This window comes from Arthrobacter sp. M2012083, assembly GCF_000281065.1.
GTDB lineage: Bacteria > Actinomycetota > Actinomycetes > Actinomycetales > Micrococcaceae > Arthrobacter.
In genome coordinates, this window is the sequence record NZ_AKKK01000017.1 from 1 (window position 1) to 55,711 (window position 55,711).

Sequence of the window (55,711 nt, forward strand, 5' to 3'; positions counted from 1 at the left end):
ACCCCCGCCCTTAAACCGTAACCGCTGCTTGCTTAGCGGACAGAATCGAGGGGTGCAGCCGGAACGTCGGTGGGAACCTGTGTGGGCAGCTCAGGCGTCGCGGGGACGGCAGGCACTGCGGGGACAGCGGGTGTGGCGGGAACAGCGGGCACTCCCGGCACAGCGGGCACTGCAGGAACGGCAGGCGTTGCCGGAAGTTCGGACGTCACGGCAGCGTCGACGTCGGCCTCTGCCTTGGCCGAGCCGTCAGCCTTCAGGCCCGCAGCCTTACCCGCCTCCACCACAGCCTCGCAGTGCGCCTCCACCTTGGCTTCGCCACCGGCAGCAATGGTCAAGGACTCGAAGCCGGGGACCGTGGCGTCAGACTTCAGGCCGCCATTGAGGAGTGCGGTGCAGAGGCCAAAAGCCTCCGGGGAGGTGGCGTCTTCCACCGTTGCTGTGGCATCGGACACGGCGTCGGCGGCCTTGGCCTGGCCGGCTTCAGCGGCCTCGGTTGCAGTTGCCTGCGCGGTCTCGACGGCGTCAGTTGTCTTGGTCTTGGCGGTCTCGGCTGCATCGGTTGCTTCAGCGGTCTTCTCAGCAACAGGGGCCGGTGCGCCAACGAGGTCATGCGCGGATTGCTGGATTCCGGTGGGAAGCGCGCCATTGAAGGCAGCGACGCCGGTTCCGCCGGCAGCTACAGCTCCGGCAGCCAGGACGCCCGCGGCGACTTTGCTGGTGGCAAGGATAGTGAACAAGGACATGAAACCCTCCGACAAACGATTTTGGGATTGCCCCGGCCGCGGTTGGGTCGCGGCCGGATGATCAGTGTGCGGACGTGGCCCGCACTCCCCTTACATCGTTCGCGGCTTCGGTGAGGTTACGCGTTGTCCAAAATTCTTTTCCAGGGCTTGGCGTGCTGCTCTTATCCACACTGGTTAGATGTCCCCATGGCCGCGTCCGCTATAGCCAACTATGCTCAGGAAACGCCTGGCCCGTTGGATGCCCGGCGATCGACATGTCACTACGTCAGGGGAACGTCATGGGGTTGGGTACCTAGTGGGACAGGGATTGGTGGGCGCGGACGTCGGAGATCTCCGACGACTTTCGGCAGTGATGGACTCCGAGGCGGAGAAGATCACCACGCTTCAACAACAGCTCAATGCGCTGATTCAGAACGGCACCTTCTGGCGCGGAAATGATGCCGACCAGTTCCGAAGCCGGTGGCACAGCGATCTCCATGGACGGTTGGGAGCAGCAGCTGCATGCCTGCGCACCAACGCCCGCGCCCTGAAACTCAACGCTGAGCAGCAGGAACAAGCGTCATCGGGCAGTCCAGGAGGAGGGCTCAAAGGGGGACCTTCCACGGGGCATGGAAAGAGCACCCCTGGGGTGCCCGGGTTTACTTTTGATCCCACGAGCTACGGCCCTGTCACCGTTGAAGGCAGCGGTTCATTCGACAGTCAAGCAACGGGCGAAACCCACGGCTCCGTTGGTCCCGGCGGAATTGCGTTTGGGGGATCCGGCGAGGCGTCCAGCGGGGGTGACATGACCTGGAAGGCGGAGACCGGGTTCGGGCCCGGCAAGACAACTGTCACCAACGAAACGTTCGTCGGCGTCCGCGCCAATGGCGAGTTCGAGGCCAGTGTGCCATTCGGACTCGGACTTCCCAATGCCCAGGCGAACGGGGAAGCATTCGCTGGCGCGGAAAACATCACCACCATACGATCCGATTTCTTTGACGGGTGGGTCAGCAACACCTCCACGACGCGCGCGATGACAGGAGTCGAGGCAAGCGCCCATGCCAACGCGAGCAGCCCCTTCCTGTTTTCGGCCGGTGGTGAGGGCTTCGCGGGCCAAAAAGTCACTGTAGACAACAAGACCGAGTTTGCTGGTGGGCTGTTCGCCTTGGGACAGGGCGGAGAACTTCGCGCCGGGGCCTGGGCCAGTGCCGGCGAAGGCGAAATCAGCGTCAAGGGCCGCGATGTCTCAGGCACTGCGTTCAGCGCAGGGGCTGGTGCGGAGTTGACAGGGAGTCGGTATGTCGAAGTCCTGGGCCAAACACTGACACTTAACGCAACGGTGGCCGCCGGAGCAGGTGAGGGGCACTTCTTTACGGCTTCCGTGGATGAAGACGGGCTCACTCTGGGCGCGGGAGCGAAGCTCACCGCCGAACTGGGGCTGGGCGCAGGTGGCCAGATCACCCTAAGCCCCAAAGGACTTGTGGATTCCGTGACCGGATTCGTCGACTTCCTGAACAACTGACCTTCACCACCACACCATCGCTGGAAAGGCTCCAATGTCACAACAGGTTTTCCCGTCCGCCGCTTTCCCCGCCTACCCCACGATCAAACTCAACCCGCCGGCCGGGTGGACCCACCAAGTGGTCCCCGATGCCGTGGGGGCTCTGATGGCCCCGGCCGCAGAAGGTCGCTACACGGCGAATGTGGTGATCTCCGTGTCCCGCCGTTTGCCCGGCTACCAGCTGCGGGACATCGCTGCATCCGTGGACTCGTTCCTGGACGCCCTGCCGGACGCGGTCCTGCTCGCCACAGAGCCGGTGGTTATCAATGGCCGGGATTGGCACGTACGCGAGGCGCGCTACACGCACCCGCAGGCAGGTTCGCTGGCGCAGTTCACCGCCGTCACGGTGATTCACCAGGATGCGGCAGCGGATGTCGTTCAGTTGACCGGCAGCTGCCAGCCCATTGAAGGCAACCACGACCTCAAGGCCATCTATTCGCTGGTTGCCAGCGCGGACGTTACGCCAGCGTCCTAGCCTCCTCAATCAGCTTCAGCACCGCAACGGAGTCGGCCGGATCCACCGGTGCGGGAAGTGCAGAGGCGACGCCGCCGTCGTCGAGCTTTTCTGCCAGGATGCGGTAGAACTCGGGGTAGGCACCGCGCTCCGTGGGGATGGTAGTGCGCTGCCCGTTCTGTTCCAGCGTGCCACTGTTCTCAGGAGGCTCGACGCCGTACTCCGGGTCCGTCGGCAACCCACCGCCCAGCACGTAGGGCTCCTGCGGGTCGGTGCCGAACTTCACGAAGCCACCTTCCGTGCCGAGGACGCGGAAGCGTGGGCCCTGGAGGTGGCTGTTGAGGTTGATGGTGACGTGGCTGACCACGCCCGACCCATGCTGAAGCGCCAGGAAAACGTCGTCGTCGGCGCTTTCCTGGGGGCGGCGGGCCGTGATTTCTGCGAAGGTGACGGTGGCCGGTCCAAAGAACCGGAGAGTCAGATCGAGGACATGGGTGCCAAGATCGAACAGGACGCCACCGCCGTCTTCCGCCGTGGCACTGGCTTTCCAGGCCTTGGCGATCTCCGGCGCCCAGCGCTCCATGCCCACCTCAAACCTGGTCACGGCACCAAGCGTTCCGGCGTCGAGCAGTTTTTTCACAGTGAGCGAGTCCCCGTCCCAGCGCCGGTTTTGGTACACGGTGAGGACGCGGCCCAGCTTCGCAGCCAGTTGAATCAGTTCCTCGCCCTCGGCGCTGCGGACCGTGAACGGTTTATCAACAACGACGTCGAGCCCGGCTTCCAGCGCGGCTTTCGCCAGCGGGAAGTGGGTTGCGGGCGGCGTGCCCAGGACGACGAGGTCCAGTTGGTCAGCCCGCGCCAGGATGTCCTGCGGGGTGTTGACGATGAGTGCTTCCGGGTAGCGAGCCTTGGCTTTCGCTTGACGCGCCTCATCCGACGTCGAAATGACTGTGAGCTCATAGGCGGGATTACTGGCAATGAACGGCGCGTGGAAGACGCTGCCCGACAGGCCAAAACCTGCGACGGCGGTACGGATCGGCTGGGAGGTCATGACCCTAGGCTACCCATCCTCTCGCACGTAATAGCCCTTTCACCACGACCCTCTATCACCCGGTGAGCGAGCGTTGAGGCGAAGCACGCGGGAGGTGAGCGAGCGTTGGGCATGGCGAAGGCCGGGAACCTCCCCGGAACCGGTCAAGAGGTTCAGGGAGATTCCCGGCCTTCAGGAAATTACAGCGGGAAGGCTACTTCTTCGCGCCCTTTTCCCAGCCGATGGTGGTCCAGTCAGGAACGTTCGAGAGGCTCTTGAACAGGGACGGGCCGTAGTTGGCCAGACCCGTGCGTACGAACTGGATCTCCGGGCCGTTCATGACGGTTCCCATGGAGAAGTACTTCTCCATGTGCTTCTTCTCTACCTCCATGGCGGCCTTGTTGCGCTCGGTGTCATCGGCGATGGTTGCCAGGCGCTTGATTTCGGCGTCGAGCTCAGCATCGCCCAGGCCGTTCTCGTTGGTAGTGGAGTCGTAGTACTGCTTGACGGCGTCAGTGGCATCCGGGCCAACGGTGTAACCGGAGATGGTCATGTCGAACTCGCGTCCACCGATCACCTTGCCGAAGTCGGCGTCACCACGCTGGTCGATGGCAACATCCATGCCGGCGGCCTGGAGTTGTTTCTGCAGGGTCTGCGAGGTTGCAGCCGTGGTGGGGTCGTCACCGAAATTGGTGATCTTGAAGGAGACGGGTACGCCATCCTTAGCCATGATGCCCTTGTCGTTGGCGGTGTAGCCGGCGTCCGTTAGGACCTTCTTGGCGGCCTCAGCGCCCGAGTCCTTCACAGGGTAGTTGTCCTGGTAGTACTCGGAGAACGGCATGAGCATCATAGAGCCCGAGCTCTCCTCGGACCAGTTCAGGCCGTTGAAGCGGACATCGCGGATGGCTTTGCGGTCGACGGCGGTGAAGATCGCCTTGCGCACGGCCACGTCGGTGAGCGCCGGGCGCTTGGCGTTCAGGTTGAGGCCACCGGCGAACAAACGCTGACCGCGGCGGACCTCAGAGTTGCTAGTTCCTTCGAGCTGCTTGTAGCGGCCCAGGGTGCGGCCATTGGCGGCATCGATCTCACCATTCTTGAAGGCTGCGATGGTTGCGCTCGGCTCCATCTGGCGCCAAATGACTTTTTCGAGGACCGGCTTCTGGCCCCACCACTTGTCATTGGGAACCATCGTGACCGTCTTGGCGGTGGTGTCGTAGTTCTCCACTTTGAACGGGCCGGCCATCCATTCGGGGTGCATGTTTCCGGCAAACCCCGTATTGAAGATTTCGGGAGTATTGATGGCCGGGTGAATCAGGCCGAAGAAGAGCCCTTCCAACGGAAAGACCGGCTGGGTTGTGGTGACAATGACTTCTTTGTCGTTGGCACCGGCCTTTACCGAATCCACGAAAGCGTAGGCGCCAGCAGTGACGATGTCGATGGACTTGTCTTCACCCTTGAGCATGTTCCAGGTGTTCTCGAAGGTCTTGACATCGATGGGCGTCCCATCGTTCCAAGTCGCCTTCTCGTTGACCTTAATGGTGATGGTCTGCTTTCCATCCTTGACTTCGCTCTTGACCTCTTCGCAGAAGTCCTTGTTCGGCTCCGCCTTGCCGTTGAAGTCCAGCTTCCAGCAACCACCGATACCGCCGCTGTTGATGGACGCGGGGTTCACAGGCGTCATCAGCGCTGAAGTGTCGGCGCTGTTGCCCACATTGGAAAAGCCATTAAAGTCCGGGCCAATGCTGCCAACAGCCAGGGTGACAGTTCCACCCGGCTCCAGGTCCTTTGCTTCCTTGGCGTTGACGCTAATCAGCTTGCTGATGTCACCGCCTGCTTCTTCGGCCTTCTGCGAGGCCGGACCCGACGGCGTTCCCCCGCCGCAAGCGGTCAGCATGAGCGTCGCTGCGAGCGCCACGCCACCGATCGTCGTGTATTTCTTCATGGTTTGCCCTTCATGTTTACGACTGGAAATCTTTGCGAGTTGAATAACAGGGTTTCAATCGATGCGTCATATGTCGTCAGGCATGCACCACCAGCATGTCGGCATCTATCTCTCCGTCCGGGAAGAAGCATGCGAAGTCCTGCGCGCCTTCTTTCTCAGAAGCCAGTGGCGGCTCCAGAGTAAGGCACTTCTCCTGCTTCGCGGCAGGTAGCGCGGCGAACACAGGACAACGGGTGGCGAAATTGCATCCCTTCGGAGCATCCAGCGGGCTGGGAAGGTCACCCTGCAGGATGATGCGTTCGCGGGTCCGTTCCAGGTTGGGATCGGGAACCGGGATCGCTGACAACAAGGCCCGCGTGTAAGGGTGGCGCGGGTTGTCGAAGACGTCGTCCACGTTGCCGGTTTCCACAATTTTGCCGAGGTACATCACGGCAACGCGGTCTGAGATGTGCCGGACAACGGAGAGGTCGTGGGCCACCATCAGGTAGCTCAAGCCCAACTCAGCGCGGAGCTTGTCCAGCAGGTTGATGACTCCGGCCTGCACGGACACGTCCAGCGCGGAGACTGGTTCGTCCAGGACCACGAGCTTCGGGTTGACTGCGAGCGCGCGGGCGATGCCGATGCGCTGGCGTTGGCCACCGGAGAACTGGTTGGGGAAGCGGTTCACATGGTCTGGCTGCAGGCCCACCAGCTTCATGAGTTCCATGATGCGTTTCCTGATGGCAGCCTTGGGCATCCCCAGGTTTTCCAGCGGTTCGGCGAGGACCTCATACACGGTGAAGCGGGGATCCAAGGCACCCGTGGGGTCTTGGAACACCATCTGCATTTCCTTGCGCATGGCCATCGTGGTCTTGTGGTCGGTGGCCACCTTGTTGCTGACACCGCCGATCACCACTTCGCCTACTTGGTCAGGGTGGAATTCCATGATCTCCAAGAGCGTGGTGGTCTTGCCGCAGCCGGACTCGCCCACGATGGATACGCACTCGCCTTCGCGGATATCGAAGCTCAGGCCATCCACGGCCTTGACCGTGCCGATCCGACGCTTGATCAGGGCACCCTTGAGCAGCGGGAAGTGCTTTTTCACGTCCTTGAGTTCCAGGACCTTTTCGCGCTCGACGCGAGCGACGCCGTCGAACTTTGAAACGGGCTTGGGCGGTGCGTGGAAAATCCTGTGGGCGTCGGCGTTGCCGGACAGTTCGTCCGACTTGATGCAAGCCGCTTTGTGTCCCAAGGTCTGCCCCTCAACACCGGGCACGGAGAACAGCTCCGGCTCGCCGTGCAGGCAGGCGTCGCTGACCAGCGGGCAGCGAGCGGCAAAGGAGCACCCGGTCACCGGCAATGCCAGGTTGGGCGGCGTTCCTTCGATCGGCACCAACGACTGCTTGGTGGCGGTATCAACGCGCGGAACGGCGCCGAGCAGTCCCAGCGTGTAGGGCATCCGTGGGTTGTAGTAAATGTCCTCAACAGTGCCGGTTTCCACCGGCTTGCCGGCGTACATGACCATGATGTCGTCAGCCATGCCGGCTACGACGCCGAGGTCGTGCGTGATCATGACGACGGCGGCGCCGGTCTCCTCCTGCGCGGTGTGCAGGACTTCGAGCACCTGCGCCTGGATGGTGACGTCCAGCGCCGTCGTGGGTTCATCGGCGATGAGTACGCGCGGATCGTTGGCGATGGCGATGGCGATCATGACGCGCTGGCGCATGCCGCCGGAGAACTCGTGCGGGAAGGCCTTCAGCCGGTCCTTGGGGCTCGGGATGCCCACCATGCGCAAGAGGTCGACGGCGCGGGCTTCTTTGGCCTGCTTGCTCATGGTGGGGTTATGGACCGTGAGCGCTTCGATGATCTGGTTGCCCACCGTGTAAACCGGGGTCAATGAGGACAGCGGGTCCTGGAAGACCATGGCGATGTCATTGCCTCGGTGCTTGCACATGGCTTTGTCGCTGAGGCCCAGGAGTTCCTTGCCTTTGAAGCGCACGGAGCCGCTGATGTCCGCTGTTTCCGGGAGGAGTCCCATGATGGCCATGGACGTGACGGACTTGCCGGAGCCGGACTCGCCCACGATGCCCAGCGTTTTGCCGGGCATGAGGTCGAAGTCGACGCCGCGGACCGCATGGACCACACCGTTCTCGGAGTTGAAGCGGACGTTGAGGTCGCGAACGCTGAGGACGGCGTCGCCGGGAGCGTAGAGTCCTGCATCGCGAAGGCGCTCGGCGGGAGTGTGGGAAATATTGGTGCTCATTTGCCCGCCTTTGCGGTCTTGGTCTTGGCCCGTCCGATGGAGCTGGAGCTGGGGTCGAAGGCGTCACGGAGTCCGTCGTTCATCATGGCCAGCGAACCGGTCAACAGGAACATGACGGTCAGCGGAACCCAGAACATCCACGGGAAGGACGACACCTGGCCCGTCGCTTGGCCGATCAGGACACCAAGGCTGACGTCGGGGAGTTTGATGCCGATCCCGATGAAGGAGAATGCGACCTCGGCCAGGATTGCGCCGGTGATGCCACGGGTGAAGTCGAGGACCAGCAGCGAGCCGATATTCGGGACAAGGTGGCGCCACACGATGCGGCGGGACGGGACACCCATGTACTTGGCGGCTTTGACGTAATCGCGCTGCATGAGGGACATGGACAACGAGCGCACCAGGCGGGCGGTGCCCATCCAGCTGAAGAACAGCAGGACCACTACGAGCAGGAGCCAGCTGGGGAGGTCCTTGAGGCCGCCGCCGCCGCTGGTTGCCACGGCCACCACCAGGATGGCAGGCATCATGATCAACGCTTCGAGGATGAACAGCATGGTGGCGTCCACCTTGCCCCCGAAGAACGCCATGGTGCAGCCATATACGGCGGAGATCAGCACGGACACACCGCCCACGATCAGGCCGATAAGAATGGACGTCCGGGTGCCGTCCACAATGAGCGCCATGAGGTCAATGCCGGCCTGAGTGGTCCCCAGCAAGTGGTCCGGCGACGGCGGCATACCGATGTTGAGGGGATCGATGGTGTCCTTGTCCCACGGCGTCAGGAATCCGCCAAAGATCGAGAAGAGGAACAACGCAAGGAAGATGAACAAGCCGGCGACGGCGGTCCGGTTCCGCATGAAGCGACGGAAGATGATCCGCGACTTCCCAATGACGACGTCCTGGTCCGCGACGCGTGACTCGTCTATTTCCGCAATGGGATCAATGATGTTGGTCATTACTGGACCCTCACTCGTGGATCGACCAGTGTGGTGGCGAAGTCGGCAAGGATGGCGCCGATCGCGAAGATTACTGAGCCGTAGGCCAGCGTGGCGGTGGCGACGTTGACGTCCTGGAGGCTGATGGCCTGGATGCTCCAGAGGCCGATGCCTGGCCAGGCGAAGATGGCCTCCGCGAAGAAACCACCCGTGAAGATGGCCGGGATGGTGAAGGCGATACTCTGCGCCACCGGGATGAAGGAGACGCGCAGGGCGTGCTTCCTGATGGCTTGGTTTCGCGTCAGTCCCTTGGCCCGGGCAGTGCGGACGAAGTCGGCATTCACGTTGTCCAGGAGGTACTGCCGTTGGGCGATCTGGTATCCCGCCCAACCGAAGATGGTCATCGCGAAGGTGGGCACGGCGTAGTGGGCCACAAGGTCAACGAAAGCGGGCCAGCCCGGCTCGATTCCCGGCGTCGAAATCCCTGTGACGAAGAAGATACGCTCGCCAACTGCCTCATTGATGCTGATTGCCCCGAGTTGCACCAGGAAGTATGCGATGGGCGCGGGAAGGATATGGACCAGGTAGCTGTAGGACGTGATGACGCGGTCTTGGAACTTGTACTGGCGGGCCGCGGAGTAGACGCCGAGGGCGACACCGATGACCAGGGTGAGGATGATCGAGGCGATGAACAGCCGGGTGGAGACCATCACCCGGTCCGCGAATTCGGCGTTGACGAACGCGCCGTTCGGGCTGCGGCCCCAGTCCCAGCGGGTGATGATGCCGCCGAGCCACTGAATGTACCGCTCCCACGGGTTCAAGTCGGGATCCAGTCCGAGTCCCCGGAAGGAAGCGGCCACTTGTTCAGGGGTCGGCCGGGGGATCTTTTCCTGCTCGAGCACTGCGGGTTTCAGCGACGAGACCGCCAGGAAGTAACCCGCACTTGTGGTCAGGAAGATCATGATCAGGTAGATGCCCGACCGCTTCATCAGATATTTCAGCATGTCGGGCGGCTGCCCCGAATCGTGGCAAAACTCAATGCTCGTCCTTCCGCGGTTCCCGGCTGTGGCCGGCGTCAGCTACGAATTGGCGCAGCGGGTTCTTGGGCCCCCCGCACCCCTTCAGTGATCACCAGCCCTGTATGGCATGCGTCACATTCAAGAGGAAACTACCACAATAACTGCTTCACGTTTTGCTTCGAGGCGTCCAGTTTCGCGCCTGCAGCCAGATTGTTATGTGCAGGTTGCGCCATGTTGACGACGTCGGCGGCACTCTTGCGCTTACTGCAGCTGGCATGAGGGCGCTAACAGGTAGCGGCCGGCGTTGCTTCGCTGGTTATGGTGCGACTTAAACGGCACCCAGAAGCCGCGTGACCAGCTCACGCCACGAGTCCGCAAGCCGCGTGGGTGAAATACCTCGAACGCGAACATCGTCCACTATTCGCTCCGGGTCCAGCGCGTAGGTCAGGGACATCGCCATCACCCAAGGATCCGCGATTCCCGCCTCCCGCAGCAGGACCTCCATATGTCGATGCGAAAGCTTGGTTGCGGGAACATCAAACCGGTTGCGGGTAGCAGCGCCCGCCGCTTTCAGGAGTTCGCCGTTTTCAAGGACGAAGTAGATTCGCCCCTCACCGAAGGCCACCAATCGATCCTTCGGCGCGGCTCCTGGACCCAGCGGAGGCGGCCCGAACATAAAACCGTGCTGGAATTCGGACTCCGAGTCGCTCAACAGGGTCATCATGAGGCCGGCGCGGCTACCAAAGCGTCGGAAGACTGTCCCTTTGCCAACCTTGGCCTTGCATGCGAGCGCGTCCATGGTCAGCGCTTCGGCGCCGAGCTCGGCCACCAGGTCCCGGGCAGCGTTGAGCAATCGCTCGCGATTCCTCGCTGCGTCACTGCGCTCGTGGGGCGCACCCAGGGGCACGTCCGGCCGAATGGGGATCGAGCTCACAGAAATATTCTAGACCCCGGGAATAGAAAGCGGACCATAGTCCGTTTAGTATCGATGAAGGCTCCAAGCCCAGACATCGAACGGCCGGCACCCAACCGGCCAGACAAAAGGAGACACCATGTCCAAGAGCACCGTTCTTACCCTCGTCGGCAGCCTGCGCGCCGATTCCCACAACAAGAAGCTCGCCGAAGCCATCCAGCTGAACGCTCCCGATAACGTTGATGTGCAGATCCACGGCTCCCTGGGCACCATCCCGTTCTACAACGAAGACATCGACGTCGAAGGCCAGGTTCCCGCCGAAGCCGCCGCCCTCCGCGCTGCAGCAGCCGACGCCGACACCATCCTCCTCGTCACTCCCGAGCACAACGGCACCATGCCCGCGTCCCTGAAGAACGCCATCGACTGGCTGTCCCGCCCCTTCGGTGCCGGCGCCCTCTCCGGCAAGCCGACCGCCGTCGTCGGAACCGCTTTTGGCCAGTTCGGTGGAGTGTGGGCCCAGGACGAGGCCCGGAAGGCTGCTGGCATCGCCGGCGCCAAGGTACTTGAAGACGTGAAGCTGGCCGTTCCGGGTTCCATGATCCGATTCGCTGAACTGCACCCGAAGGACGACGCTGAAGTTGTTGAGCAAATCAAGGGCATCTTTGAGCCCCTGACCGCCGTTCAGGACGAAGAAGCAGCAGCCTAGTCTTTAACGCTTCGATGCCCCCGTTCCGCTGATGGCGGGGCGGGGGCATTCGCGTTCCGGCGGCTTTGGACGGGGCGTGACCAACTCTTGTCCGAACCGTCACCGTAACGGCATGTTGTGTTCCGCCGTCCCGTCCTAACGTTGGAGGTACAGGTGGACAGGAGCGCGGGGCTGTCATGCATGCCGAACGGGGAGTAAAAAGTACGACGGCGATCACGGCTGCCTGCCTCATCTTCGGCCTGTGGGTGGCTGGTTGCACTACCGAACCGTCCGAACCGTCCGAATCCGAGGCCGCAGGCCCCCTGCCTACAGTTTCCGTGACTTCGCCTGCCACTACACCTTCGCCCATTGCTTCCGCGCCCGCTGCCTCGACTCCGGCTCCTTCGAGCCCGGGTACTCCGTCCGTTGCCGTCCCCGCCGCGTCGCCCCAAGCAGCAACACCAGCTCCAGCACCGTCCGCGAGTACTCCCGCTTCATTCGTGGCTTCGCCCACCCCACCGGTGCCCGTCGTCGAGCCTTCACCCCAACCGGGCACCAGCGCGCCAGAACCAACTGCCACCGCAACAGTCATTCCCGTGGATTCCGAGAACTCCGGACCAGCGGTCTACTACGTGGCAATCGACGACGGCGGGGCCCGCGGCGTTAGGTTCGGCTGTAACGACAGCCTGGTGCCCATCAGGGGTGTCGCCGTGCCCGGCGATCCGTTGTCCGTGGCTCTCGGGCGGTTGCTGGAGGCCGGAATGCCGGTGGACAGCGACGCGGCCCTCTACGACGCACTGGCCGATTCGTCGCTGCGCTATCTCTCCGGCTACATGAGCGGCGCAACGGTGGTGGTTAACCTCAGTGGGTCACTGAGGCCCGGGGGCGTGTGCGACATCCCACGGATCCAGGCGCAACTGACGCAGACCATAGTGTCGGCCAGTGGTGCGTCGCGTGCGGAGATCTATGTGAACGGCAGGACATTGACGGAGGCCCTGAGCGTGCGGTGATGGTGGGGTGTCTTGGGGTCCCACTTGACCAAGCGGGGGTAGTGGGTTGCGCGCTCATGCCGTCGCGATCGCCAGCACCCTCCGGAGCGCCCAAGCCACACGCAACATGGCAAGGACTGAGGCGAAGGTCAACACGAAAACCAGCGCTTCAGGGATCCAGAGGCCGGTGACGGCATCTCCTTCCAGGACCACCGTGATCAAGGCGGCAACCACCAGCAGGCCCAGCCCCGGGATGGCAAAAAGGAAGACTTCGCCGATTTGGCGCCGATGAGTGGCGGACAGTTTCTCCAAGGGAAGTTCCCGTTGACCCGGCGCAGCCTTCTTTCCCAGCACGTTGATCAGCATGGACACACTGGTCAGAGTCAGGCCAGCAGTGGCGCCGGCCAGCGTGGCGAGTGTCTGGAACAGGGTGCGCCGCGCACCGGGGTCCACGCTTTCCAGCATCAGCGATTGACGGGCAAGCAGCGAGATTCCCAGCCAGATCAGGACGGCAAACGCAGCCCATCCGAAGTCTGCGCTGGGATGCAACAGAAACCAACGCCACAGAGTCCTGCGGCGCCCGGTTCGCTCAACGTCAACCTCGTACAAGCTCATGACCCGCACCACCTTGGTTCTCCCCGGATGCCTGATCGGCCTTGTCCGCGCCCTCCACAGCCGTAGCCAGAGCTGCCCGAACAGTGGCCATTCCGCCCGCAACGATGTCCGGAACCAAGCCGGAATCAGCCAATCCCTTGATATCAGGCAGGGTCCTGGCAAAAAATGCCTCGTTGTCCCTGGCTTGTTTATTGAGGATGGCGATCGCCTCGGTGGTGGATTTCCGGGGGTCGTTGAAGACATCCGGGTCCACCTCTACGTGCGAGATGAACCGCTCCTTCAGCAGGTCCACCACCTCACGGTCGCCCGTCAGGGAGTCCTTGCCCTCAGCCACCACATAATCGAAATGCTCCACGGATCCAGCCCTGCGGAAGAGATCAATGAGTTGCTGGATTCGGTCCCGAATCCGCTGTTTGTCCTCAGCCTTGCCTGACCTGCCAACGCTCAGGGAAATCCTGAACGTACCCTCATTCATGAGCCGTGAGGCGCTGTCCAGAACGTCAGCCCATTCGCCCTCCATGAGTTTCCCGGACAGACGTTCGGCAGGAAGCGCGAACTCGAAGCGGCTCACCTCCAGGCGGGTGAGGATTTCTTCGATATCCTCGCGCACAACCGGCATCAGGCGTGGCTCGAGTCCCAACATTCCTTCGAGGTACTCGCCCATCCTGGACGCCCGTGGTCCATTGCCACTGGTCAGCACCGCTATGACGTTCCTCTTCAGGAAGGCAAAGTAGGTGGTCTCCAACAGATGGTCACCCGGAGCCAGCGGCAAGGGCTTGCGCCGCCCGAGGGCGTCGCCGACGCTGGGAAGATTGGTGTCCCGCACCCGGTCCAAAAGCAGCACGGGATGCGGTGACGATGCCACCGCCTGGGCGAGCAGCACAGTCCCGTCCGCACTTGTGAAGTGCCGGTCCACCCCTGAGTCCTGGGCCTTCTTCAGCACCTCCGCCACGCGGCGCGCTGGAAATGGCCGGCTGAGCTCGTCACCGTTCAGCTGCTCGATCCGCCAGAACTGTACACTGCGTCGCGCCATGGATACTCCCCTCGCCTTCCATGACCCACGCTATCGGCGAGGTCTGACAATAAAGCCGGGTGCCGGCGTCGTGCCTTGCACTCGCAGCCGCATCCAGCGCTCAAAGGCTGTATTTGGGCCCCTGCGCGAACAGGGAGTCCATTTCGTCGTGGCTGCGCGTGCCAGCCAGCCCCGCCCAATTGCCGTCGCCGAGGATTTCCTTCGCCACCCGCGCCACCTTGGCATACGCCGCTTTGGCCGTATTGCCGCCAATGCTGACGCGACGAACCCCTGCATCGTGGAGCTCAAGGGGCGACGGCGCCCCAACGCCCGCCAACGCGTTGAGCGGTGCAGGAATCCTGCTGGATAACTCATGGAGGACATGAAGATCCACGACGCCGGGCACGAAGATTCCGTTCGCACCCGCAGTGAGGTAGGCCTCCGCACGGCGCAACGTTTCGTCATAGGCAGTGTCCGCGAACTGGCCCGAGAGATAGGTGTCGGTACGTGCATTGATGAACAACGGAATTCCACGATCGTCAGCAACTGCGCGTATCAGGGCTATCCGGCGCGACTGTTCATTGATGTCCGTGAGCGGCTCAGTTGCGGAGTCCTCAATGTTGATGCCAACGGCTCCCTCGTCCAGGACGGCATGGACGGTGGCACGAAGTTCGTCGTCGGTGCGTCCGTAGCCCGTCTCAATGTCTGCCGAGACCGGCAACCGCGTTGCCCCTGCAATGCGACCAAGTGCGGCCATTGCCAAGCCCCACGGCACGTGGTCGCCGTCCCGGAACCCCAGGCTCCAGGAGACGGCCGAACTCGAGGTGGCGATCGCGGTCGCACCCGCCTCCTCCACCACACGGGCCGAAGCCGCGTCCCACACGTTCACGAGCACAAGCGGCGTTGGCCCGGGGTCGTGAAGGTTATGAAAGTGTTCTGCTTTGGTCACGGATCCCCGGTGCGCTGTCATAGCTACATTCCAGCCCTTCACGATCGCGGCGTAAAGGACAGCCTGCGAAAATGAAGTGATCCGAAAACAACTGTTGCCTCTTTAGCAACATCGAGGAGTATCCTGTCACTGTGACCCACGAAACACTGGATGCCGGCGCAACGTTGCCCGCTGAAGCCATCGACGCCATTGAGCGGGCCGCCACGGCCGCTCACCCGCACGAGGAACTGTTCTCTGCGCGGGCCGCCAACATCAAACAGTCCGCTGTCCGGGACGTCTTCGATATCTCGATGCAGCCGGGCCTTGTCTCCCTTGCCGGCGGCAACCCGTACCTGCAGTCGCTGCCCCTGGAGAAGCTTGGCCAAACCGCAGCCCGCATCATCGCCGAAGAAGGTATGACCGCCCTACAGTACGGCGGCGGTCAAGGCACGGAAGAACTCCGCGAGCAAATCTGCACCGTCATGGCCGCCGAGGGAATAGCTGACGCCGCCCCCGAAAACATCGTGATTACCGCGGGATCCCAATCCGCCCAGGATGTTGCCACGAAGGTTTTCTGCAACCCGGGCGACGTTGTCCTGGTGGAAAACCCCACTTATGTGGGCGCCCTGAACACGTTCGAGGCGTACCAGGTTCAGGTGGAACCCGTGGACATGGACGACGACGGCCTGGTACCCGAGCTGCTTGAGGCCAGAATCGCGGCGCTCCAGTCCGAGGGCAAAAACATCAAGTTCCTCTACACCATCCCCAACTTCAACAACCCCTCCGGCATCACGTTGGCCGCGGAACGCAGGCAGCAAATCGTCGATATATGCCGTGATGCGAATATTATCGTCCTCGAGGACAATCCGTACGGACTCCTGCGGTTCGATGGACACCCGATTGCACCGATGCGGGCCGCCAACCCGGATGACGTCATCTATCTGGGCTCGTTCTCGAAAATCTTTGCCCCCGGCCTCCGCATCGGCTGGGCCTTGGTTCCCGCACACTTGCAGCGCCGTTTCTACCTCGCCTCCGAGGCCGTGACCCTCTGCCCGCCTCCCCTGAACCAAATGCTCGTCTCGGCATACCTCCGTGAGTACGACTGGAAAGGGCAGATCGAAACCTACCGGACGCTCTACGCGGAACGCTGCCATGCCCTGTTGTCCGCACTCGACGAGTACATGCCTGCAGGCCTCACATGGACACGCCCGGACGGCGGCTTCTTCGTTTGGGTCACTCTGCCCGAAGGCGTGGATACCTACCCCTTGCTCGGAAAGGCAATTGACGCGGGGGTCGTCTTCATCCCGGGTGCCGCCTTCTCCCCGGCTGACGGTCCTTCCAACAAGCTCCGTCTCGCTTTCAGCGCCGTACCGCCGGATACGATAGCCGAAGGTGTCCGCCGCTTGGCCCCTGTCCTGGCGGATGCCATTGAAGCTACCAATGAAGGAGCACCACAATGACCGGAGTTGTGATCGTCGGAGTAGACGGCAGCGAGACAGCGATGAGGGCAGCACAGGCCGCCCAGCAGTTGGCGATCGGCCTTGGAGCCAGCCTTCGCGTGGTCAGTGCTTTCGACAGCAACCGGACAGAGGTGGTTGAGATCGGCACCGACAAGTGGATCGTTTCCGACGCCGCCGAAGCTGAAGCTGTGGCTCGCGCCGTTGCGGAGCGCCTGGCGGATGACCGCTTGGAGGTTACCTACTCCGCTGCCCGGGGAAAACCGGGTGAAGCTTTGGTCAAGGAGGCTGAGGTGCAGGACGCCCGATTGATCGTGGTAGGCAACCGCCGCATGCAGGGCCTGGGTCGCGTGCTTGGCAGCGTGGCCAACACCGTAGCGCACACTGCTCCCTGCGACGTCTACATCGCCAAGACAGACCAGCCCTAACGCGAGCTGAATCACGCCGCCGGGTGGGGAGCCTCACCCGGCGTTTGGCGTCTTTTGGGCCAGCCGTCTGAAGTCATCGTTATAAAATCGAGATGCCCGCAATGGCGCGCGACACCTCCATTTACTGACTTCAGGGGATCATTTACTTGCTTACATTGCAGCCGCGCCAGCGCGTGGGACACGACATTCTTCTTGCCCGCCACGGCAATCACATCAGCACCATGCGCTACGACCGAACCAACGACCGCATCATCGCCATGCTCGACGACGGTTCCTGGGACAGCGCCCCCAACGTGATCTCCCCTAGTCTTGAGATGCCCGAAACCTTCGGCACCGTCTTCCGCAAGGATTGGCGCTTCCTTTCCGTGGCATGTGTTGCCATGGTCACCGTGGCCGCCGTCGCCATGGGCATCAGCGTGGAGATGGCAAACCACATGTCGACGACGGAACTGCAGGCGCTGCTGGTCAGTTACCCGGCGTTCTAGCATCTTCGCGCTCCCCCGACCCAGGTTCCGCGGGGACCGTCCCCTCCTCGGCGGCCATGCCGTCGTCGAAACTGAGAGCCACCTGCCCTCCCGCCTTCCGGCGGCGCAGCATGAAAATCACTGCTCCGACAGCAAGCCAAGCGGCGCCCAGCAGGTAGGTGAACCAGGCCAAGGAAGTCCATAGCCACGCTATGAAGGTAAAACCCAGTAGCGGCATCACCATATTGCGCATGGTCCCAGCCGCTCCCCGCTTCCCCAGGTCGAAGAAGACCACCTTGATGGTTGCCAGGTTCACCACGGCAAAGGCAACCAGTGCCCCGAAATTGATCATGTACACCGCCTGTTCCAGCGTGATGACAAGGGCGATCAACGACACCGCAGAGACAAGCATCGCCGCGAAGTACGGAGTCCGGAACCGCGGGTGCAGACCTGCCAGGGCGCCGGGCAGGATCCTGTCCCTTCCCATGGCATAGATGACGCGGCTTACGCTCATCTGGGCAGCAGTGCCGCACAAAACCAACCCGCCAAGGTTCACGATCACGAAGACCACCATGAGAACATCACCTCCGGCGCGCTGCATGAGTTCGGTTCCCGCGGCATCGAGGTTCACGATGGATCTCCACTCGGGCGCGATGAGACTCCCGGCTACGGAGAAAAGGGTGTAGCCCAAGCCGGCAAAGAGTGTGGACAGGATGATGCCCCGCGGCACATCGCGCTTGGGATGGCGAGCCTCTTCGGACAGGGTGGAAACGCCGTCGAATCCCAGGAAGGCAAAGGCCACAATTGCCGCGGCCGCCATCACGGGCGCCACCCCGCCTTCACCCAAAGTCAGGGGCTGCGCGAAATTGTCGAAGGACAGATCCGGGGCATTGACCACGGCCAGGACGAGGAACACCAGAATCACCAGGACCGAGGCAGCCACCACCACGATGTTCATCTTCTTGATCCAGGCAACGCCGATCACGCTGAAAAGCCCCACCACCAAGAGACAGAGCAGGACTCCCAGTTGCTGCGGAATGACGGGCACCAGGCTATTGAGATACAGGCCGAAGAGCAGGAAGTTCACCATCGGCAGGAACAAGTAGTCCAGCATCATGGTCCAGCCCACCATGAACCCCACAGGGCTGCCGAACGCCCGCGAGGCGTAGGCGTATGCGCCCCCGGTTACAGGCACATGCTTGGCCATCCGGCCGTAGCTGTGCGCGGTGAACAGCATCGCCACCAGGGCGGCGAGGTAAGCGGCCGGCAAATGCCCATCGCTGATCTCGGTCCCCGCCCCATAGACCGCCACCACCGACAGGATGCCCAAGGAGGTCAGGCCGAAAGCGATGAGCGACGGCAAGCCCAGAACGCGTTTCAATTTGGGGGCCGACTGGGCGCCATCCATTGCGCTTCTTCCGGTGATGGTCATGGGTTCTCCTCGATGCGATCCGTGTCACATAAATGAATGTTGTTCATTAGAGTAAGTGCCGCAGGGCGTTGTGTACAGCTTTTGGTATCCCAAAGCTCGCAAGCGCTCTTCCCGCTTGCTCGTTTACTGCTTCACATTCAAGGTATTGCGCCCACCCCTACTTCAATGTCGCTTAGTTTGGTATACCTAGAGGTACATCGCGAAAGGACCTTCATGACTGCACAGTCTTTACCTGTCCAAAGCAAGGGCAAACTGCTCCATGGAGCGGAACCACTGACGACGCAGGGTTTTGTCGACGCGCATATCCACCCTGACAAGACCACATGGGGCTCCGCCTGGCTGTCCCGCACACAGGCACATTCGTTGACGGACCTCATCGGGAACGATCTCCGAGCGCAGCTTGCGTTTCAGGACAGTGTCGAGGACCGGGCCTACGCCTTGATGAGCCATGCTGTCCTCAACGGAACCATGGCGATGCGGGCGCACGTGGACGTAGGGCCCCAAATCGGCCTGCGGAACATCCATGGTGTCCGCGCAGCCGCTGAGCGTTTGGCCTCATTCCTGGACGTTCAGGTGGTCGCGTTCCCGCAGTTTGGCCTACTGAGCAACCCTGGCACGCTGGATCTCATGGAGGCTTCCCTGACCGAGGGGGCAGACCTCCTGGGTGGCATAGACCCGGAGTCGGTGGACGGCGACCTGCACGGACATCTGGATGCCATCTACACGCTGGCGAATAGACATGACAGGGACGTCGACATCCACCTGCACGACGTGGGCGCGGAAGGGTTGGCGCAGCTAAGTGTCATCGCGAAACGAACAGTGGCGGAAGGCATGCAAGGGAGAGTCACCATCAGCCATGGCTTTGCTCTCTGCGATGCCTCGCAACCCGCGCTTGGGCCTACCTTGGATGCCATGGCCGAGGCTGGAATCTGGATGGCTACCTGCGCCTTGGGGGCCGACCCCGTACCGGATCTGGACCTTATGGAAAGGCATGGAGTCAAGATTGCCCTCGGCTCAGACGGAGTCCGTGATGCCTGGTCACCGTTCGGCACCGGCAGCATGATGGATCGCGCGCACCTGCTGGGGTACCGGACAGGAGCATCCACAGATGCCGAGTTGGAACGTTGTTTCCGGCTGGCCACCTCAGCGGGTGCGGAACTGCTTGGATCAGCTGAGCTGGGGAGCTTCTCCGGCGCGACATCCCCTGATCGGCTCGAATTCGCCGCGAACTCCATCCCGGAGCTGGTTGTTGATAGGCCCGCTCCGCTGAGGGTGGTGCGGGGTGGCCGAACCGTGACTCTCTGAGCCCAAGGCACGCAAGCTCGGAGGAACTGCAAACCGGGCCCCGGGGCTAGAGCATCCACTCCCGCAGAAACCACCACAGGCCCGCGATCACGAGGCCTCCAAACAGCGAGCCTGCAATAACTTGAGCCAGGGTGTGGGCGCGCAATACCAATCGTGACCAGCCGACCGCCGGCACGAGGAGCAGCAGGGGCAGCCACTCCAGTCCGAACATCATCACGGAGATAACGACGGCCGCCGCGAGAGCCGACGCATGCCCGCTCATTTTCCAGAACGCACTGACCACGGCAAGAACCCCAATGCCTCCGATGAGCGCGACGATCATCACCGTGACACTCACCGGACCACTGAGCAAATGCAGCACGAGCAGGCCAACCACCACTGACGCCAACGTCATCCAAAGCAACGCGGGCCGTTGGCGCCGATCGCTGACGTGGTGGTCCGTGATCCTGCCCAACTTCACCATAACCAGCACGAAGGCCAGCGGCAGGACACAGACGAACATCGCCGCGAGCAACCCGAACCACATGGTGCCGGGGAACCCCGGTTCAATGGCAGGACTGATCAGCAGGAGGACCAGAACAACAACCGGCGGCTGGAAAACTTCCGTCAGCACCCGGGCAACCGTGCGCCATGGTCCCGTCACCAACTGAGGGGGCACATGGCCTGGTTCCTCTGTTATGGTCTCCGTGCCACGGCCAGCGCCTGGGTCGGCTTGCTCGTCAGTCAAGCAGCAGCGCCGGTTCTTCAAGAATGGATGCAACGTCCGCCATGAAACGCGCGGACAAATCCCCGTCCACCACGCGATGGTCGAAGGAGCCACCGAGTGTCGTAATCCAGCGCGGGATGACTTCGCCGTCCAATACCCAAGGCTTCTGCTTGATGGTTCCGAAGGCAATGATGGCTACTTCACCCGGGTTGATGATAGGGGTCCCGGTATCAATGCCAAGCGCGCCGATGTTGGTGATGGTCAGGCTTCCACCCTGCATCTCAGCAGGCTGCGTCTTCCCAGCCCGGGCCTTGGTTGCCAGCTCGTTAAGCGCCAAGGCCAATTCCTTGAGGGAAAGGTCCTGGGCGTCCTTGATGTTGGGCACCATAAGTCCGCGTGGGGTTGCGGCGGCGATGCCAAGGTTCATGTAGTGCTTCACCAGGATCTCCGCGCCACCCTTACCGTCAGCGTTCTCCACCCAGGTCGCGTTGACGCTGGGGTTCCGGGCAGCAGCCCAGATCACTGCCTTTGCAAGGATGAGCAGCGGCGAGACCTTGATGCCTTCAAAGTCTCGGGAGGCCTTTAGCCGCTTGACGAACTCCATGGTGCGGCTGGCATCCACGTCCACGAAAATACTGACGTGGGGAGCCGAGAAAGCTGAGTCAACCATGGCCTTGGCGGTCGCCTTTCGAACCCCCTTGACGGGCATCCGTTCCACTCGCTGATCCTGCGGTTTCTTCGAGGCACCCCAGAAGCTATCGGCTTGGTCATGCTCGGCGTCGCGTTGGGCTTGGTAGCTCACCAGGTCCTCGCGAGTCACTTCACCGCGCTCTCCGGTAGCCACGACGTCAGCGAGATCGATGCCCAGGTCGCGGGCAAACTTGCGCACCGGGGGCTTGGCCAGGACCTTGTTGACCAGGCCACTAATCGTTCCGCTGATGGCTGCACCGCGGGAGGCCGCCGCCTGCGGCGCCTGGGGTTGAGGCGCGACGGACTGCGTTTGGGTGGCAGCCGCAGGGGTGATGGGTTCGACGACGGCGGGGGCCGCCGTCGTGCGGTGTGAAACCTGCGATTCGGCTGCTTTGGCCTCCACCACTGCCTGGTGGTCCTGAACGGTGCCTTCGGCACTCTCGGCGACTGCAGCTGCCTCAACCGCGGCCCCGGCCGGACGTTTGCGTGCCCGGCGCTTAACGGCGTCGGCCTTGGGCCCTGAACCTACCAGCGGACCACCAGCCGGACGGTTGTCGCCGGTGTCGTCGTCGGCGGGTAGCTTGCCATATAGGGGCATCTCGACGGCGGGTACCTCCGGAGCGGCAGGCGTCACCGTCGCGGCGTCACCCTCCTGGCCCTCCGAAACAGCGATGATCGCCGTGCCGACTTCAACCGTGATGCCTTCCTCAACCAGCAGCTCCGTGACAGTGCCCGCGAAAGGAGAAGGGAGTTCGACGAGGGACTTGGCGGTCTCGATCTCACACAAGACATCGTTGATAGCGACGACGTCACCCGGCTTGACCTTCCAAGCCACTACCTCGGCCTCGGTCAGGCCTTCGCCAACGTCCGGCAGGTTGAATTTCTTTACAGTCACAGTGGTCCTCGATTTCCGGTCACCCGGCGGCGAAGCCGGGCTGGATCAGGGCGGTTAGTAGGACGGCGGTTGGTCGAGCACGAGGTCTTGCCAGGACCGCAGTTCTAGTAGGACAAGGAGCGGTCAAGCGCCTCAAGGATCTTGTCGATGTCCGGCAAGTAGTCCTCTTCCACCTTGGCGACGGGGTACGGCATATGGAACCCGCCAACGCGAATGACGGGTGCCTCCAAGTGCAGGAATGCCCGCTCGCTGATGCGCGCGGCGATCTCGCCGCCGATACCACCAAAGGTAGGGGCTTCATGGGCTACGATCAGGCGGCCCGTCTTCTTGACCGATGCTTCCACAGTGTCAAAGTCCAAAGGCGAGATGGAACGGAGGTCGATGACTTCAACGCTCCGTCCGTCCTCAGTGGCAGCATTGGCGGCTGCCAGCGCAACCGGCACCAGCGGGCCATAGGCCACGATGGTGGCGTCCGTTCCTTCACGGACAACGTGCGCTTTGAAGGGGTCCTCGGAAAGACCGGCATTCTCGACGTCCACTTCACCCTTAAGCCAGTAACGGCGCTTGGGTTCGAAGAAGATGACAGGGTCCTGGCACTCGATGGCCTTTTGGATCATCCAATAGGCGTCATGGGCGTTGGAAGGGGAGATAATGCGCAGGCCCGCCGTGTGGGCGAACAGCGCTTCAGGCGACTCTGAGTGATGCTCGATGGATCCGATGCCACCGCCGTACGGAATGCGGATGACCACGGGAACGGTCAGCTTGCCGAGGCTGCGGGAGTGGATTTTGGCCAGCTGGGTGGTGATCTGGTTGAACGCAGGGTACACGAAGCCGTCGAACTGGATTTCGCACACTGGTGAGTATCCGCGAAGCGCCAGGCCGATGGCGGTTCCGACGATGCCGGACTCAGCCAAGGGAGTGTCCACGACGCGTTCGTCGCCGAATTCCTTGATGAGGCCATCCGTGACACGGTAAACCCCGCCCAGATGTCCGATGTCCTCACCCATCAGCAAGGACTTGGGGTTGTTCGTCAGCGATGCCCGCAGACCCTCATTGATGGCCTTCGCAATGGTCATGGTTGCCATCAGTTAGCTGCCTCCTGGTCGCTCTCGAAGCCGGCGGAGTATTCCTCGAACCAGGCCAGTTCCTCCGCGATAAGCGGGTGTTGTTCGGCGTAGACACTGGCGAAGGCTTCGCGGATATCCGGGACCTCAAGGCCATGTGTTGTGCTGCGGACGTACTTGGCGAGCTCATCGCCGTCGGCTTTGACCTGGTCGAAGAACGCTTCATCCGCCAAACCCTCCGCGCGTAGGTACTTCTCCAGGCGGTCCAGCGGATCCTTCTCGCGCCAGGCAGCTTCTTCGGCGGATTCCCGGTACTTGGTGGGGTCATCGGCCGTGGTGTGTGCGCCCACCCGGTAGGTGTAGGCCTCGATAAGCACAGGGCCCCGGCCCTCGCGGGCGTGCTCGAGTGCCCACTCAGTAACGGCATGGACCGCGATGACGTCGTTGCCGTCCACCCGGATTCCAGGGAAACCGTAGCCCTTGGCGCGGTTCGCAAGCGGAACCTTCGTCTGGACTTCAGTAGGCACGGAAATGGCCCAGTGGTTGTTCTGGCAGAAGAAGACAACCGGGGCGTTGTACGACGCAGCAAAGACCATGGACTCATGGACGTCGCCTTCGGAGCTGGCGCCGTCACCGAAGTAAGCGATGACGGCGGCTTTGGGGTCTGTGGAGTCTGAGGCCGCTGCGAGCTTCTGGTCCCGTTGGATACCCATGGCATATCCGACGGCGTGAAGCGTCTGGGCTGCGAGCACCAATGTGTAGAGGTGGAAGTTGTTCTCCCTCGGATCCCAGCCACCGTTGGACACACCGCGGAACTGCTTCAGCAGCTCGGCGAGGTCCACATTGCGGACCAACGCGACGCCGTGTTCGCGATAGGTGGGGAAGATGTAGTCCTGGGACTGGCTTGCGTGGCCCGAACCAATCTGGGCGGCCTCCTGGCCGGTCAGCGGCACCCACAAGGCAAGCTCGCCCTGGCGCTGCAGCGCGGTGGCTTCCTGGTCAAAGCGACGGATCCTGGCCATGTCGGTATAGAAAACACGGAGCTTTTCCGGATCAATCCGCTTGGCGTAGTCCGAGAAGACTGGATCGGATCCGAGTTTTCCGTCGGGCCCGAGCAACTGCACCATTTCCACTGGTTCGCCTGGTGCGGCTGCTGCCGCGGTGGTTGCCGCGAGACTTTCTTCCGTCCCGGGGGGCAGTTGTGTCGAGCCCATTCCGTCTCCTTGCTTGCCGTGGCGAGACGCCGGGCAATGTCTGTCGCTGGGATATATGCCTGTTCCGGAATGCATTCCGGAACAGGCATATATTTTGGCTTTCGTCCCTTACTTTATCGGCAGTAAGTAGCGATGGCGCATTTGTTAACCGCTAGGAACCTTGCGGAGCCTTTGTATAACCTGCACAGAGATCCAAGAACCGGGTGTTGGCTTCCACCTCGCCGATGCTGACACGTACACCTTCATTCCCGAAGGCACGAACAGACAAGGCCTGCTCAGCCGCCAAGGCAGCAAACTCCCCGCTGTGCTCCCCGAGATTCAACCAAACGAAGTTGCCTTGAGCCTCGGGAACGAACCAACCCAGTTCCCTCAGGCCAGCCGTCACGCGCTCCCTTTCATCCACCAGGCTTTGTACCCTTTCCACAACCTGATCGAAATTCTCGAGTGAAGTCACTGCGGCACGTTCTGCAATTTGTGAAACGGCAAAGGGAGTGGCCGTCACCCGGAGGTGCTGAGTAAGCAAAGGACCGGAGACACTGTAGCCAACACGGAGGCCAGCCAGGCCGTGCGCTTTGGAGAAAGTCCTGAGTACCACCACATTGGGGTATTTGCGGTAGAGCTGGATGCCGTCCACGGCCTCGGCGTCCCGCACGAATTCCTGGTAAGCCTCATCGATGACCACCACAACGTTGGGCGGCACGGCTTGGATGAACCGCTCCGTTTCCTCGGCCGTGAGAATCGGTCCGGTGGGGTTATTGGGCGTGCACAGGAGAATCACTTTGGTGCGTACTGTAACTGCGGCAGCCATGGTCTCGAGGTCGTGGCGCCCGTCCGACAACAGGGGGATTTGCACACTGGCTGCCCCTGCGAGGCCCACACAGATGGGGTAGGCCTCGAAGGAACGCCAGGCGTAGATCACTTCGTCCTGTTTGCCGTCCTCATTCTGGCCGGCGAACGTGGCCAGGATCTGGTTCAGTGCCCCAAGGCTCCCGGCTCCGGTGACGACATCGTCAGCGGGAACATCCAGGAAGTCGGCCAAAGCGTTCCGTAGCTTGGTGGCCAGGGGGTCCGGGTATCGATTGATGTCGGTCTGGTCCGCAATTGCCTGCAACACTGCAGGAATCGGAGGCAGAGGGTTTTCGTTGGACGACAATTTGTAGCTGGTGAGACCCTCAATCGCGGCAGGTGGTTTTCCAGCCGCATACTTGGGGAGCCTGTCTACGACCGGACGAGGGAGTACGCCCTCCGGTACGTTGTCAGTAGTAGTCATGGCTTCAAGCCTACTTGCCCACTCACGGCTGAGGCGGAGCTCTTTAACAGGCGTGTGTGAAAGCATGGGGCCATGGGTTCCTTCATCATTCGTGTCCTGATCAACGGGCTTGCCCTGTGGGTTGCAACCTGGCTCCTGCAAGGCATGGACATCTCCACAAGTGCCACAGAGTCGGCCGCAGCTAACGCAGGACTTACGCAGGGGGCAGACACCGCCGGCATCATTCTGGCGTATCTGTTCATCGGCCTCATCTTTGGAGTGGTGAACGCCTTTGTCCGTCCGCTTGTCAGGCTGTTGTCCCTCCCCGTGACCATCCTGACGCTTGGCTTGTTCACCATAGTGATCAACGCAGCGATGCTGTACCTGACGGCATGGTTGAGCACCTTCACTCCCGTGCACCTCACTATCGATTCCTTCTTTTGGACAGCAATTTTGGCGTCGATCATCATCAGCATCATTTCCATGGTGGCGGGCCTGATTCCAGGTGCCCGGAAGCGCTAGCAGCGCCCGAGGACGGTCACCTTCGCTAGAGCCCTACCTTGTTCCGGATCCAGCCTTCGTTTCCCCGGCGGCGGGTGGCGAAGCGGGACGTACCACGGATGATTGGACGGGGATCGGCGCTCTTTCCAGCTTGAACCGCGTCACCTTGGCCACCCCGCCAACCCCGACAACACCCGCAAACGCGGCAGTCGATGCTGCGAGTGACTCATCACGGCTTGCTTCAACGAGTTCTGCTCCTGCAGCGTAGTTTTCCTGATCGTGTCCAGGGCCGACGCCGGGATCTTCCCCTTCGGGACTCTTGACTTCATTGGTCAGAGTGACCGTCACCCTGTCCTTAGTATCGGCGTTGACCCGGCCGTCTCCTCCTGGAACCCAGTCTTGGACGTGTTCCAAATGGAGCGAACTGATGCCGGGCTCAGCCGAGATGCCGCCGACGGGCGCCCCTGCCGTCAGCACATACTTGAGATCGAATTCGCTGAGAAACGCCTTGTCCCGGCTGAGGTTCATGGCGTGGACACCTCCCTGGCTATGTCCCACCGCCACTACTTGATCGCCCGCTTCAGCCCCGGCTAGGCGGAGTGCCGCACCAACGGCCGGGACGACTTCTTCGGAGTCGTAGCCCAGTGCTTCGCCTATTCCTTGGATGTCGAAAGGATTGGTAGGGGGTGAACCAGGCTGGGTGCCAGGGATCAGCACCATCCATGAGGCAGAGCCGTTGTTGTCAAAGCGAATCACTTCGATTTCACCGTCGTTCAGGGCGTGAAGCCTCTGGAGACGACGAAGGCTTTCCGCCATGGACGGATCCACGTCCCTCACCGATTCGTCCACTCTTTCAACGCTGACGGGTCGTGGCCGCAGGTCCGGATGGAGGGGCGATTCAAGGACGCCGTGAGCGACGCCCCGCGAACTCGTCCAAAATGGAAGAAGTGCACCCGCCAGGTAGTTGCTCGTGTCCCGGGTCGGCGGCCAGGCCAATGTCATCTCGTCAAAGGTCGGGAGTCGCGGGAGAGCGTTCTTGGCTTCCGCTTCCACGTAATCCCTGTGGCTGGCTCTCACACTTCCGCTGACCTCTACCAATTCCTGGCGAACCTTTCCCACTTCCTTACGGCTCTCGGCCACAGCGTTGAGGGCGTTACACCCGGTGTCATAGGAGTCGTAGAGAAAGGGTTCCAGGCAGTCTTGAACCTGACGCGCTTCTTCTTCGATGTCCAGGAGCTGTTGGACCAGTTCATCCAGCGTGCCCGCACCCCTCAGGAGCTCCTCGAGCTGAAAAGACATTCCTCCTACCCCTCCCCTGATACTGAGGATTCCGTCATTGGCTGGGCGAGAGGGTTGCGGTGCGGCGCCGGCGCCAACAGGAGCTGCATCCGCCATTACGGACCCCGTTCGCCTGAGACGGAGACGTTCTGAGAGTGTCGGAGCACAATGGCAACGGAGGCTTCCACCGACTCACGTGCACGCATCAGCGCTGAAGCATGCAGGGCAAGGGTGGTCCGGTAAGCCCGTCCCGCGGGAGAAAGCCATTCATCCATCTGCGCTCTCCGCAGGGATGTGAGAACCAGGTCCACTTGGTCTACGCACGATTGCATCCGCCAAGCGAGCCTTTGGACTTCGTGGCTTCGGGAAGCACACTCCAAGGGATCAAAAGTGGGCGGGTTGGGTGCAGGCATCAAGCCGACGCTCATTGTCTGTGTACTCCATTGATTGTTCTGCTGATCGGTAGGGTTGACGCTACGCAGCGCCCAAACCCAACGGAAGGGCCGCCGTCGGCTATGTGGATAACCCGAGCAGCCGTCCACATAGGCTTGTCATCGACCCCCGACCCCTGCGCAGAGCATGAAAGAATAGGCGACATGGCTGAATCAACCCGTGTGTCCCTCGCTTCCGAACCCCTCGCCCTCGGCGCCCTTGACGGCCGCTACCGTGCCGCCGTCGCGCCCCTCGTTGACTACTTGTCCGAGGCCGCGCTTAACCGCGATCGCGTTCACGTCGAAGTTGAATGGCTCATCCACCTGACCAGCCAGTCCGTATTGCCCGGCGCGGGGCCGCTGTCCGACGAGCAGGTGGCCAAGCTGCGTGCCATCGTTAACGAATTCGATGCCGCCTCTGTCAACGAACTCGCCGAGATCGAAGCCGTCACCGTCCACGACGTCAAGGCTGTTGAGTACTACATCGGCCGCCGGCTGCCGGCCATTGGCATCGAGAACCTCACCGCCATGGTGCATTTCGGGTGCACGTCCGAGGACATCAACAACCTCTCTTACGCTGTGGGCATCAAGGGTGCCGTGGAGAACGTGTGGCTGCCCAACGCCAGCGCCCTCGTGAAGCAGATCGAAGCCATGGCGGAAGCAAACCGCTCCGTGCCCATGCTCTCCCGCACTCACGGTCAGCCTGCAACGCCCACAACGCTTGGCAAGGAACTTGCTGTCATAGCGCACCGCTTGAACCGCCAGCTGGCGCGCATTGCAAAAACTGAATACCTCGGCAAGATCAACGGCGCCACCGGAACCTACGCTGCGCACGTCGCTTCCGTCCCTAGTGCTGACTGGGAAGCTGTCGCCAAAACGTTCGTGGAAGGCCTCGGCCTCACCTGGAACCCGCTCACCACGCAGATCGAGAGCCACGACTGGCAGGCAGAGCTCTACGCCGACATCGCACGCTTCAACCGCATCCTGCACAATGTCTGCACGGACATCTGGAGCTACATCTCCATCGGATACTTCCGCCAGATCCCGGTCGCCGGAGCCACGGGTTCCTCCACCATGCCGCACAAGGTCAACCCGATCCGCTTCGAGAACGCCGAAGCCAACCTGGAAATTTCCAACGGCCTCCTGGACACCTTGGGCGCCACACTGGTCACTTCCCGTTGGCAGCGCGACCTCACGGACTCCTCCTCGCAGCGGAACATCGGCGTTGCCTTCGGCCACTCGCTGCTCGCGATCTCCAACGTGGCCAAGGGCTTGAAGGCCCTGGACGTCGCAGAGGAAGTCCTCGCTGGCGACCTCAACACCAACTGGGAAGTCCTGGGTGAAGCAATCCAGATGGTTATGCGCGCCGAAGCCATCGCCGGCGTCGAAGGCATGGAAAACCCCTACGAACGCCTCAAGGACCTGACCCGCGGCCAGCGCGTGGACGGCGCCCGAATGCAGGAATTCGTTCAGGGTCTCGGCCTCTCGCCGGACGCCGAGGCACGCCTGCTCGCCCTTACCCCGGGCAAGTACACCGGCATCGCCGACAAACTGGTGGACCACCTGCAGTAAGGACCACTCGCAGTAGTAGAGAATGCACGCCGACGGCGGGCCGGGGCTGGGTGCCTCGGTCCGCCGTCGGCGTTTAGGCTGTAGAGCGGAAGCGGGTCCCTCACCCAATCAATCCCGGAACAGCTATCACGTTAGGAGCGGGGCAGTAATGAAGCTCCTGTTGATCAGGCATGGACAGACACCCGGCAACGTCGCGGGCCAGCTGGACACTGCTTTCCCAGGGCCGGGGCTCACCGAGCTCGGCGAACGACAAGCTGCGGCACTCCCTGAAGCCTTGGCTGACGAAGCCATCGAAGCCCTGTACATCTCGACGTTGCTGCGCACCCATCGGACCGTCGCTCCCTTGGCTAAGGCCACCGGATTGGAGCCAACAATTCTGGACGGCGTCCATGAAATTGAGGCTGGGACGCTGGAGAAGAAAACCGACCACGAATCCCACCTTCGGTACATGAGCACGGTCTTCGCTTGGACGGACGGCGACTTGGATGTGCGCATGCCCGGAGCATTCAGCGGACACGACTTCTTCGCCAGGTTTGATGCTTCGGTACGGGAAGTTTTCCAAGCCGGGCACTCCACGGCGGCCATCGTCAGCCACGGTGCCGCAATCCGCTGCTGGGCAGGACGCAGGGCAACGGACATAGATACGGTGTTCGCCGAAACCCATCAACTCCCGAACACCGGGATCGTGGCTTTGGAAGGCGATCCCGAAGGCGGATGGCGCGTACTGCATTGGGACCAGATTCCGGTTGGAGGCATGGCCCTGGCAGACCAAACCGCCGAGGATCCGACGGGCGAGGCACTTCAGCCCTGATCCGTTTGACCCACTCAGGACACTTCGCGGTTCAGGACATTTCGCGGTTCCGGACCTTGCGGGGCCTGCTTTGCGCGCCAAACCGACGCGGGAGGGTGCAGAGCGGGCCCCGCAACGGGAGAACTTCCTGCATTTCTCCCGACGCTTACGCGCAGGAAACACCGCGGTAACCACAGTTCCCTAGGCTTGAGACGCATAGACACCTCCCCGAAACCCGGCGAAACGAGGCAAGATGCAGACCAACCCACGGCTTAACATCCGGCAGGTAACTTGGGCGAACCCCGTGGGCGCTGACCTCCGCGCCGCACAGCAGGCAGAACTCGATGCGAGGTTCGGAACCACGGATCACGAGCCCGGTCCCCCGCCATCGGAGGCCGACACCGCAGTGTTCGTTGTGGCCTACGAGAAGTGCTCAGGCCAACCTCTCGGCTGCGGGGGCCTAAGAATGTTGGATGAGAAGACCGCCGAGATCAAGCGGCTTTACGTTGTCCCCTACGCTCGGGGTTCGGGAGTGGCAAGTTCCATCCTCGCAGCGCTCGAAGCGCAGGCTCATTCCCACGGATTCAGCGTGATCGCAGCTGAGGCAGGATCGGCCCAGTCGGATGGACGGAGTTTTTATGAGAGTGCAGGGTTTGCCGCCGTTCCGAATTTTGGTCCGTATGTTGGCGTCAGCGAATCGTATTGCTATTCCAAGCGGATCGACTCACACAGCGCCTCGCACACAGCAATGGCCTAGGTCACGGGCGCAATATCAAGCGAAGGTTGCGCCGGTTCGATAATCTCGGATTATGGAAAAAGCAGACATCACCTTTCGCACCCGCAAATGGGTGCGGCCCGAGGACCTTAATGCCAACGGCACACTCTTTGGTGGCAGCCTGCTGAAGTGGATCGATGAAGAGGCCGCGATCTACGCCATCCTCCAATTGGGCAACGGCCGTGCCGTCACCAAGTACATTTCCGAGATCAACTTTGTGAGCTCAGCAGTCCAGGGCGACCTCGTGGAAATGGGGCTGACGGCGAAACGCTTCGGACGCACGTCCCTGACCATGCGCGCCGAGGTCCGCAACATGATCACCCGGGAGGCGATCCTGACCATCGAAGAAATCGTCTTCGTGAATCTCGGAGCCGACGGCCGCCCTCAACCACACGGCTACACGGAGATCACGTACGATCGCGACCGCATTCCCACACACCACCTCACGGAAACCCTGGACGAGGACTGAACCACCCGGCGTCGTGCATTCCTGCCGGTTGGCGGCGTGTAACCAGCCCGCCAACCAGGCAGGAACGTTGGGCCAACAGCGCACGCCCCCGTTGAACCCCGGACCCTCGGAGGGTAGAACGGATAAATGACCAACGACGTGAACTCTTGGATGGATCAGTACGTACGCGCGTGGACCTCGAATGAGCCCGCCGATATCCGGGCCCTGTTTACCGAAAATGCCGTCTATTCCGATCGGCCGAACACCGAAAAACAATGGAACGGCCATGACGAGATCGTTAAAGCCTGGGCAGAGGCCGGCGACAAGCCCGAGGACTGGACCTTCGAATGGACGCTGCTCGGACAAGACGGCGACACCGCATTCGTCCAGGGCCTCACCACGTACCTGAACGGCGAGCCCACCTATGACAACCTCTGGGTCATCCGTTTCGCCGAGGACGGTCGCGCCCGCGAATTCACGGAGTGGTACATGGCCCGCAAGAACTCAGCGTCCAGTTAGCCCAGGCAACGGGCTCAGTAGCTTTCGCGCTCAGCCGTTTCAGACACCGGAATGAACGTTGATGCGAAGCCCTCGGAAGCGCGGGCCAGCACTGCGACATCGGCGCCGACCAGCACAAAGGAGGCACCGGCGTCGAGATATGCGCGGGCAGTTGCCTCATTGAAGGCGTTCACGCCAGCCGGTTTCCCGGCGGCTTTCGCGGCTTCAAGGCAATGCTCGACGACGGCCCTCACCAAGGGATTCTCCTGCTGTCCCAGCAGGCCCATGGAGGCGGCGAGGTCCGAGGGGCCAAGGAAGATGCCGTCCACACCGTCGACGGCAAGGATCTCCTCAACGGCGGAGGCCGCGGCCTCGGATTCAATCTGAACGGTGAGGCTGATCGAGTCGGAAGCCATGGCCAAGTAGTCCGGGACACGGTTCCAGCGCGAGGCCCTCGCAAGTGCCGAACCAACGCCGCGAACACCTAGCGGTGGATAACGAACAGCGGCAACGGCGGCGGCGGCCTCGAAGGCCGAGTTCACCATGGGAATCAGCAGGTTCTGCACGCCCAGGTCCAGATACTGCTTGATGACCACGGTGTCATTCACGGGGGGCCGAACCATGACCTGCAGCGGATAGCCGCTCACCGCATGAAGCTGCGCCACAATGGATTCGAGCCCGTTGGGGCTATGCTCCGCATCAATCAGCAGCCAGTCCAAACCCGAGCCGGCACAAATTTCCGCCACTAGCGGACTGCCGGAACACACCCACATCCCGGCCAGCGGGCGAGCCGCGTCACCAAGGGCCGAATAGAAGGTGGGGCTCAGCTGAAGTGACATGTCACAACTCCCAACGGTCCGTAGTCCGCGTGTACGGTATCACCTTTGTACACCCATAGGGGGCGTGTAAACGAGCCCGCGAGGATGATATCTCCAGCTTTCATGGAGTCCCCGTGTGCGGCGATCTTGTTGGCCAGCCAATGCACTCCGTTGGCCGGGTGATCAAGCACTCCGGCGGCCACTCCGGTCTCCTCCACGGTCTGGTTTTTGTACAGAATGGCCGACACCCAGCGGAGGTCGACGGCGTCGGGACGCACCGGTCGACCACCCACCACCATGGCACCCATTGCGGCATTGTCCGAGATGGTGTCCACGATGGTCCGGCCCTCCATTTCGATCCTGGAGTCCAGGATCTCGAGGGCCGGAACCACGTAGTCAGTAGCGTTGAGGACGTCGAAAATGGTGCAGCCGGGCCCCTTGAGGCCGGACTTCAACACGAAGGCCAGTTCCACTTCCACCCGTGGGTGCGTGTACTTGTCCCATTCCACGGAGCAACCGGTTTCGAGGACCATGTCATCAAAAATTGCACCGTAGTCCGGCTCCGTGATGCCGGTAGCGGCCTGCATGGCCTTGGACGTGAGGCCGATCTTTCGCCCCACCAACGTGCGTCCGGATTCCTCGTTCCGCCGCATCCACAACTGCTGCACGGCGTAGGAGTCCTCCACCGTCATGTCTGGGTAGCGGGCGGTGAGGCGCGGTACCGGCTTGCGGTTGCGGCCCGCTTCGAGGAGCTCGTCGGCAATGGCTTCGATCGTCTTCGCGTCCAGCATGGCTTTAGACCTGCGCTCCCAGTTTGAAGCCCTCGGCAGCCTCGCCGGAGGCACCTTCCGGACGGGTGTAGGAGAATCCGTCGGCGCCCACGGTGACAGCCATCTCGGAAGCATCGGTCCGCTCGATTACGGGTTGCGGGTTGCCGTCGAGGTCCAGGACCAGGGAGGCCTCGGTGTACCAGGACGGGACCACCGGGTTGCCCCACCAGTCGCGGCGCTGGTTGTCGTGGACATCCCAGGTGACGGTGGGGTTGTCTGGATCGCCGGTGTAGTAGTCCTGGGTGTAGATCTCCACGCGGTGGCCGTCCGGGTCAAGGATGTAGAGGTAGAACGCGTTGGACACACCGTGCCGGCCGGGGCCGCGTTCAATACGGTCGGAGATGCGCAGGGCGCCCATCTTGTCGCAGATCTGGATGATGTTGTGCTTCTCATGCGTGGAGAACGCGATGTGGTGCAGGCGGGGTCCGTTGCCACCGGTCAGGGCGGTATCGTGCACAGTCTGCTTGCGGTGCATCCACGCGGCGTACGTGACGCCGTCGGAGTCCTTGATGTCCTCGGAAACGCGGAAGCCGAGGTCTTCCAGGTACTTGCGTCCGCGCGGGACGTCAGGGGTCACCTGGTTGAAGTGGTCCAGGCGGACCAGTTCACCGGCGGAGTAGAGATCGTAGCGCTGGGTGAGGCGTTCGACGTGCTCTACGTCGTAGAAGAACTCGTACGGGAAGCCCAGCGGGTCCTCCACACGGACGGAGTCGCCCACGCCCTTGGTGAAACCTTCCTTGCGACGCTCCACCCGGCAACCCAGCTCGCGGTAGTAGGCCTCGGCGGCGTCCACCTCTGCCGGGGACTTCACCCGGTACGCGAAGGCGGCTGCGGCGGCCACGGGTCCTTTGCGGAGGACCAGGTTGTGGTGGATGAACTCCTCGAAGGAGCGAAGGTAGATGGTGTTCTCGTCCTCCTCGGTGACGTGCAGGCCCAGGAGGTCCACATAGAACGCGCGGGACTTGGCCAGATCCGTAACCACGAGCTCCAGGTAGGCGCAGCGAACGATATCCGGCGCCGGGACCGTGGGAGTGGGGATGGGGCCTGAAAACGGATTGCTCATGATGGTCTCTCTTCGTTGAAAGGGGGGTCGGTGGGAAGCTTTAGGCGCCGAATTTGGGAGTGTGAACAGAGCCGAGTGTGATGTGCACGGCCTGCTGATCGGTGTAGAAATCGATGGAACGGTAGCCGCCCTCATGACCCAGGCCGGAGGCCTTGACGCCACCGAACGGGGTACGCAGATCGCGGACGTTGTGGCTGTTGAGCCACACCATGCCGGCCTCGACGTTCTGGGAGAAGTTGTGTGCCCGGGTGAGGTTCTGGGTCCAGATGTAGGCCGCCAGGCCGTACTTGGTGTTGTTCGCCAAGGCGAGCGCTTCGTCGTCGTTATCAAAGGGCGTGATGGCCACGACGGGACCGAAGATTTCCTCCTGGAAGATCCGTGCGTCAGGCGCGACGTCGGCAAACACCGTGGGTGCGATGTAGTTGCCTTCGGGCAGGTGGTCGGGTCGGCCGCCGCCGGCCAGGAGCCGACCTTCGGACTTGCCGATCTCCACGTACGATGCCACCTTCTCGTAGTGCTCGGGGTGAACCAAGGCACCCACCTGGGTCTTGGGATCGTGGGGATCGCCCACCACGATGTTCTTGGCCCGGGCGGCGTACTTTTCGCAGAATTCGTCGTAAATGGCCCGCTCCACCAGGATGCGCGAGCCGGCGGTGCAGCGTTCGCCGTTGAGGGAGAACACCCCGAACAGGGCCGAATCGATCGCGGCGTCCAGGTCTGCATCGGCGAACACCACGCAGGGGGACTTGCCGCCGAGTTCCATGGACAGGCCCTTGAGGTTGGCTGCGGCGTTGCGGAAGATTGTTTGGCCCGTGGTGGTCTCGCCGGTGAAGGAGATCAGCGGCACATCCGGGTGCTTCACCAGAGCGTCACCGGCTTCTTCGCCCAGGCCATTGACCAGGTTGAACACGCCGTCGGGCAGACCCGCGTCCTTGAAGATCTGAGCCCACAGCGACGCGGACAAAGGCGTGAATTCGGCAGGCTTCAGCACCACGGTGTTACCTGTGGCCAACGCCGGAGCGAGCTTCCAGGACTCCAGCATGAAAGGGGTGTTCCACGGCGTGATCAGGCCAGCGACGCCAATCGGCTTGCGGTTCACGTAGTTGATCTGCGAACCCGGGACCTTCATGGCGTCATCGAACTGGGCAACGATCAAATCTGCAAAGAAGCGGAAGTTCTCGGCAGCACGCAGCGCCTGGCCTTTGGCCTGTGTGATCGGCAGGCCGGTATCGAAGGTTTCGAGCTCAGCGAGGCGGGCTTCCTGCGCCTCAACCGCGTCGGCGATCTTATTCAATACCCGCGCACGCTCACGTGGCTTCATCTTCGGCCACGGACCGTTGACGAATGCTTCGCGGGCGGCGGCGACAGCGAGGTCGATGTCTTCCTTCTGTCCGGCAGCAGCGGTGGCGTAGTTGCCGTTGGAAACCGGATCCAGGACATCAAAAGTCTTGCCGGACAGGGAGTCAACGAACTCACCGTTGATGAAGTGCTGGATGTGGGACGGCAGGTTCTCGGGAATGTAATGCTTGTTGGTCTCTACTGAGGTCGTCATCGTTGATGTCCTAACTAGTGATCTATGGCTGGTGGTTACTGTTTGGCTTGGGCCAGGTAGGCGTCCAGGGTGGCGGCGCGGTGCTGGCGGGCTGCTTTTTCGATGGTGTCGGCATCCGCGGCGTTCTCAATAAGCTGCAGCAAGGCTTCGTGTTCGCGCACCGATTCCTGCGCGCGGCCTGGCACGAACCGGAACGTCGACGAGCGAAGCGAGGCCAGCCGGTTCCAGCCCCGGTGGACCAGGTCCAGGATGTGCGGATTGGGGCAGTGTTCAAAGAGAACGCTGTGAAAGTCCTGGTTCAACGCCGTGAAGCGGACGGGATCGAAATGCTCCAAGCACTCGCGCATCTCCTGGTTCACTGCGCGGGCCCGGGCAATCGCGACGGAATCGATCAGCGGAGCCGAAAGAGCCGTGGCCGCGCCTTCCACGATGCTGAGTGTCTGCATCGTGTACAAATACTCAGTGGGGTCGATCCCGGACACCGTGGCGCCGACGTTCCGTTCGAACTTGACCAACCCTTCGGCTTCGAGTCGGCGGATCGCTTCGCGCACGGGGACCACGCTGAAGCCCAGGTCCTCGGCGATCTTGGCGAGCACCAGCCGGTAACCGGGTGTGTAGGTCCCCTCAACGATGCGCGCCTTCACGGCGGCATAGGCCTGTTCGGACTTGCTTTGGGCGGCGTTCCCGACGGCGGAACTTCCGACGGCGGTTTCAGTCACTGTGGGCTCCTTGCCGGCTGTGCCACTCACCCGTGACCCACTCCGCGTACCGCGCCTGCCATTCCTTGTTCATCGGGTAAAGGCCATCAACGCTGTTGCCTTCCTGGACCATCTGGAAGATGAACGCCTCTTCCTTTTCCTGCTGGATGCAGTCATCCACCAGTTCCGCGGCGATAGCGGGCGGGATCACCAGGATGCCGTCCGAGTCGGCCACGATGATGTCGCCGGGCTGGACCGTGGCACCGCCGCAGGCGATGGTGATGTCCGTGTCCCACGGAATGTGGCGGCGTCCCAGTACTGCCGGGTGTGGATTCGCGAAGTACGTGGGCATCTCCAGGTCCGCCACAGCTGAGTAGTCGCGGACGCCGCCGTCGGTAATGATGGCCGCAGCGCCACGGACTTGGGCACGCAGCGCCAGGATGTCACCCACCGTGCCGGTGCCCTTCTCGCCGCGGGCTTCCATGACCAGGATTTCGCCCTCATTCACCGAATCGATGGCCCGCTTCTGGGCGTTGAACCCGCCCCCGTGGGTCTTGAACAGATCTTCGCGGTTGGGTACATAACGCAGGGTCCTGGCCAGGCCCACTACCTTGCGGTCCGGGCGGGTGGCCTGCAGGCCGTCGATGCTCACGTTGTTCAGTCCGCGCTTACGCAGCTGGGAGGACAACGTGGCGGTGGCGACGGATTCCAGCTTCTTCTTGAGATCCGGAGTCAGTACCGAAGCATTGTCGGGAGCAGGCAGTCCGGCGGCTTCCCGCGATCCGTACGCTTCTTCCCGCTGGGTGTCATCAGTCTTGGGACGGGCACCGAAGTCCGCGAACGGCGTCGTACCTTCCGTTACTTTGGTGGCCAGGCGGCCGCTGCTGAACTCACCGCCGGTGACCTCAATTTCGACGACGTCGCCCGGCTTGGCCACCGAGGCGCCGGCGGGAGTGCCGGTGAGGATGATGTCACCCTCTTCGAGCGTGAGCAGCTGGGAGAGGTCCGCGACAAGCTGGGCGAACGGGAAGAGCAGGTCCTCGGTGGTGTCGTCCTGGACCAGGTCCCCGTTATGCCAGGTGCGGATCCGCAACCGGGCCGGGTCGACGGCGTCGGCAGGAATCAGCGCAGGACCAATGGGAGTGAAACCGTCGCCCCCTTTGGACCGGACGTTGGAGCCCTTGTCTGCGTAACGGAGGTCGTACACACCAAGGTCATTGGATGCGGTGACCCACTCGACGTGACTCCACGCATCCTCCAAACCGACGTGGCGGGCGGACTTGCCGATGACCAGTGCGATCTCGCCCTCATAGCCGAGCAGTTCACAACCAGCCGGGCGCTCAACCGTGCCGGGAGCATCCGCGGAGCCGAGCGCCAGCGACGACGACGGCTTCAGGAAGTACGACGGCTGGTCAGGAGTACGCCCGCGCTGGGCCGCACGGCTGGGGTAGTTGATGTGGACGGCAATGACCTTGCGCGTCCGGGCCAGTATGTCCTGGCTGACTTCCTTGGTCCGGAACTCCAATGTCACGGCACCTCCTCCTGATCGAACAAGTACGAAATCGTATACGATAACTATGGCCCGGGGATGTGATCCTCGTCAACCCCCTTCCCGAAACCCAACCAGGTAGCAGCACGGGCCGTTGTGAGCGCCCAAACGACCCCTGTTGGGGGATGCTGGGTACTTGCGCGATGTGAAGCGGGAAGGGAAAAGCATGGAGCAGACGAGTGGGCCGGAGCTGCTGAGGTTTGCCAGCGGCGCCGAGTGGGAAAGCTGGCTCTCCGCGAACCACAACACCCAGGCCGAGGCCTGGCTTGTGATCGGGAAGAAGAACTCAGGCGCCGGGCTTCTTGAGATACAGGACGCGCTGGACGGCGCCCTGTGTTTCGGCTGGATCGATGGCCAACGCAAGGGCCATGACGAGAAGACCTTCCTGCAGAGGTACTCCCGCCGCCGGGCTCGAAGTTCGTGGTCGCAGGTGAACGTGGGCAAAGTGGAAGCACTGATAAGCGCAGGACGCATGCAACCGGCCGGATACGCCGAAATAGATGCAGCCAAAGCCGATGGCCGCTGGGAAGCCGCCTACGTTTCGCAGGCCAACGCCGAGGTTCCGGAGGACCTACAGGCCGCGCTTGCAGGAAACCAAGCAGCACAGGGAACCTTTGAACTCCTGGGCAAGACAGAGCGGTACCTCATCATTTTGCAGATCCTCAAAGCCCGCTCCCCGGAGTCCCGTGCCAGGATCCTGGCGATGGCGGTGAAGAAGCTGGCGGAGGGAAGCTAACCGCTCTTACAAACTGTCGGTGGGCTCCCGTAGGGTACCGGCATGGACATCATCCTCGTACCCGGTTTCTGGTTGAACGCGTCGTCGTGGGAGGAGGTGACGCCGCCGCTGGAAGCAGCCGGCTACACGGTTCACCCGCTGACGCTGCCAGGACTGGAGTCCGTGGACGCATCGCGCGCGGGCATCGGCCTCCGCACCCACGTCGATGCCGTGGTGGCGAAGGTAGACTCCCTCGACGGCAAGGTCATCCTGGTGGGCCATTCAGGTGGCGGCGCCATCATCCATGGCGTGGCAGATGCCCGCCCGGACAGAGTGGCCCGCGCCATTTACGTTGACAGCGGACCACTCGGTGAGGGCGGGGTCATCAATGACGAACTGCCCGACGACGGCGACGACATCCCACTGCCGCCGTGGGAATTGTTCGAGGAAGAAGACCTCGTTGACCTGACTGACGACCTCAAGGACGCTTTCCGGGAACGGGCCATCCCGGAGCCCAAGGGCGTTGCCTTCGACCAGCAACACCTGAGCGACGTCCGGCGCTACGACGTGCCCGCCACGATTATCGCCTGCCAGTTCCCGTCCTCCCTCCTCAAGGAGTGGATGGATGCCGGGCACCCGTTCACGGCGGAACTCGCCAGGATCCGGGACGTCGAGTACATCGACCTCCCCACCGGACATTGGCCGCAGTTCACCAAACCCAAAGAGCTCGGCGAGGCGATCCTGACGGCGGTCGAACGCGCCAAATAGGCCCCGACGTCGGCACTTACCTGACGCCGCTTCCTTCAGTGAGGTGAGTTCAGGCCTTGGGCGGCGTGTTGGTCGCCGGGCCTTCCGGCGCAGCGCCGCCCTCATCCGTCCAGTCACTGCCCGTGGTGTCATCCAGGGCAGGATCGGACACTACGTCCGACTTGATAGTGGGCACGGTGGTGACCGTGGACTTGCTGCTGGAAGAGGAGTCAATGTGCTGACCCGCCTTAGGGGAAGAGATGCCAGGGAACATCGCCTCTGCCCTTTCCAGCAGCTTCTTCCCGGCCTCATACAGGTTGTCAAGGATATCCGGCACGGATTCCTGGACTGCTTCCGTGGCCTGATGCACGTTCTCTTGAACTTCGGGGTTCTTCCAAAGCTTCCCGGCGCCTCCGCGGACCCTCCGGTACACCTCCGGCCAGGACTTCGATCCCCATACGTAACCGACAGCCACGCCAACGGCGAACAATGCTTTGCCTTTCACAGCAATCACTCCTTCCGAGGTGTTATTCCTCGACACTATCCCTGCCAGGCATGCCGTGTCACCTGACCATTGATTGCCGGCCGGTTAATGGCAATTTGCCGAAATAACACATTCGACTAAGCTGTTATGCCAACCAGCGGATAACCGCAGGAAGTAAGCGCATGAAAACCCGAGGAGTGAAAACCATGGGGCTGAGTGACAAGATGAGCAACGTCGCCGAAGAAGCAGGCGGCAAGGCCAAGGAAAAGGTCGGAGAATCCACCGGCGACAGGGATCTGCAGGCCGAGGGCGTCGGCGAGCAATCGAAGGCAAACCTCAAGCAGTCGGGCGAGAAAGTCAAGGACGCCGCCAAGGGAGTCGGCGACTCCCTCAAGGACCACTAGACGGCTGATCCGCGGGATTCCACCACTGCAAGCAAGGATGAGCTAATAGTCAGGTTACTTGCTACTTGTCTCGGGAGCCGCTAGCGTTGCTGGTGTAGTACTGAGTCCGACCCAATCGGCAGGAGTGCTTTATTGGCTGCATTTCATAAATTCATCGGGGTTGCATAAATAGTTCCAATCCCCCACATTCCATAGGGCCTCCAAGGGCCCCATTACGGTGCCTACACCTTGGAACAGGCACCCGATGAACATACTCGCTTCATCACGTTCATGGAATTTCCATCAACAAGAAAGTAGGAGCAAAAATGGGTTTCTTTGGTTTTCTTCTGCTCGGTCTTTTGGCCGGCGCTATCGCAAAGCTTATTCTTCCCGGCCGCCAGGGTGGCGGCTGGCTGATCACCCTCCTGTTGGGCGTCGTCGGCGCACTCCTGGGCGGCTGGATCGGCGGGCTCATCTTCGGAACGGGCCTGCAGGAATTCTTCTCCCTCACCACGTGGCTCCTGGCCATCGGCGGCTCCATCATCGTGCTGCTGATCTACGGCCTGGTCACCAACCGCAGGACCCACCATGGCTAACAACCAGAACCGCGACGCCAACGGCGACGAACTCGAAGGCCAGTACTCCGAGGGCGACTACGGCGACGCCGGGGTATCCCCGGAGACCCTGAAGGATGACGCCGGAGGCGACTACACCGAAGGGGACTACGCCGAGAAGACAGTACCCTCGGCCGATGCCGAACTGGACGAGCACAACACGGAAGACACACCTGAGGACCGGCCCTTCTCCTCCGAACCGGACGAAGAAGCGTCAGGCTCCAGTCGGCCGTAACATCTGAATACAGCCTGGAACCCGGAGAACTGCAGCTGCAGTCTCCGGGTTCTTGCGTTGTCCGGAATTAGGCCAGCGCCGGAAGGTTCCGAGTCCCTGCAGGTCCCGGCTGACCTGTGGGTGGTCTTTGTAACCGAGGGAAAATTCCCGGAAGTCCTCCAAGGAATGTGGGCAGACGCCGCTACAGAGTGGTTTTCCGCCAGCCCGTACAGGTGGGCACCGGGACCGGAAATGCTTAGCGTTCAGGTGGAGTCCGGCGGCGTGCGCGGCCGCGGGCAACTGTGGATTCCCCGTTAAAGGGAAGAACTACGCTGAAGGAGCTGAGCCCAGAAGCTGCCGAATTTCTTCCAAGGGCAACACGTTCTGGCGGTATTCACGGGTAAGGACCCGCAGTACCGACTCGGCGGCCTCCGCGTTCTCCGTTCCGATGGCCTCCGCTGCGTAGATCACCTTGATGTTGTGCGCGAAGGCGTCTGCGGCCGTTTGGGCGATGCAGTTATGGGCTGAAATCCCGGCAAGGATTACGGTGTCCACGCTCCAGTTCCTCAGCCGCATGGCCAGGTCTGTACCGAAAAAGGCGCTGTCCCGAGTCTTGACCAATCGGGGATGATCGGCAGTGAGCAGGCCGGAAACGAACTCGGCCTGCTCACTGCCCCTGAAGATGAAGCCTTGGTCATCGTCAAGCATGTTCAGGCTCCACGTGGATTTGTCCCTTTCATGGACGGTTCCTATCAGGAGCACTTTGGCCCCGGCTTGGAGCGCTGCGCTGGTCAACGAATTGCATGCAGCCACAATTTCTTCCTGACGACCCTTCAGGGCAGGGTCCTCGAAGTAGGCGTTCTGCATGTCAATCACCAACACAGCGAACATTCTTTTCTCCCTTTACTCCTGAAGCTCGATAACCGCCCGGCTACGGATCAGAGTCCCTTACCGCCCGTAACAGGGAGGACTGCACCTGAAATGTAGGATCCTTCATCGGATGCCAGCAGTACGTAGGCGGGCGCCAGCTCTGCAGGCTGGCCGGCACGGCCCAGTGGCGTGTCCTGCCCAAAGGTGGGGAGCTTGTCCGGCCACTCGGTGGCTGGAATCAATGGAGTCCAGATGGGGCCCGGCGCCACCGCGTTGACACGGATTCCCTTGGGCCCGAGCTCCTCGGCCATGGCCTTGGTGAAGGCAACCTGGGCCGCTTTGGTCATGGCATAGTCGATCAACTGGGCCGAAGGATTGAACGCCTGGATGGAGGCCGTGACAATCATCGAGGCGCCCGGACGCAGATGCGGGATGGCTGCCTGTGCCGTCCAGATGAGTGAGTACAGGTTGGTCTTGAAGACCCGGTCGAACTCCTCGGTGGGGATGGTCTCCAGGCCTTCACGGTTCTTCTGGTACGCCGCGTTCAACACCACTACATTGAGCCCACCAAGCTCCTGCACGGTTCGTTCCACAATCTCAGATGCGAAACCTTCATCCCGCGCATCACCGGGCAACAGCAGCGCCTGCGCTCCGCACTCACGGATCCATTCCGCCGTCGACTGCGCGTCTTCCTCTTCCTCCGGAAGGTAGCTAATGGCCACGTTGGCGCCCTCGCGCGCGTAGGCAATGGCTACCGCAGCACCAATGCCGGAATCGCCGCCGGTGATCAGGGCGGTCTTGCCCTGGAGGCGTCCGTGCCCCACATAACTCTTCTCGCCGTGATCCGGTTGCGGATCCAGTGGTTTGGTGAGGCCCGGCTGTTCCTGCTCCTGCTGGGGGAATTCGCCCGAGTGGTATCCGCGGCGGGGGTCCGATGGCGCGGAGGTGAGACGGTTCCCGTCGGTTTGCGGCTTGTCAGTCTGGTTCGGATCACCTTGAGTCATGATTCTGCCCCTTTTCATTGCACGGCACGGTGCTCTATCTACTCCACGGTACTTTTGCCCTGTACCCCGGCTTCCAGCTCCTAAACGCACTTGGACTAGGTCCGGAGGGTCCTCGCTTTGACCATCAGGAACAACCCATAGGCAATGAGCCCCAACGCCACGGCAGCCAACAGGTACGGACCATAGGGCTGCTCCTTCAAGGCTTTCAAGCTTCCATCCAGGCCCGTTGATTGCTCCGGCTGCGCGCGAACAGCGGCAATGACCACCAGCAGCCCCACCAGGAAGAGGGCGATCCCCTTGGCGATGTAGCCCACCACGCCAACCCAGAGTTGGAACTTGTGCACGCCCGGGCTGGATGACAGGGAAAGGTCCTTGGTGAACTTTCGACGGAAACCCCTCACCGCGAAGACGATGCCGGTAATCGCGATGCCTGCGCCGATGGCGACCAGCAGGAATACCCCGAACGGCGCCTTCATAAGAGTGACGGTGAAGTCGCTGCTGGACTCCCGGCTGTTCTGGCCCCGCCCCACGACGAAGGACATGATGGTGGCGGCCAAGGCAGCGAATACCAGCGCCTGACCTAAAGCCGACAACCGCTTGGTCAATTTATTATCAGACGCGATGCGATATCCGAGGATGGCATTTCCCAACTGCCACAGGGCCAGCGCCGCACAGGCTGCAAAGCAGGCCCAGAGCAGGAGGGGTCCCGCTGGCTTATTGGCCAGCTCGGTCACCGCGCCGCTGACATCAGCCTCGCCGCCGCGGCCAACTGCGAGTTGGATCGCGATGGCGCCAATGAGCATGTGCAGCAGCCCGCTCACGGCATAACCGGCCCGGGCAACAGCTGCGAAAGCTTGCGAATTCGCGGCTTCCTCGGCCACATCAGCGGCCTTTCTCATCTCTTCCTTGATGGCAAGCCTCCTTATTTTCGCACTCGACTCCATCGTCCCTTAAAGGGCGACGGGCAGGTACTTGCCCGAATAACGAGGTGCCTGCGCTATGGAAGCTCGGAGCCCTAGAACCCGACGACCGACTGCGGCCAGATGCTCCGGAGCCCCGCACCAAGGGGGTTGAACTGCTCACGGACGGTCACCACTGCACGGGTCTGGCCAACGGTTTCCCCAGGGTGACCGGCAGCATCCGCCGTGTTTGCGGAGGCGTCGGTATTCGTGTGGGCGGCGCCGGTTGTCACAGACTTGGCGGAGATCTGGTCAGTCATTTCGGTGGTCCTTCCTGGAAGTTCCCGTCAGCTGATTGGCTGATGTTTCAACCATCGGACGGGGTCCTCAAGAAGGACGCCGGGTCATCTCAAGATTCCCTCAAGTTTCCTCCCGGCGGGTCCAGGTGCAGGAAAAGGATCTTAGCGTGCGTCTTTTTTGGCTTGGCGTTGGGCACCTTGCGAACGGCTGGAGGCGTCGCGTTTCACTCCGCCGGTGGTCTTCTGGTGTGACCGGACGCGGCCCGAACTGGTTGTGGATTTGGCGCCCGTTCCGGAGCTCTCCGGCCCGGTGGACTTGTCGGCGCTGGCGCGTTCCAGGCGCTCATCCTTGAGTTCTTCTGCCGCCTCGTGAGCCACCCTGGCGAGTTCGGTGCTCACGATGGAGAGTGCTTCCTCGAACACCAGGGCCCGGGCACGCGCTTTGTCCGACTTGTTGGCTGCGGCTCCGCGGCCACCTGCTTCCAGCACTTCGTCTGCCGCTTTGCGCCGATAGTTGGTGGTGTATTTGTTCCGGGCCTTCCGCACCCGCTTATGGAGTTGGAGAAGGCCTTCCTCGTCGAGGAGCTCAAGTCTGGCTGGCTCCAATTCGCGAATCACATCAAGTTGATCTTGTTTCAACACCCACAGATATTGGTCCATTCGCCGATGATTCCACACCTCTTGTTGGAGGTATAGAGCGTCACGGTTTTCTCACCCGGTTGCTGTACGGCCCTGTTGCTGGTCATCAGTCTGCTGCTCCGGTTCCAGGAGCCAGGTCATTGCCTCCGTTTCTGAAGTAAAGAACCTGGTGGGGCAGGGTGCCGGCTGGGCGGCCAATTGGTAGTCGACGAGTATGCGGTCAACAGGATTTTCACCCAGCAAGGCGATTCTGGACGCCGCGCAGGGCTCGATGAAAACGTCACGCGCCGCGCGGCTCAAGTGACTCGCATTAGCCATTCTGACCAGCAGGGGATAACGATTGCCCGCGGCGAACTCGTTGACGGCGTCCACGGCAGCCCGGGCGTTGCCGGCTTCAATTCTGACGCCCGGAACCCAAACCAGTAACAAGACATTGCCCGGTTCGAGCTGGATGGTGTAATCGCCGCGATCCGCTTCAGCCATAGAACCGTCTCCATCTCTGCAGGATCGCAGGACTACCTTCAAGCACGGGCTGACTCCACCCTGCCACTCAGCAGTCACCACGTCTCATCGGAAAAGAGTGATGTTTGCTTTATATCCGAATCATGCCGTAAGGGCCGTCATGCAGTAAAGCGGCGCCTGTAGTCCGTGGGTGAGGTGGAAGAGGTGCTGGAAAAGTTCTGCCTGAGGGTCACGGCAGATCGTCCGTTCGCGCTGCTGAACTCCAACTGGGCCGCTGTTGCTCCCACCGAAGCATGGACCAAGGCCCTTAAGTCCGGACAGGCCTTGGAAAGGAGCGATCCGGGCAGCTCCGCCGTGTCCGATGCCGCGTTGAAGGAAGCTTCCTGATCAGCTCCGCATCAATGTGAGGACGGCGACTCCGCATCCTGGCTTTCCCGTTCTTCCACCGCTGTCTGCGCATACGAGGCAGATACGCGGCGGTAGACCGGAGTCAGGAAGGCGATCAACGCGACGACGATCATGATGATGCCGGCGGCCAGGAACACCAAGGCGATGCCGCGGGAAATCCCCTCGCCCAGCAGGGGATCAAGGCTGGCCGCCCCTTCCTCGGATCGGGCGTAGGGGATGATCCAAAATTGGGCGATCGGTGCGATGAGGAAGGCGGTGATGGGCGCCGCCGCGGACTCGAACGCCATGGCGAAACCAAACACCCTGCCCTGCCGAGGTAGTGGCACCACCTTTTGGATGACGGTCTGTTCAGCGGCTTCAACCACAGGCACCAGCGCCATGTAGAGCCAGATTCCCACGATGTAAAGCCAAGCCCACTCGCGGAGCGTAAACACCGCACCGATGAACCCCATCAACGCCACGGCAATGAGCATGGTCCGCAAGGGATTGGACCCGAGGCCGAACTTGCCGACCAGCGCACCGCCAACAATGAACCCCGTGGCCCCAATGGCGAAGACAACTCCCCACATCTCCACGGAGAACATCTCCAGGCCGTAAGGGTCCATCAACGCCATATAGACGCCGCCGATGAAGTTGTTGAATGTGGAAAAAAGAATCAGCGCAAACAAGCCGGATATTGCCATGACGGCAGCCCACGACCCCCGCAAGTCGAACCCGCCTTGCGCGTCGGAAGGCGCCGCCTTCACTTCCTCCGGCAGCCGCAGCATGAGCAAGTGCCCGAAGGCCAAGGCGGTCAGCACCAAGGCGACAACTACCGTCCACCCCATGCCCAGCAGTCCAACCGATAGCCCGGAAAGGACCGAGGTGACGATGAACATGAGCCCCTGCACCATGCCGACGAGCCCGTTGGCATTGGCCCGCCGATCCGGTTCGATCAGGATGGTGACGGTGGTGGACAAGGCAATATTCCGCATGTTCTCCACCACTGCGCCGATCAGGATGATCATGGTGAAGATCCAGAACCATGGCTGTGTCAGGTCCAGTAGCGCCTGCTCGGGTGTCAGCAGGAACATGACGCCTGAGAGGACGAACATCACCATGGTGAAGGCTGCGGCGAAACGCATCACGGCCAATTTGCGGTAACGGTCCACGAAGGTTCCGAAACTGATGCTGGAGAGGGCGATCAGCAGCATGTACGCGCCGCCGATCACCCCTGTGGCAATGACATTCCGCGTCTCCAAGTACACCCAGAAGGTCAGGGCGAACCAGAGATAACTCGTGGTGATGTTCGCGAGGGCGGTGTTCACCAGGATCCCCGTAAAAGTCCGGGATCTTTGGGCGGGAGTGCGTACGGAGAGGTCGATGCTGTCAGTAGACGCGGCGGAGGCCGGTTCCTGCTCGGTCATGCGTCCCAGTAAACCACCGCGGCCAGCGTCCCGGTAGTATCGGCTGGGAATCCTAAAGACGCTTGGGGGAGTAATAACATGACGGAAGTTCAAGGGCATCTGTCCTTCACCGATGACATCAGCCGTGACCTGGAATTGCAGGAATATGGCTTGGACCCCGCAACGGATTCCGCTCTCCTCCCCAACGCCGCAGTCATGAGCGCACTGCAGAACCTCGTGCGGCTGGCAACGGAGCTTTGCGGCGCTCCATTTGGCGTGGTCAACATCATCAGCGCGGAATACCAGCACCAAATCGGGGCCTGGGGTGTTGACCCCGGAGTCTGCTCCCGCGAGGATTCCATGTGCGCCAAAGTGTTCCTCAGCCGCGAGCGTACCGTGGTGGCCGATGCGTCCAAGGACCCGCGTTTCGCGGACAATCCCTTTGTCACTGGCGAAATAGGCAAAGTCCGGTTTTATGCGTCTGTCCCGCTGCAAACAGAATCGGGTTTCGTGCCCGGAACATTGTGCGTCTTTTCGGATAAAACCAAGGATCTGCGCCCCGAGCAAGTAAGCATGCTTGAGGTCCTGGCGAAGCAGGTAGTTGAGCTTCTGGAGCTTCAGCACCGCACGGTGCAGCTGGACCGCACCTATGCCGAGCTGAAGGAAAGCAACGCCAAGCTCGCCGGGTTTGCCGGCCGCGTCAGCCACGATCTACGCATTCCCCTCACCACCATCCTCGGCTACGTGGAACTGGTGGAAGACGATCCCGACGTAGAACCTAACAGCACCGCCGCGCGCTATCTGGACCGCATTGGCTCCAGCGGGCGGCGGATGCTCGGCATGCTCGAAGACGTGCTGAGTTACTCCCGGGTGGGCGGTGCAATACAGCCGGTCCAGGTGTCCCTGCGCCAGGTCACCGAGGAAGTTGTCCGCGACTTGGGCATCGAAAACGACGGCATGGTGGACGTCGAAGATCTGCATCTCCACGCCGACCGCGGACAGCTCCGCACGCTGCTGCAAAACCTGCTCTCCAACGCCATGAACTACCGCAGCCCCGAGCGCGATCTCCGAGTCCGGGTCAGCGGGGTTTCCAACTATCACGGCGCCACGATCTCCGTGGCGGACAACGGTAAGGGCATCAAACCCGAGGACCGCGCAAAGGTCCTGGAACCCTTGGTGCGTCTGCGGCGGCAAGGCGACGGCCCGGGGTCCGGACTCGGTCTTGCCACCTGCAGCAGCATCGCGAAAGCACATGGTGGCGACCTCACCCTGGCTGAAACCCCCGACGGCGGAACCACAGTCACTGTTAGCTTTCCAGCCGGTTTCTAGCCCCTCCGGGGTGTCTCCGGGGTCTTTGGCGCTGGGCCTGCCATCATTCGAGGCATGACCACCTCGTACTTCCGGTAGAGGAAACCATGCAGCGGCCCGCCCCAGTCCGCTCACCGTTCACGATCCCGCTCGTAGTCATCGTGCTCTTCATGGCGGCCTGTGTCCCCGCGGCCACCCCGCCGGCGTTCCAGGCACCAACCGCGGTCATCGGGACGCCTCCATCCAAGATCGCCCTCCCGACATCCATCGTGGACATGACCACGCGTACAGCCGGTACAACTCCCACGGTTGCGACGTGGCAATACTTCAGCGGTGCCGAGACCTTCAACAGCAAGCTTGATGCCCGACTGCTGAGCATTTTCGATGCCCGGGCCAGCGGCCGCCACGAACCCGCGGCACTGCCGGCTACCCCAGCTGCGCTGCTGGTCGACGGCGTTTCGGTCACCCATGAAATTGTCCTGGCTACCGGAAGTGTTGTTGGATCCAGATTCGTGCAAACAATCATGGACGGAGGCATCCGCACCGCTCGCAGCGACGAGATCACCTACGAGGACCTCAGCACGGGCGTCGTGACGGATAGTGCCACCTTGATTAAACCGGGCATGACCGGCACCTTACGGACAATACTCGGGGACACCGTCGGCCCTGAGTCCCCGACGCGGACGCCCGGCCCGAACCCAACCCGTGCCCCAACAACAGGCACCGTTTCCGACGCGGAGCTGCTCACCGCCGTCGCGTTTACCTCCGCCGGGGATCTCAGCGCCACCATCCATCGGGACCCCACAACGGGCGCCGCCTTGCCCGGCCCCGTCACCGTGATTCTGAACGCCGCAGCAACAAACGAGGTCATTTCCCCTGCAGGACAGGTCCTTCGCACCGCGGTCATCACGGGGGCTCCGTTCAAGGCCCCCCAGCCCGCCCCCGATGGCCTGGCACCCATCAACTGCGATCTGGTGGCTTGCGCCGCCCTCACCTACGATGACGGGCCCAACGCCCAAACCCCACGCCTTCTGTCGATACTCGAAAAGCACAAAGTGTTTGCCACGTTCTTCCAGCAGGGAGGATACGTCAGGGCCAATCCGGCGGTGGCGAAAGCCGTAGCAGCTGCGGGTCACACCATCGCAAACCACACCATGAGCCACCCATACCTCACCAAATTGTCGCCGGCGGGCATCGGGAGCGAAGTTCAGGGGGCCCAGGGCGCCATAGAAATGGCAACAGGTGTGGTGCCCGCCTACATGCGGCCACCGTACGGAGCAACCAATAAGACGGTGGCCGCTTCTGTGGGTTTGCCACAAATTATCTGGGACGTCGATTCCATGGATTGGCAATCCAAGAACAAATCCGTGTTCCTCCCCCGGATCATGAGCTTGGTCAAGCCAGGATCCATCATCCTCCAGCATGACGTCCACTCTTCCACCGTGGACGGCCAAGCCGAGCTCATCGCGCAACTCAAAGGCAAGGGCTTTTACCTGGTTACGCTCCCGCAGCTTTTCGCGGGAATCGATCTGAAGCCCGGCACGTCCTACAAGTGCCGCGGGACAGCACCGGGATGCACTGCCGGACGCTGAACTTCAGGAAAGCATCGTACGACGGCGGCAGGGTCGCCGTCGTGTTCTAATTCACTGCCAGGACTACTTGCCGTCCCCGGGTCCCTTGACCTTTTCAGGCTTTTTCTCACTCTTGCCGTCGCTCTTGTCCTTGGCGATCTCCGGGCCAGGCACCACAGCCGGGGCCGGCTCCTGAACGGGTGCGGGCACTGGATCTTGCGCGGGCTCCTGCAGATTGACCACTTCAGCGGGCTGGCCGTCCGCGGGCACGGCTTCGGCAGGCACGGCTTCGGCGGTCGCCGGCGCAACAGGGAGAGCGGGCACCACCGGCGTCGTCGGCTGCGGCTCAGCCTGGGAAACCCCGGTGTCCGCGGGGTGGGAGGGGTCAGTTGTGTTGCCCGTGGGCGTGAGCCCCTGGGAGAGGATCAGCAAAGCGAGCGGTATGGTTACCGCTGCTGCGGCCACACCCCTAACAGTCCTGGGTCGCCGCTTATTGAAGTCCCTGAGGCTGGTGACAGTGGCCTGCCGTTTGGTTGGCGTGCGGAGTGGTGGCCGCGACGGCACGGCCGGCAGCAGCGCGGTCCTGCGCCCGGACTGGATCCCTTCATCCCCGAGCGCCTGTTCGACGTGTTGTGCCGTTGGGCGCTTTTCGGGATCCATGTCCGTCATGGCTTCGAGGAGCTCCCGCAGCGGTCCAGGCAATTCCAGGGGGACCTGCGGCGCACGGTGGAGACGGGCTGATGCCGTTTCTATAGGCGTCCCCGGGTACTCAGCCTTTCCGGTGAGGCATTCCAGGAGTACCAAGCCCAGCGAGTAGATGTCGCTCGCGGGAGTCAATCCAAGCCCCTGCGCCTGTTCCGGGCTGAGGTACTGGGCGGTCCCCACGGTGAAGCCGGTTGCGGTGAGGCGGTTGTCGTTCATGACCAGTGCGACGCCAAAGTCCGCTAGTTTCACCGACTGTCCCACGCCGTCGTCGTCGGATACCAGGATATTGGCGGGCTTGATGTCACGGTGGATAACTCCGCGTTCATGCACCTGGGACAGTGCCCCGGCGAGCCGGATCCCGATGCGTGCGGTTTCGGGAACAGTGAGTGGTCCGTCAGCGAGTATGGCGCGCAAATCCCGACCCTCAGCCAGTTCCATGACCAGATACGCGCGTTCTTCGTCGTTACGCGTATCGACGCCGGCATCAAAGGCGGCCACCAACCCTGGGTGATCAAAGGCGGCCAGAAGCCGCATTTCATTTTCCTGGCGGGCGCGGAACGACTCATCGCCCGAACCGGGCAGGAAAATCTTGATGGCTACCTCGCGACCAAGGAGCATGTCCGTCGCCTGGTAGACGGCAGACATGGCACCCCTGCCCAGCAAAGAGCCAAGCTGGTAGTGGCCATCAAGTGTTTCAGCGGCGTCTAATCCTTCATCGCCTGTTCCTGCGGTTTCGCTGGAGGCGGGGAGTTGGGGGTCCACGGCCTCGTCATTGTTGCCCACGAATGTCACGTCCTTCAGGCATACCTGGAGCCGCGGAACCACTGTCCCTGCGTCACCAGCAATGCCGTCAATCAAACTTTCACGATGGCCGCGCGACCGACTGCTTCAGCCACGAGCGGCCCAGGCAATGAGCCCAAACAGCATCATCCGGTTTCGCCAGATCAGTTATCAGGATACTGATTAAATCGTGGGAAGGGCAATGTGAAGGCTCAGCGACTGCGGGAGTCAGCCGGCTTGCAGTCGGTCCACAGCCGCGCGAAGTTCGCCCGCCTGAACGCCCAGCGACCATTCAGCGACGTCGGTGACGAACCGCTTGAAGGCGTCGTATTCGAAAGATTCTGCGTTGTTGACATAGGAGCCCACGCCGTCAATAGCCACCCATATCCGGATACACGCCGCGAAGGGGTCCTCCACCATGAAATCGCCGGACGCGACTCCATCCTCAATGAGCGCGGTCAACCGGTTCCGGTCAAGGTACTCCTGATCCAACAACGCCTCGGTGAGGGCCGGGATAAAGCGGCAGAGGTGCCTGGCGTTGAGCCATAGCCGCGTAAGCTCGACGGCGCCGCTGCCTTCGATGCGCGAGACGAGGTGAGCCGTGCGCTCGAGGGGAGTTCCGTCGTCGGGAAACAACTCCTCCCGCTCCTCCGAAACTGCTCGCACAAACGCGGCGATCACCAAATCCTCGGCGGCGGGATAGTAGTGGCTGATCAGGCCAGGCCGAACACCGAGGCGGTCGGCAACGGCGCGGAGGGTTATCCGCTCGAGCCCCTCACCCAAGGCAATGGAAGCGGCTTCGGCGAGGATTTCGGCGCGGCGCTCGTCGGGTAACTTTCGAACGCGTTGGGATGCGGGGCTTGACACCATGCCATCCAGTCTATTGGATTAGTGACCAATAGCTCATTGGTCGTGCGACCAATAGCGTCGACGGACCGGTTTCCCAGCGTTGCGAGCCGGACCTTGCCCGAGAGGAACAGCGTTGTCCCACCCCCACATCATCGATCCGGCCAGTTACCCGGAACCTCTTGCCCACCCGGAAACCCGCGGCATCGAACTCATCGAAGCCTCCGAACGGCACGGCCGTGCCTGGGACCTCTTCCCGGTCTGGGCAGCCCCGAACGTCAGCGTCCTGAACTTCACGGTGGGCGCCTCACTCATCCTGCTCGGCATGGAACTCTGGCAGGCCTTGGTTGTCATCATCGCCGGAAGCCTCCCTTGGATCCTCACCGGCATCGTCGCCACCAGTGGTCCGGCAGCAGGGACCTCAGGCTCCGTCATCACCCGGGCCATCTACGGAATCCGCGGCAACAGAGTTGTGGTCGCCTTCTTTGGATGGTTCATCTCCGCGGTCTTCCTGGCCTTGAACTGGCTCGCATCCTCGTTCATGGGCGCTGAACTCCTGGCACAGCTTGGTTTCACGGACCCTGTCCTGGTTCCGGTATTCGTCACCGTTCTGGTTGCCGCGATTACCATTCTGGTGGCGGTGTTCGGGCACAGTCTGATCCTGCGCAGCTACCCCGTTGTGGCGTCGGTATTGCTGGCCATCTTCCTGCTGGTTACGGCCTTCATCCTGCCCCACGTGCAGTGGGGCTACTCTGCGCCCGCGCCCTTGGAGGGTGCGCCCCTGTGGTCTGCGATGACCATCGGTTTCGCCATCCTCGCCTCCACTCCCCTGTCCTACTCGAACAGCCCGGACCTGGCCCGCTACCTCCCGAAGTCCACCAAGGGTTGGCACATCATCGCTGCCACAGCGTTTGGTGGTGCCCTGCCCTCCATGTTCTTCACAGCAGTAGGCGCGCTGCTCGCCACGGGTATTGATGCCGCAGCGATGGATCTCGGCATCGAGTCGGCACTCCTCGCCCTGCTCCCGGCCTGGCTTGGACCCATCTTCGTGGTGGGCGTCATCATCAACACCATCTCGCTCAATGGCATGACCACATACACGGCCAGCATGGCGTTCCAGTCCATCGGCGTTCCCATCCGACGCATTCCCTCGGCAGTGGTAGTAGGAGCGATCGGCACTGCGCTGACTATCTATCTGGTGATGTCCACCAGCCTCCTGGCCGCCGTCAACCTGATGCTGCAGGTGCTGGTCCTCATATCCGGACCCACCATGACGGTCTTTGCCACGGACGTCATTGCCCGCCGCAACCGCTACAGCGGACAAGACCTCTTCAATGAGAAGCCCGGCAGCCCGTTCTGGTACAGCGGAGGCTGGCACATCCCAGGCCTGCTCGCCATCGTCGTTGGCGCGGCCGTGGCATCCCTCTTCCTCACCAGCGCCGTCTGGACAGGCCCCATCGCAGCGGCCATGGGCTACCTGGATCTCTCGGTTCCGGTGTCCATGGTGGTTACTGCCGGGGTGTACATCGTCCTGACGCGCCTGGCCGCGAAACGCCGCCCTACCGCAATCCCCTCCGTCGAAGGAGCCCATGCATGACCACCACCGGACCGCACCCCGCCCGCTACACAGGCGCTGCCGGGCAGCCAACCCTCGACACCTGGCAGGAGGGACCACACAACCGCTGGACCTTCGCGCACCTGGGCGAATTGCTGCCGACGACGTCAGTCACCCGGCGCTTCCCGGCCGCCCCGGCTGGGGCTACTGAGCGCTTGAGGTCCTTGGCCGTTCCCCGCCTAAGGCAACGGCTGGAGGAGACGTGCACAGACGCTTTCCTGGTCCTGCACCGAAACGAGGTGATCGCGGAGTACTACCGCCCAGGCTTTGCCCCGGACGATCTTCACCTGGTCATGAGCGTTTCCAAATCCATGTGCGGCTTAGTGGTCGGGGCGTTGGTGGATTCCGGAGACATCGACACGTCCGACCGCGTAGTTGACCATGTCCCCGAACTCGCCGGCTCGGCCTACGACGGGCCCACCGTGCAGCACGTGCTCGATATGGTCATCCACCTCAACTACAGCGAGGACTACCTCGACCCCGCTTCCGAAGTTCAGACGCATGATCGCTCCTCCGGCTGGCGCACCCGACAAGACGGCGACCCTGTGGACACGTACGCCTTCCTCACCACCCTCACGGGCAACGGCACCGTGGGCACGTTCCAGTACTGTTCCGCAAACACGGACGTCCTGGCGTGGATCATCGAGCGCGTGACAGGACTCCGGTATTCAGACGCGCTCTCCAAGTACCTGTGGTCCCGGCTGGACGCAGATCGGGACGCCACCATCACCGTCGATTCCGCTGGTTTCGGCTTCGCGAACGGCGGGGTCTCGTGCACCGCCCGCGACGTCGCGCGGGTGGGCCGGTTAATGCTCGACGGCGGCGCAGGTCCGGCGGGCCGGGTGGTTTCCGAAGGGTGGGTCCGCAGCATCCTCGCTGGCGGAGACCCCGAAGCCATGGCCGACTCCTCCTTTACCGCCATTCACCCCCACGGCTCGTACACCCGGCAGTGGTGGTGCACCGGCAATGAGCGCGGCAATGTCACCGGCATCGGTATCTACGGCCAATA

Annotated in this window: 59 protein-coding genes (1 of these 59 cut by a window edge); 25 read left to right on the forward strand and 34 right to left on the reverse strand. The window is 62.1% G+C overall.

What is annotated here, in order from left to right; genetic code table 11:
* Positions 1-32: 32 nt before the first annotated feature.
* A complete protein-coding gene (locus A477_RS0109645; RefSeq protein WP_017198797.1) occupies positions 33-743 on the reverse strand; it encodes a hypothetical protein in 711 nt (236 codons plus the stop codon).
* Positions 744-1,038: 295 nt separating this feature from the next.
* Here A477_RS0109645 and A477_RS0109650 point away from each other — a divergent pair, with 295 nt between their 5' ends.
* Together A477_RS0109650 and A477_RS0109655 are read left to right on the forward strand one after the other, a co-directional pair.
* Positions 1,039-2,244 carry a WXG100 family type VII secretion target gene (locus A477_RS0109650; RefSeq protein ID WP_157367070.1) on the forward strand — a complete coding sequence of 402 codons (1,206 nt, stop codon included), beginning with the start codon at positions 1,039-1,041 and terminating at the stop codon, positions 2,242-2,244.
* 34 nt (positions 2,245-2,278) lie between these two features.
* Positions 2,279-2,758: a hypothetical protein gene (locus A477_RS0109655; protein WP_017198799.1), complete on the forward strand. Its 480-nt coding sequence runs from the start codon at positions 2,279-2,281 to the stop codon at positions 2,756-2,758.
* Here A477_RS0109655 and A477_RS0109660 read toward each other — a convergent pair.
* From A477_RS0109660 to A477_RS0109685, 6 genes are all read right to left on the reverse strand, one after another.
* The gene (locus tag A477_RS0109660; RefSeq protein WP_017198800.1) at positions 2,742-3,788 is read right to left on the reverse strand and encodes a Gfo/Idh/MocA family protein; all 1,047 of its coding nucleotides are present in this window, start codon (positions 3,786-3,788) and stop codon (positions 2,742-2,744) included. The genes A477_RS0109655 and A477_RS0109660 overlap by 17 nt on opposite strands.
* A 193-nt stretch (positions 3,789-3,981) precedes the next feature.
* Positions 3,982-5,709: an ABC transporter family substrate-binding protein gene (locus tag A477_RS0109665; protein WP_017198801.1), complete on the reverse strand. Its 1,728-nt coding sequence runs from the start codon at positions 5,707-5,709 to the stop codon at positions 3,982-3,984.
* Between the two features lie 76 nt (positions 5,710-5,785).
* Entirely contained in the window at positions 5,786-7,951 is a 2,166-nt protein-coding gene (locus A477_RS0109670; protein WP_017198802.1) for an ABC transporter ATP-binding protein, read from the reverse strand.
* Positions 7,948-8,907, reverse strand: coding sequence for an ABC transporter permease (locus A477_RS0109675; RefSeq protein WP_017198803.1), 960 nt, complete (start codon positions 8,905-8,907; stop codon positions 7,948-7,950). The genes A477_RS0109670 and A477_RS0109675 overlap by 4 nt, the downstream gene beginning before the upstream one ends.
* Complete coding sequence (locus A477_RS0109680) at positions 8,907-9,890, reverse strand: ABC transporter permease (protein WP_017198804.1); 984 nt, start codon at positions 9,888-9,890, stop codon at positions 8,907-8,909. Before A477_RS0109680 ends, A477_RS0109675 begins: the two co-directional genes overlap by 1 nt.
* 343 nt (positions 9,891-10,233) lie before the next feature.
* Positions 10,234-10,839, reverse strand: coding sequence for a TetR/AcrR family transcriptional regulator (locus A477_RS0109685; protein ID WP_017198805.1), 606 nt, complete (start codon positions 10,837-10,839; stop codon positions 10,234-10,236).
* 118 nt (positions 10,840-10,957) lie between these two features.
* Here A477_RS0109685 and A477_RS0109690 point away from each other — a divergent pair, with 118 nt between their 5' ends.
* Together A477_RS0109690 and A477_RS0109695 are read left to right on the forward strand one after the other, a co-directional pair.
* Positions 10,958-11,524: an NAD(P)H-dependent oxidoreductase gene (locus A477_RS0109690; protein WP_017198806.1), complete on the forward strand. Its 567-nt coding sequence runs from the start codon at positions 10,958-10,960 to the stop codon at positions 11,522-11,524.
* Between the two features lie 317 nt (positions 11,525-11,841).
* A complete protein-coding gene (locus A477_RS0109695; protein WP_237715771.1) occupies positions 11,842-12,513 on the forward strand; it encodes a GerMN domain-containing protein in 672 nt (223 codons plus the stop codon).
* A 54-nt stretch (positions 12,514-12,567) separates the two neighbouring features.
* Here the strand turns inward: A477_RS0109695 and A477_RS0109700 are convergent, their stop codons facing one another.
* From A477_RS0109700 to A477_RS0109710, 3 genes are all read right to left on the reverse strand, one after another.
* On the reverse strand, positions 12,568-13,107 hold the full coding sequence (locus tag A477_RS0109700; protein WP_017198808.1) for a hypothetical protein: 540 nt from the start codon (positions 13,105-13,107) through the stop codon (positions 12,568-12,570).
* The gene (locus A477_RS0109705; protein WP_017198809.1) at positions 13,088-14,140 is read right to left on the reverse strand and encodes a hypothetical protein; all 1,053 of its coding nucleotides are present in this window, start codon (positions 14,138-14,140) and stop codon (positions 13,088-13,090) included. The genes A477_RS0109700 and A477_RS0109705 overlap by 20 nt, the downstream gene beginning before the upstream one ends.
* A 100-nt stretch (positions 14,141-14,240) precedes the next feature.
* Positions 14,241-15,089 (reverse strand): isocitrate lyase/PEP mutase family protein, encoded by an 849-nt coding sequence (locus tag A477_RS0109710; RefSeq protein ID WP_017198810.1) that lies wholly within the window; start codon positions 15,087-15,089, stop codon positions 14,241-14,243.
* A 110-nt stretch (positions 15,090-15,199) separates the two neighbouring features.
* Between A477_RS0109710 and A477_RS0109715 the strand changes: the two genes are divergently transcribed.
* The 3 genes from A477_RS0109715 (at position 15,200) to A477_RS0109725 (ending at position 17,417) form a co-directional block, all read left to right on the forward strand.
* Positions 15,200-16,507 carry an aminotransferase-like domain-containing protein gene (locus A477_RS0109715; protein ID WP_026005496.1) on the forward strand — a complete coding sequence of 436 codons (1,308 nt, stop codon included), beginning with the start codon at positions 15,200-15,202 and terminating at the stop codon, positions 16,505-16,507.
* Entirely contained in the window at positions 16,504-16,932 is a 429-nt protein-coding gene (locus A477_RS0109720) for a universal stress protein (protein WP_017198811.1), read from the forward strand. The genes A477_RS0109715 and A477_RS0109720 overlap by 4 nt, the downstream gene beginning before the upstream one ends.
* 173 nt (positions 16,933-17,105) lie before the next feature.
* Positions 17,106-17,417: a hypothetical protein gene (locus A477_RS0109725; protein WP_017198812.1), complete on the forward strand. Its 312-nt coding sequence runs from the start codon at positions 17,106-17,108 to the stop codon at positions 17,415-17,417.
* On the opposite strand, the gene A477_RS0109730 is transcribed toward A477_RS0109725, so the two are convergent.
* Complete coding sequence (locus tag A477_RS0109730; protein WP_017198813.1) at positions 17,398-18,828, reverse strand: APC family permease; 1,431 nt, start codon at positions 18,826-18,828, stop codon at positions 17,398-17,400. The two genes, A477_RS0109725 and A477_RS0109730, sit on opposite strands and share 20 nt — an antisense overlap.
* A 165-nt stretch (positions 18,829-18,993) precedes the next feature.
* Here A477_RS0109730 and A477_RS0109735 point away from each other — a divergent pair, with 165 nt between their 5' ends.
* Positions 18,994-20,133 carry an amidohydrolase gene (locus A477_RS0109735; protein WP_157367071.1) on the forward strand — a complete coding sequence of 380 codons (1,140 nt, stop codon included), beginning with the start codon at positions 18,994-18,996 and terminating at the stop codon, positions 20,131-20,133.
* A 46-nt stretch (positions 20,134-20,179) separates the two neighbouring features.
* On the opposite strand, the gene A477_RS0109740 is transcribed toward A477_RS0109735, so the two are convergent.
* From A477_RS0109740 to A477_RS0109760, 5 genes are all read right to left on the reverse strand, one after another.
* The gene (locus A477_RS0109740; protein WP_017198815.1) at positions 20,180-20,776 is read right to left on the reverse strand and encodes a phosphatase PAP2 family protein; all 597 of its coding nucleotides are present in this window, start codon (positions 20,774-20,776) and stop codon (positions 20,180-20,182) included.
* Positions 20,777-20,852: 76 nt separating this feature from the next.
* Positions 20,853-22,424: a dihydrolipoamide acetyltransferase family protein gene (locus A477_RS0109745; RefSeq protein WP_017198816.1), complete on the reverse strand. Its 1,572-nt coding sequence runs from the start codon at positions 22,422-22,424 to the stop codon at positions 20,853-20,855.
* 104 nt (positions 22,425-22,528) lie between these two features.
* A complete protein-coding gene (locus A477_RS0109750; protein ID WP_017198817.1) occupies positions 22,529-23,509 on the reverse strand; it encodes an alpha-ketoacid dehydrogenase subunit beta in 981 nt (326 codons plus the stop codon).
* Entirely contained in the window at positions 23,509-24,702 is a 1,194-nt protein-coding gene (gene pdhA, locus A477_RS0109755) for a pyruvate dehydrogenase (acetyl-transferring) E1 component subunit alpha (protein WP_017198818.1), read from the reverse strand. The genes A477_RS0109750 and pdhA overlap by 1 nt, the downstream gene beginning before the upstream one ends.
* A 151-nt stretch (positions 24,703-24,853) precedes the next feature.
* Positions 24,854-25,972, reverse strand: coding sequence for a histidinol-phosphate transaminase (locus tag A477_RS0109760; RefSeq protein WP_026005498.1), 1,119 nt, complete (start codon positions 25,970-25,972; stop codon positions 24,854-24,856).
* A gap of 72 nt (positions 25,973-26,044) precedes the next feature.
* Here A477_RS0109760 and A477_RS0109765 point away from each other — a divergent pair, with 72 nt between their 5' ends.
* Entirely contained in the window at positions 26,045-26,473 is a 429-nt protein-coding gene (locus A477_RS0109765; protein WP_017198820.1) for a phage holin family protein, read from the forward strand.
* 33 nt (positions 26,474-26,506) lie between these two features.
* On the opposite strand, the gene A477_RS0109770 is transcribed toward A477_RS0109765, so the two are convergent.
* Both A477_RS0109770 and A477_RS0109775 read right to left on the reverse strand, forming a co-directional pair.
* A complete protein-coding gene (locus tag A477_RS0109770; protein ID WP_017198821.1) occupies positions 26,507-27,751 on the reverse strand; it encodes an alpha/beta fold hydrolase in 1,245 nt (414 codons plus the stop codon).
* 95 nt (positions 27,752-27,846) lie between these two features.
* Positions 27,847-28,158, reverse strand: coding sequence for a hypothetical protein (locus A477_RS0109775; protein ID WP_017198822.1), 312 nt, complete (start codon positions 28,156-28,158; stop codon positions 27,847-27,849).
* Between the two features lie 168 nt (positions 28,159-28,326).
* Here A477_RS0109775 and purB point away from each other — a divergent pair, with 168 nt between their 5' ends.
* The 5 genes from purB (at position 28,327) to A477_RS0109800 (ending at position 32,265) form a co-directional block, all read left to right on the forward strand.
* Entirely contained in the window at positions 28,327-29,733 is a 1,407-nt protein-coding gene (gene purB, locus A477_RS0109780) for an adenylosuccinate lyase (RefSeq protein ID WP_017198823.1), read from the forward strand.
* A gap of 148 nt (positions 29,734-29,881) precedes the next feature.
* Positions 29,882-30,544, forward strand: a complete 663-nt coding sequence (locus tag A477_RS0109785; RefSeq protein ID WP_017198824.1) for a histidine phosphatase family protein — start codon at positions 29,882-29,884, stop codon at positions 30,542-30,544.
* Between the two features lie 232 nt (positions 30,545-30,776).
* Positions 30,777-31,280 (forward strand): GNAT family N-acetyltransferase, encoded by a 504-nt coding sequence (locus A477_RS0109790; protein WP_017198825.1) that lies wholly within the window; start codon positions 30,777-30,779, stop codon positions 31,278-31,280.
* 52 nt (positions 31,281-31,332) lie between these two features.
* Positions 31,333-31,767 (forward strand): acyl-CoA thioesterase, encoded by a 435-nt coding sequence (locus A477_RS22225; protein ID WP_017198826.1) that lies wholly within the window; start codon positions 31,333-31,335, stop codon positions 31,765-31,767.
* A 126-nt stretch (positions 31,768-31,893) separates the two neighbouring features.
* Positions 31,894-32,265: a nuclear transport factor 2 family protein gene (locus A477_RS0109800; protein WP_017198827.1), complete on the forward strand. Its 372-nt coding sequence runs from the start codon at positions 31,894-31,896 to the stop codon at positions 32,263-32,265.
* A gap of 14 nt (positions 32,266-32,279) precedes the next feature.
* Here the strand turns inward: A477_RS0109800 and A477_RS0109805 are convergent, their stop codons facing one another.
* From A477_RS0109805 to A477_RS0109830, 6 genes are read right to left on the reverse strand one after another with little or no spacing between them, the layout of a single operon-like run.
* A complete protein-coding gene (locus A477_RS0109805) occupies positions 32,280-33,083 on the reverse strand; it encodes an HpcH/HpaI aldolase family protein (protein WP_017198828.1) in 804 nt (267 codons plus the stop codon).
* Positions 33,068-33,853: a 2-oxo-hept-4-ene-1,7-dioate hydratase gene (gene hpaH, locus A477_RS0109810; RefSeq protein ID WP_017198829.1), complete on the reverse strand. Its 786-nt coding sequence runs from the start codon at positions 33,851-33,853 to the stop codon at positions 33,068-33,070. Before hpaH ends, A477_RS0109805 begins: the two co-directional genes overlap by 16 nt.
* 4 nt (positions 33,854-33,857) lie before the next feature.
* Positions 33,858-34,955 (reverse strand): 3,4-dihydroxyphenylacetate 2,3-dioxygenase, encoded by a 1,098-nt coding sequence (gene hpaD, locus A477_RS0109815; protein ID WP_017198830.1) that lies wholly within the window; start codon positions 34,953-34,955, stop codon positions 33,858-33,860.
* Between the two features lie 40 nt (positions 34,956-34,995).
* Positions 34,996-36,507 (reverse strand): 5-carboxymethyl-2-hydroxymuconate semialdehyde dehydrogenase, encoded by a 1,512-nt coding sequence (gene hpaE / locus A477_RS0109820; protein ID WP_017198831.1) that lies wholly within the window; start codon positions 36,505-36,507, stop codon positions 34,996-34,998.
* 35 nt (positions 36,508-36,542) lie between these two features.
* A complete protein-coding gene (locus A477_RS0109825; protein WP_017198832.1) occupies positions 36,543-37,226 on the reverse strand; it encodes a GntR family transcriptional regulator in 684 nt (227 codons plus the stop codon).
* Entirely contained in the window at positions 37,219-38,736 is a 1,518-nt protein-coding gene (locus A477_RS0109830) for a fumarylacetoacetate hydrolase family protein (RefSeq protein WP_017198833.1), read from the reverse strand. The genes A477_RS0109825 and A477_RS0109830 overlap by 8 nt, the downstream gene beginning before the upstream one ends.
* 184 nt (positions 38,737-38,920) lie before the next feature.
* Here A477_RS0109830 and A477_RS0109835 point away from each other — a divergent pair, with 184 nt between their 5' ends.
* Together A477_RS0109835 and A477_RS0109840 are read left to right on the forward strand one after the other, a co-directional pair.
* On the forward strand, positions 38,921-39,490 hold the full coding sequence (locus A477_RS0109835) for a YdeI/OmpD-associated family protein (RefSeq protein ID WP_017198834.1): 570 nt from the start codon (positions 38,921-38,923) through the stop codon (positions 39,488-39,490).
* Positions 39,491-39,532: 42 nt separating this feature from the next.
* Positions 39,533-40,237 carry an alpha/beta fold hydrolase gene (locus tag A477_RS0109840; RefSeq protein WP_017198835.1) on the forward strand — a complete coding sequence of 235 codons (705 nt, stop codon included), beginning with the start codon at positions 39,533-39,535 and terminating at the stop codon, positions 40,235-40,237.
* A gap of 49 nt (positions 40,238-40,286) precedes the next feature.
* Here the strand turns inward: A477_RS0109840 and A477_RS0109845 are convergent, their stop codons facing one another.
* The gene (locus A477_RS0109845; protein WP_017198836.1) at positions 40,287-40,721 is read right to left on the reverse strand and encodes a hypothetical protein; all 435 of its coding nucleotides are present in this window, start codon (positions 40,719-40,721) and stop codon (positions 40,287-40,289) included.
* Positions 40,722-40,906: 185 nt separating this feature from the next.
* On the opposite strand from A477_RS0109845, the gene A477_RS0109850 reads away from it, so the two are divergent.
* The 4 genes from A477_RS0109850 (at position 40,907) to A477_RS23700 (ending at position 42,229) form a co-directional block, all read left to right on the forward strand.
* Complete coding sequence (locus A477_RS0109850; protein ID WP_026005501.1) at positions 40,907-41,104, forward strand: CsbD family protein; 198 nt, start codon at positions 40,907-40,909, stop codon at positions 41,102-41,104.
* Positions 41,105-41,409: 305 nt separating this feature from the next.
* On the forward strand, positions 41,410-41,679 hold the full coding sequence (locus tag A477_RS0109860) for a GlsB/YeaQ/YmgE family stress response membrane protein (RefSeq protein ID WP_017198839.1): 270 nt from the start codon (positions 41,410-41,412) through the stop codon (positions 41,677-41,679).
* Positions 41,672-41,932, forward strand: a complete 261-nt coding sequence (locus A477_RS0109865) for a hypothetical protein (protein WP_017198840.1) — start codon at positions 41,672-41,674, stop codon at positions 41,930-41,932. The genes A477_RS0109860 and A477_RS0109865 overlap by 8 nt, the downstream gene beginning before the upstream one ends.
* A gap of 57 nt (positions 41,933-41,989) precedes the next feature.
* On the forward strand, positions 41,990-42,229 hold the full coding sequence (locus A477_RS23700; RefSeq protein ID WP_017198841.1) for a GyrI-like domain-containing protein: 240 nt from the start codon (positions 41,990-41,992) through the stop codon (positions 42,227-42,229).
* 9 nt (positions 42,230-42,238) lie between these two features.
* Here A477_RS23700 and A477_RS0109875 read toward each other — a convergent pair whose 3' ends face one another.
* The 6 genes from A477_RS0109875 to A477_RS0109900 all read right to left on the reverse strand — a co-directional run bounded on the left by A477_RS0109875 (position 42,239) and on the right by A477_RS0109900 (position 46,105).
* Entirely contained in the window at positions 42,239-42,802 is a 564-nt protein-coding gene (locus tag A477_RS0109875) for a cysteine hydrolase family protein (protein ID WP_017198842.1), read from the reverse strand.
* 47 nt (positions 42,803-42,849) lie between these two features.
* Entirely contained in the window at positions 42,850-43,785 is a 936-nt protein-coding gene (locus A477_RS0109880; protein WP_017198843.1) for an SDR family oxidoreductase, read from the reverse strand.
* Positions 43,786-43,880: 95 nt separating this feature from the next.
* A complete protein-coding gene (locus A477_RS0109885; protein WP_237715772.1) occupies positions 43,881-44,684 on the reverse strand; it encodes a DUF1206 domain-containing protein in 804 nt (267 codons plus the stop codon).
* Positions 44,685-44,800: 116 nt separating this feature from the next.
* Complete coding sequence (locus tag A477_RS0109890) at positions 44,801-45,004, reverse strand: hypothetical protein (RefSeq protein ID WP_017198845.1); 204 nt, start codon at positions 45,002-45,004, stop codon at positions 44,801-44,803.
* 141 nt (positions 45,005-45,145) lie between these two features.
* Positions 45,146-45,643, reverse strand: a complete 498-nt coding sequence (locus tag A477_RS0109895; protein ID WP_017198846.1) for a hypothetical protein — start codon at positions 45,641-45,643, stop codon at positions 45,146-45,148.
* 51 nt (positions 45,644-45,694) lie between these two features.
* Positions 45,695-46,105 carry a DUF7793 family protein gene (locus tag A477_RS0109900; protein WP_017198847.1) on the reverse strand — a complete coding sequence of 137 codons (411 nt, stop codon included), beginning with the start codon at positions 46,103-46,105 and terminating at the stop codon, positions 45,695-45,697.
* Positions 46,106-46,270: 165 nt separating this feature from the next.
* Here A477_RS0109900 and A477_RS0109905 point away from each other — a divergent pair, with 165 nt between their 5' ends.
* Complete coding sequence (locus tag A477_RS0109905; protein WP_157367072.1) at positions 46,271-46,471, forward strand: hypothetical protein; 201 nt, start codon at positions 46,271-46,273, stop codon at positions 46,469-46,471.
* An 11-nt stretch (positions 46,472-46,482) separates the two neighbouring features.
* Here A477_RS0109905 and A477_RS0109910 read toward each other — a convergent pair whose 3' ends face one another.
* On the reverse strand, positions 46,483-47,898 hold the full coding sequence (locus A477_RS0109910) for an MFS transporter (RefSeq protein ID WP_017198849.1): 1,416 nt from the start codon (positions 47,896-47,898) through the stop codon (positions 46,483-46,485).
* A gap of 78 nt (positions 47,899-47,976) precedes the next feature.
* Here A477_RS0109910 and A477_RS0109915 point away from each other — a divergent pair, with 78 nt between their 5' ends.
* Positions 47,977-49,206, forward strand: coding sequence for a GAF domain-containing sensor histidine kinase (locus A477_RS0109915; RefSeq protein ID WP_017198850.1), 1,230 nt, complete (start codon positions 47,977-47,979; stop codon positions 49,204-49,206).
* Positions 49,207-49,292: 86 nt separating this feature from the next.
* Complete coding sequence (locus A477_RS0109920; protein ID WP_017198851.1) at positions 49,293-50,777, forward strand: polysaccharide deacetylase family protein; 1,485 nt, start codon at positions 49,293-49,295, stop codon at positions 50,775-50,777.
* A 63-nt stretch (positions 50,778-50,840) separates the two neighbouring features.
* Here A477_RS0109920 and A477_RS0109925 read toward each other — a convergent pair whose 3' ends face one another.
* Both A477_RS0109925 and A477_RS0109930 read right to left on the reverse strand, forming a co-directional pair.
* Positions 50,841-52,319 (reverse strand): serine/threonine-protein kinase, encoded by a 1,479-nt coding sequence (locus tag A477_RS0109925; RefSeq protein WP_017198852.1) that lies wholly within the window; start codon positions 52,317-52,319, stop codon positions 50,841-50,843.
* A gap of 150 nt (positions 52,320-52,469) precedes the next feature.
* On the reverse strand, positions 52,470-53,111 hold the full coding sequence (locus tag A477_RS0109930; protein WP_017198853.1) for a TetR/AcrR family transcriptional regulator: 642 nt from the start codon (positions 53,109-53,111) through the stop codon (positions 52,470-52,472).
* Between the two features lie 112 nt (positions 53,112-53,223).
* On the opposite strand from A477_RS0109930, the gene A477_RS0109935 reads away from it, so the two are divergent.
* Positions 53,224-54,684: a cytosine permease gene (locus A477_RS0109935; protein WP_017198854.1), complete on the forward strand. Its 1,461-nt coding sequence runs from the start codon at positions 53,224-53,226 to the stop codon at positions 54,682-54,684.
* On the forward strand, positions 54,681-55,711 hold the 5' portion of the coding sequence (locus A477_RS0109940) for a serine hydrolase domain-containing protein (protein WP_017198855.1). The gene runs 190 nt beyond the window's last position; the window shows 1,031 of its 1,221 coding nt (coding positions 1-1,031); it begins with the start codon at positions 54,681-54,683; its stop codon lies off the right edge, out of view. The genes A477_RS0109935 and A477_RS0109940 overlap by 4 nt, the downstream gene beginning before the upstream one ends.

Coding starts and splice junctions, on each gene's coding strand:
- A477_RS0109645 (WP_017198797.1), bottom strand. CDS start 743: ATGTCCTTGTTCACTATCCTTGCCACCAGCAAAGTCGCCGCGGGCGTC.
- A477_RS0109655 (WP_017198799.1), top strand. CDS start 2,279: ATGTCACAACAGGTTTTCCCGTCCGCCGCTTTCCCCGCCTACCCCACG.
- A477_RS0109660 (WP_017198800.1), bottom strand. CDS start 3,788: ATGACCTCCCAGCCGATCCGTACCGCCGTCGCAGGTTTTGGCCTGTCG.
- A477_RS0109665 (WP_017198801.1), bottom strand. CDS start 5,709: ATGAAGAAATACACGACGATCGGTGGCGTGGCGCTCGCAGCGACGCTC.
- A477_RS0109670 (WP_017198802.1), bottom strand. CDS start 7,951: ATGAGCACCAATATTTCCCACACTCCCGCCGAGCGCCTTCGCGATGCA.
- A477_RS0109675 (WP_017198803.1), bottom strand. CDS start 8,907: ATGACCAACATCATTGATCCCATTGCGGAAATAGACGAGTCACGCGTC.
- A477_RS0109680 (WP_017198804.1), bottom strand. CDS start 9,890: ATGCTGAAATATCTGATGAAGCGGTCGGGCATCTACCTGATCATGATC.
- A477_RS0109690 (WP_017198806.1), top strand. CDS start 10,958: ATGTCCAAGAGCACCGTTCTTACCCTCGTCGGCAGCCTGCGCGCCGAT.
- A477_RS0109700 (WP_017198808.1), bottom strand. CDS start 13,107: ATGAGCTTGTACGAGGTTGACGTTGAGCGAACCGGGCGCCGCAGGACT.
- A477_RS0109705 (WP_017198809.1), bottom strand. CDS start 14,140: ATGGCGCGACGCAGTGTACAGTTCTGGCGGATCGAGCAGCTGAACGGT.
- A477_RS0109710 (WP_017198810.1), bottom strand. CDS start 15,089: ATGACAGCGCACCGGGGATCCGTGACCAAAGCAGAACACTTTCATAAC.
- A477_RS0109720 (WP_017198811.1), top strand. CDS start 16,504: ATGACCGGAGTTGTGATCGTCGGAGTAGACGGCAGCGAGACAGCGATG.
- A477_RS0109730 (WP_017198813.1), bottom strand. CDS start 18,828: ATGACCATCACCGGAAGAAGCGCAATGGATGGCGCCCAGTCGGCCCCC.
- A477_RS0109735 (WP_157367071.1), top strand. CDS start 18,994: ATGTCGCTTAGTTTGGTATACCTAGAGGTACATCGCGAAAGGACCTTC.
- A477_RS0109750 (WP_017198817.1), bottom strand. CDS start 23,509: ATGGCAACCATGACCATTGCGAAGGCCATCAATGAGGGTCTGCGGGCA.
- pdhA (WP_017198818.1), bottom strand. CDS start 24,702: ATGGGCTCGACACAACTGCCCCCCGGGACGGAAGAAAGTCTCGCGGCA.
- A477_RS0109760 (WP_026005498.1), bottom strand. CDS start 25,972: ATGACTACTACTGACAACGTACCGGAGGGCGTACTCCCTCGTCCGGTC.
- A477_RS0109765 (WP_017198820.1), top strand. CDS start 26,045: ATGGGTTCCTTCATCATTCGTGTCCTGATCAACGGGCTTGCCCTGTGG.
- A477_RS0109770 (WP_017198821.1), bottom strand. CDS start 27,751: ATGTCTTTTCAGCTCGAGGAGCTCCTGAGGGGTGCGGGCACGCTGGAT.
- A477_RS0109775 (WP_017198822.1), bottom strand. CDS start 28,158: ATGAGCGTCGGCTTGATGCCTGCACCCAACCCGCCCACTTTTGATCCC.
- purB (WP_017198823.1), top strand. CDS start 28,327: ATGGCTGAATCAACCCGTGTGTCCCTCGCTTCCGAACCCCTCGCCCTC.
- A477_RS0109785 (WP_017198824.1), top strand. CDS start 29,882: ATGAAGCTCCTGTTGATCAGGCATGGACAGACACCCGGCAACGTCGCG.
- A477_RS0109790 (WP_017198825.1), top strand. CDS start 30,777: ATGCAGACCAACCCACGGCTTAACATCCGGCAGGTAACTTGGGCGAAC.
- A477_RS22225 (WP_017198826.1), top strand. CDS start 31,333: ATGGAAAAAGCAGACATCACCTTTCGCACCCGCAAATGGGTGCGGCCC.
- A477_RS0109800 (WP_017198827.1), top strand. CDS start 31,894: ATGACCAACGACGTGAACTCTTGGATGGATCAGTACGTACGCGCGTGG.
- A477_RS0109805 (WP_017198828.1), bottom strand. CDS start 33,083: ATGTCACTTCAGCTGAGCCCCACCTTCTATTCGGCCCTTGGTGACGCG.
- hpaH (WP_017198829.1), bottom strand. CDS start 33,853: ATGCTGGACGCGAAGACGATCGAAGCCATTGCCGACGAGCTCCTCGAA.
- hpaD (WP_017198830.1), bottom strand. CDS start 34,955: ATGAGCAATCCGTTTTCAGGCCCCATCCCCACTCCCACGGTCCCGGCG.
- hpaE (WP_017198831.1), bottom strand. CDS start 36,507: ATGACGACCTCAGTAGAGACCAACAAGCATTACATTCCCGAGAACCTG.
- A477_RS0109835 (WP_017198834.1), top strand. CDS start 38,921: ATGGAGCAGACGAGTGGGCCGGAGCTGCTGAGGTTTGCCAGCGGCGCC.
- A477_RS0109840 (WP_017198835.1), top strand. CDS start 39,533: ATGGACATCATCCTCGTACCCGGTTTCTGGTTGAACGCGTCGTCGTGG.
- A477_RS0109850 (WP_026005501.1), top strand. CDS start 40,907: ATGGGGCTGAGTGACAAGATGAGCAACGTCGCCGAAGAAGCAGGCGGC.
- A477_RS0109860 (WP_017198839.1), top strand. CDS start 41,410: ATGGGTTTCTTTGGTTTTCTTCTGCTCGGTCTTTTGGCCGGCGCTATC.
- A477_RS0109865 (WP_017198840.1), top strand. CDS start 41,672: ATGGCTAACAACCAGAACCGCGACGCCAACGGCGACGAACTCGAAGGC.
- A477_RS0109875 (WP_017198842.1), bottom strand. CDS start 42,802: ATGTTCGCTGTGTTGGTGATTGACATGCAGAACGCCTACTTCGAGGAC.
- A477_RS0109880 (WP_017198843.1), bottom strand. CDS start 43,785: ATGACTCAAGGTGATCCGAACCAGACTGACAAGCCGCAAACCGACGGG.
- A477_RS0109885 (WP_237715772.1), bottom strand. CDS start 44,684: ATGAGAAAGGCCGCTGATGTGGCCGAGGAAGCCGCGAATTCGCAAGCT.
- A477_RS0109890 (WP_017198845.1), bottom strand. CDS start 45,004: ATGACTGACCAGATCTCCGCCAAGTCTGTGACAACCGGCGCCGCCCAC.
- A477_RS0109895 (WP_017198846.1), bottom strand. CDS start 45,643: ATGGACCAATATCTGTGGGTGTTGAAACAAGATCAACTTGATGTGATT.
- A477_RS0109900 (WP_017198847.1), bottom strand. CDS start 46,105: ATGGCTGAAGCGGATCGCGGCGATTACACCATCCAGCTCGAACCGGGC.
- A477_RS0109910 (WP_017198849.1), bottom strand. CDS start 47,898: ATGACCGAGCAGGAACCGGCCTCCGCCGCGTCTACTGACAGCATCGAC.
- A477_RS0109915 (WP_017198850.1), top strand. CDS start 47,977: ATGACGGAAGTTCAAGGGCATCTGTCCTTCACCGATGACATCAGCCGT.
- A477_RS0109920 (WP_017198851.1), top strand. CDS start 49,293: ATGCAGCGGCCCGCCCCAGTCCGCTCACCGTTCACGATCCCGCTCGTA.
- A477_RS0109930 (WP_017198853.1), bottom strand. CDS start 53,111: ATGGTGTCAAGCCCCGCATCCCAACGCGTTCGAAAGTTACCCGACGAG.